The organism is Herbaspirillum autotrophicum, assembly GCF_001189915.1.
Classification (GTDB): Bacteria; Pseudomonadota; Gammaproteobacteria; order Burkholderiales; family Burkholderiaceae_D; genus Herbaspirillum; species Herbaspirillum autotrophicum.
Map to the genome: position 1 here is coordinate 1 of NZ_LFLS01000037.1, position 57,671 is coordinate 57,671.

Annotated in this window: 46 protein-coding genes, 1 other RNA gene and 1 pseudogene (1 of these 48 running past the window's edge); 15 read left to right on the top strand and 33 right to left on the bottom strand. The window is 57.8% G+C overall.

Features of this window, described 5'->3' with window-relative positions:
- Positions 1–349 (top strand): annotated as a pseudogene (locus tag AKL27_RS28205) (PTS fructose transporter subunit EIIBC); the annotation flags it as partial.
- A 40-nt stretch (positions 350–389) separates the two neighbouring features.
- Here the strand turns inward: AKL27_RS28205 and AKL27_RS22560 are convergent.
- From AKL27_RS22560 to AKL27_RS22575, 4 genes are all read right to left on the bottom strand, one after another.
- Entirely contained in the window at positions 390–1,733 is a 1,344-nt protein-coding gene (locus AKL27_RS22560; RefSeq protein ID WP_050465126.1) for a four-carbon acid sugar kinase family protein, read from the bottom strand.
- Positions 1,730–2,998, bottom strand: coding sequence for a ribulose-bisphosphate carboxylase large subunit family protein (locus AKL27_RS22565; RefSeq protein ID WP_050465173.1), 1,269 nt, complete (start codon positions 2,996–2,998; stop codon positions 1,730–1,732). The genes AKL27_RS22560 and AKL27_RS22565 overlap by 4 nt, the downstream gene beginning before the upstream one ends.
- 14 nt (positions 2,999–3,012) lie before the next feature.
- Positions 3,013–3,552 (bottom strand): VOC family protein, encoded by a 540-nt coding sequence (locus AKL27_RS22570; protein ID WP_050465127.1) that lies wholly within the window; start codon positions 3,550–3,552, stop codon positions 3,013–3,015.
- 77 nt (positions 3,553–3,629) lie between these two features.
- A complete protein-coding gene (locus tag AKL27_RS22575) occupies positions 3,630–4,658 on the bottom strand; it encodes a TRAP transporter substrate-binding protein (RefSeq protein WP_050465128.1) in 1,029 nt (342 codons plus the stop codon).
- 253 nt (positions 4,659–4,911) lie between these two features.
- On the opposite strand from AKL27_RS22575, the gene AKL27_RS22580 reads away from it, so the two are divergent.
- From AKL27_RS22580 to AKL27_RS22605, 6 genes are all read left to right on the top strand, one after another.
- Complete coding sequence (locus AKL27_RS22580) at positions 4,912–5,991, top strand: LacI family DNA-binding transcriptional regulator (protein ID WP_050465129.1); 1,080 nt, start codon at positions 4,912–4,914, stop codon at positions 5,989–5,991.
- Positions 5,992–6,186: 195 nt separating this feature from the next.
- On the top strand, positions 6,187–7,665 hold the full coding sequence (locus tag AKL27_RS22585; protein WP_269749268.1) for an efflux transporter outer membrane subunit: 1,479 nt from the start codon (positions 6,187–6,189) through the stop codon (positions 7,663–7,665).
- A gap of 26 nt (positions 7,666–7,691) precedes the next feature.
- Positions 7,692–8,888 (top strand): efflux RND transporter periplasmic adaptor subunit, encoded by a 1,197-nt coding sequence (locus AKL27_RS22590; protein WP_050465130.1) that lies wholly within the window; start codon positions 7,692–7,694, stop codon positions 8,886–8,888.
- The gene (locus tag AKL27_RS22595; RefSeq protein ID WP_050465131.1) at positions 8,885–12,058 is read left to right on the top strand and encodes an efflux RND transporter permease subunit; all 3,174 of its coding nucleotides are present in this window, start codon (positions 8,885–8,887) and stop codon (positions 12,056–12,058) included. The genes AKL27_RS22590 and AKL27_RS22595 overlap by 4 nt, the downstream gene beginning before the upstream one ends.
- Before the next feature lie 16 nt (positions 12,059–12,074).
- On the top strand, positions 12,075–12,788 hold the full coding sequence (locus tag AKL27_RS22600; RefSeq protein ID WP_050465132.1) for a heavy metal response regulator transcription factor: 714 nt from the start codon (positions 12,075–12,077) through the stop codon (positions 12,786–12,788).
- Complete coding sequence (locus tag AKL27_RS22605; RefSeq protein ID WP_050465133.1) at positions 12,785–14,179, top strand: heavy metal sensor histidine kinase; 1,395 nt, start codon at positions 12,785–12,787, stop codon at positions 14,177–14,179. Before AKL27_RS22600 ends, AKL27_RS22605 begins: the two co-directional genes overlap by 4 nt.
- Before the next feature lie 34 nt (positions 14,180–14,213).
- Here the strand turns inward: AKL27_RS22605 and AKL27_RS22610 are convergent, their stop codons facing one another.
- From AKL27_RS22610 to ubiD, 5 genes are all read right to left on the bottom strand, one after another.
- The gene (locus tag AKL27_RS22610; RefSeq protein ID WP_050465134.1) at positions 14,214–14,498 is read right to left on the bottom strand and encodes a DUF4148 domain-containing protein; all 285 of its coding nucleotides are present in this window, start codon (positions 14,496–14,498) and stop codon (positions 14,214–14,216) included.
- A gap of 251 nt (positions 14,499–14,749) precedes the next feature.
- On the bottom strand, positions 14,750–17,824 hold the full coding sequence (locus tag AKL27_RS22615; protein WP_050465135.1) for an efflux RND transporter permease subunit: 3,075 nt from the start codon (positions 17,822–17,824) through the stop codon (positions 14,750–14,752).
- Positions 17,825–17,873: 49 nt separating this feature from the next.
- Positions 17,874–18,998 carry an efflux RND transporter periplasmic adaptor subunit gene (locus AKL27_RS22620; protein ID WP_232311071.1) on the bottom strand — a complete coding sequence of 375 codons (1,125 nt, stop codon included), beginning with the start codon at positions 18,996–18,998 and terminating at the stop codon, positions 17,874–17,876.
- Positions 18,999–19,132: 134 nt separating this feature from the next.
- An RNA gene (ffs, locus tag AKL27_RS27285) (signal recognition particle sRNA small type) lies at positions 19,133–19,231 on the bottom strand.
- 119 nt (positions 19,232–19,350) lie between these two features.
- Positions 19,351–20,835, bottom strand: a complete 1,485-nt coding sequence (ubiD, locus tag AKL27_RS22625) for a 4-hydroxy-3-polyprenylbenzoate decarboxylase (RefSeq protein WP_050465137.1) — start codon at positions 20,833–20,835, stop codon at positions 19,351–19,353.
- A 453-nt stretch (positions 20,836–21,288) separates the two neighbouring features.
- Here ubiD and AKL27_RS22630 point away from each other — a divergent pair, with 453 nt between their 5' ends.
- Entirely contained in the window at positions 21,289–22,239 is a 951-nt protein-coding gene (locus AKL27_RS22630; RefSeq protein ID WP_050465138.1) for a transglycosylase SLT domain-containing protein, read from the top strand.
- Positions 22,240–22,339: 100 nt separating this feature from the next.
- On the opposite strand, the gene AKL27_RS22635 is transcribed toward AKL27_RS22630, so the two are convergent.
- From AKL27_RS22635 to dusA, 5 genes are all read right to left on the bottom strand, one after another.
- Positions 22,340–23,518 (bottom strand): pyridoxal phosphate-dependent aminotransferase, encoded by a 1,179-nt coding sequence (locus AKL27_RS22635; protein WP_050465139.1) that lies wholly within the window; start codon positions 23,516–23,518, stop codon positions 22,340–22,342.
- 56 nt (positions 23,519–23,574) lie between these two features.
- Positions 23,575–24,042 (bottom strand): transcription antitermination factor NusB, encoded by a 468-nt coding sequence (gene nusB, locus AKL27_RS22640; RefSeq protein WP_050465140.1) that lies wholly within the window; start codon positions 24,040–24,042, stop codon positions 23,575–23,577.
- A gap of 94 nt (positions 24,043–24,136) precedes the next feature.
- Positions 24,137–24,622 carry a 6,7-dimethyl-8-ribityllumazine synthase gene (gene ribH, locus AKL27_RS22645; RefSeq protein ID WP_050465141.1) on the bottom strand — a complete coding sequence of 162 codons (486 nt, stop codon included), beginning with the start codon at positions 24,620–24,622 and terminating at the stop codon, positions 24,137–24,139.
- A gap of 75 nt (positions 24,623–24,697) precedes the next feature.
- The gene (gene ribBA / locus AKL27_RS22650; RefSeq protein WP_050465142.1) at positions 24,698–25,804 is read right to left on the bottom strand and encodes a bifunctional 3,4-dihydroxy-2-butanone-4-phosphate synthase/GTP cyclohydrolase II; all 1,107 of its coding nucleotides are present in this window, start codon (positions 25,802–25,804) and stop codon (positions 24,698–24,700) included.
- Between the two features lie 96 nt (positions 25,805–25,900).
- Positions 25,901–26,923 (bottom strand): tRNA dihydrouridine(20/20a) synthase DusA, encoded by a 1,023-nt coding sequence (dusA, locus tag AKL27_RS22655; protein WP_050465143.1) that lies wholly within the window; start codon positions 26,921–26,923, stop codon positions 25,901–25,903.
- A gap of 358 nt (positions 26,924–27,281) precedes the next feature.
- On the opposite strand from dusA, the gene AKL27_RS22660 reads away from it, so the two are divergent.
- Genes AKL27_RS22660 through AKL27_RS22670 form a run of 3 tightly spaced genes read left to right on the top strand, consistent with a single transcriptional unit; the run spans position 27,282 to position 29,609 of the window.
- Positions 27,282–27,878, top strand: coding sequence for a GNAT family N-acetyltransferase (locus tag AKL27_RS22660; RefSeq protein ID WP_050465175.1), 597 nt, complete (start codon positions 27,282–27,284; stop codon positions 27,876–27,878).
- Between the two features lie 7 nt (positions 27,879–27,885).
- Positions 27,886–28,797: a class A beta-lactamase gene (gene bla, locus AKL27_RS22665; protein WP_050465144.1), complete on the top strand. Its 912-nt coding sequence runs from the start codon at positions 27,886–27,888 to the stop codon at positions 28,795–28,797.
- Between the two features lie 11 nt (positions 28,798–28,808).
- Complete coding sequence (locus AKL27_RS22670; protein WP_050465145.1) at positions 28,809–29,609, top strand: alpha/beta fold hydrolase; 801 nt, start codon at positions 28,809–28,811, stop codon at positions 29,607–29,609.
- 19 nt (positions 29,610–29,628) lie between these two features.
- On the opposite strand, the gene AKL27_RS22675 is transcribed toward AKL27_RS22670, so the two are convergent.
- From AKL27_RS22675 to AKL27_RS22725, 11 genes are all read right to left on the bottom strand, one after another.
- Positions 29,629–30,375 (bottom strand): MgtC/SapB family protein, encoded by a 747-nt coding sequence (locus tag AKL27_RS22675; RefSeq protein WP_050465146.1) that lies wholly within the window; start codon positions 30,373–30,375, stop codon positions 29,629–29,631.
- Positions 30,376–30,426: 51 nt separating this feature from the next.
- Positions 30,427–31,632 carry a DUF2252 domain-containing protein gene (locus AKL27_RS22680; RefSeq protein WP_050465147.1) on the bottom strand — a complete coding sequence of 402 codons (1,206 nt, stop codon included), beginning with the start codon at positions 31,630–31,632 and terminating at the stop codon, positions 30,427–30,429.
- A gap of 557 nt (positions 31,633–32,189) precedes the next feature.
- Complete coding sequence (typA, locus tag AKL27_RS22685) at positions 32,190–34,025, bottom strand: translational GTPase TypA (protein ID WP_050465148.1); 1,836 nt, start codon at positions 34,023–34,025, stop codon at positions 32,190–32,192.
- A gap of 137 nt (positions 34,026–34,162) precedes the next feature.
- Positions 34,163–35,107, bottom strand: coding sequence for a tRNA pseudouridine(55) synthase TruB (gene truB / locus AKL27_RS22690; RefSeq protein WP_083439224.1), 945 nt, complete (start codon positions 35,105–35,107; stop codon positions 34,163–34,165).
- A gap of 72 nt (positions 35,108–35,179) precedes the next feature.
- On the bottom strand, positions 35,180–35,569 hold the full coding sequence (rbfA, locus tag AKL27_RS22695) for a 30S ribosome-binding factor RbfA (RefSeq protein ID WP_050465176.1): 390 nt from the start codon (positions 35,567–35,569) through the stop codon (positions 35,180–35,182).
- A gap of 102 nt (positions 35,570–35,671) precedes the next feature.
- A complete protein-coding gene (gene infB / locus AKL27_RS22700; protein WP_050465150.1) occupies positions 35,672–38,536 on the bottom strand; it encodes a translation initiation factor IF-2 in 2,865 nt (954 codons plus the stop codon).
- A 56-nt stretch (positions 38,537–38,592) separates the two neighbouring features.
- Positions 38,593–40,152 (bottom strand): transcription termination factor NusA, encoded by a 1,560-nt coding sequence (gene nusA, locus AKL27_RS22705; RefSeq protein WP_050465151.1) that lies wholly within the window; start codon positions 40,150–40,152, stop codon positions 38,593–38,595.
- Positions 40,149–40,637, bottom strand: coding sequence for a ribosome maturation factor RimP (gene rimP, locus AKL27_RS22710; RefSeq protein WP_050465152.1), 489 nt, complete (start codon positions 40,635–40,637; stop codon positions 40,149–40,151). The genes nusA and rimP overlap by 4 nt, the downstream gene beginning before the upstream one ends.
- A gap of 263 nt (positions 40,638–40,900) precedes the next feature.
- A complete protein-coding gene (gene rluB / locus AKL27_RS22715) occupies positions 40,901–42,835 on the bottom strand; it encodes a 23S rRNA pseudouridine(2605) synthase RluB (protein ID WP_050465153.1) in 1,935 nt (644 codons plus the stop codon).
- Positions 42,822–43,757 (bottom strand): SMC-Scp complex subunit ScpB, encoded by a 936-nt coding sequence (scpB, locus tag AKL27_RS22720; protein WP_050465154.1) that lies wholly within the window; start codon positions 43,755–43,757, stop codon positions 42,822–42,824. Before scpB ends, rluB begins: the two co-directional genes overlap by 14 nt.
- A 407-nt stretch (positions 43,758–44,164) precedes the next feature.
- On the bottom strand, positions 44,165–46,300 hold the full coding sequence (locus tag AKL27_RS22725) for a putative bifunctional diguanylate cyclase/phosphodiesterase (protein WP_050465155.1): 2,136 nt from the start codon (positions 46,298–46,300) through the stop codon (positions 44,165–44,167).
- A gap of 341 nt (positions 46,301–46,641) precedes the next feature.
- Between AKL27_RS22725 and AKL27_RS22730 the strand changes: the two genes are divergently transcribed.
- Entirely contained in the window at positions 46,642–48,237 is a 1,596-nt protein-coding gene (locus AKL27_RS22730; protein WP_050465156.1) for an FMN-binding glutamate synthase family protein, read from the top strand.
- A 134-nt stretch (positions 48,238–48,371) separates the two neighbouring features.
- Here the strand turns inward: AKL27_RS22730 and AKL27_RS22735 are convergent, their stop codons facing one another.
- The 7 genes from AKL27_RS22735 to ugpQ all read right to left on the bottom strand — a co-directional run bounded on the left by AKL27_RS22735 (position 48,372) and on the right by ugpQ (position 54,315).
- Positions 48,372–48,605 (bottom strand): sulfurtransferase TusA family protein, encoded by a 234-nt coding sequence (locus tag AKL27_RS22735; RefSeq protein ID WP_050465157.1) that lies wholly within the window; start codon positions 48,603–48,605, stop codon positions 48,372–48,374.
- Between the two features lie 97 nt (positions 48,606–48,702).
- On the bottom strand, positions 48,703–49,254 hold the full coding sequence (locus AKL27_RS22740; protein ID WP_050465158.1) for an NUDIX domain-containing protein: 552 nt from the start codon (positions 49,252–49,254) through the stop codon (positions 48,703–48,705).
- Between the two features lie 5 nt (positions 49,255–49,259).
- The gene (gene alaS / locus AKL27_RS22745) at positions 49,260–51,884 is read right to left on the bottom strand and encodes an alanine--tRNA ligase (protein WP_050465159.1); all 2,625 of its coding nucleotides are present in this window, start codon (positions 51,882–51,884) and stop codon (positions 49,260–49,262) included.
- A 229-nt stretch (positions 51,885–52,113) separates the two neighbouring features.
- Entirely contained in the window at positions 52,114–52,332 is a 219-nt protein-coding gene (locus tag AKL27_RS22750) for a hypothetical protein (RefSeq protein WP_050465160.1), read from the bottom strand.
- Between the two features lie 53 nt (positions 52,333–52,385).
- The gene (locus AKL27_RS22755) at positions 52,386–52,955 is read right to left on the bottom strand and encodes a hypothetical protein (RefSeq protein ID WP_232311072.1); all 570 of its coding nucleotides are present in this window, start codon (positions 52,953–52,955) and stop codon (positions 52,386–52,388) included.
- A 132-nt stretch (positions 52,956–53,087) separates the two neighbouring features.
- On the bottom strand, positions 53,088–53,489 hold the full coding sequence (locus AKL27_RS22760; RefSeq protein ID WP_050465162.1) for a hypothetical protein: 402 nt from the start codon (positions 53,487–53,489) through the stop codon (positions 53,088–53,090).
- A 64-nt stretch (positions 53,490–53,553) separates the two neighbouring features.
- Positions 53,554–54,315, bottom strand: coding sequence for a glycerophosphodiester phosphodiesterase (ugpQ, locus tag AKL27_RS22765; protein ID WP_050465163.1), 762 nt, complete (start codon positions 54,313–54,315; stop codon positions 53,554–53,556).
- A gap of 158 nt (positions 54,316–54,473) precedes the next feature.
- On the opposite strand from ugpQ, the gene AKL27_RS22770 reads away from it, so the two are divergent.
- The 3 genes from AKL27_RS22770 to AKL27_RS22780 are packed head-to-tail and all read left to right on the top strand — an operon-like array spanning position 54,474 to position 56,633.
- Positions 54,474–54,755, top strand: coding sequence for a 2TM domain-containing protein (locus AKL27_RS22770; protein ID WP_050465164.1), 282 nt, complete (start codon positions 54,474–54,476; stop codon positions 54,753–54,755).
- A 7-nt stretch (positions 54,756–54,762) separates the two neighbouring features.
- The gene (locus tag AKL27_RS22775) at positions 54,763–55,836 is read left to right on the top strand and encodes a sensor histidine kinase (RefSeq protein ID WP_050465165.1); all 1,074 of its coding nucleotides are present in this window, start codon (positions 54,763–54,765) and stop codon (positions 55,834–55,836) included.
- Positions 55,833–56,633: a LytR/AlgR family response regulator transcription factor gene (locus AKL27_RS22780; protein WP_050465166.1), complete on the top strand. Its 801-nt coding sequence runs from the start codon at positions 55,833–55,835 to the stop codon at positions 56,631–56,633. Before AKL27_RS22775 ends, AKL27_RS22780 begins: the two co-directional genes overlap by 4 nt.
- 27 nt (positions 56,634–56,660) lie before the next feature.
- Here AKL27_RS22780 and AKL27_RS22785 read toward each other — a convergent pair whose 3' ends face one another.
- A protein-coding gene (locus AKL27_RS22785; RefSeq protein ID WP_050465167.1) for an ABC transporter substrate-binding protein crosses the window boundary here: on the bottom strand, positions 56,661–57,671 show its 3' portion. It continues 36 nt past the right edge of the window; 1,011 of the gene's 1,047 nt are visible here — the last part of the coding sequence; the start codon falls outside the window, past its right edge — the gene reads right to left on this strand; its stop codon occupies positions 56,661–56,663.

The following is a 57,671-nucleotide window of genomic DNA, read 5'->3' on the forward strand; positions in this document are numbered from 1 at the left end:
GCTGGCGCTGGCGTGCATGATGTTCGCCGATCGCTTTACCCGCGATGAGCGCGCCGCCAGAAACGCCACCGCCATCCTTGGCCTCGCCTTCATCAGCGAAGCCGCCATCCCCTATGCGGCGCGCGATCCGTTACGGGTGATCCCGGCACTGGTGGCCGGCGCTGCGGTGACCGGAGCGATCACCATGCTGATCGGGGTTGAATTGAAAGTGCCGCACGGCGGCATTTTCGTCTTGCCGATTCCGCATGCGGTAACCCACATCCTCGGTTATATTCTGGCGCTGGCGGCTGGCACCGTCGTTACCGCGCTCGGTTTGCGACTGGCAAAAAAACCGGTGCAGCCCGACTGAAGTGAATGCCGGTCAGGATGGTGTCGTGTGCATCGCACCGTCAGGGCTGGCCGTGCACCAGCAATTCGAACAAATCGGCGCCCCCCATCTGACCACCCTTGAGCATGAGTTGCATGCCATGCAGATGCGATGCATCCGCATGGGTCTGGCACAAGGCGACCCCGGCCGCCAGATTGCCGAGATACGACAAGCCCCAGATATCCAGTGCCTTCAAGGCATAACTGGAAGTATCGCCACCGGCCACGCCGACGCGTCGCAGTGGCATCAGTTGCAACAGTCGCCGCAAGAACTCACCGCCGGCGTGCGCCAATCGGCGCGCGGCATCGGGCGCATCAAGCAACTTGCGCCCGCCGTCCGCAGCAGCGGTGCAGGCCAGCACGTGAAGCCCGGCGCGCAGTTGTACCGCAATCGACTGCAATGCTGCGGCGATGTATTGTTCGTCGCCATCGATCAGGCTTTGCGCGTCCAGCATGACATGCCGAAAGGAAGTGGCCGCGGCAATCTGCATTGCCGTCACCGGCGACAAACTGCCCGCCAGTACAAATACCGGACCGTCGGTCGCAGCAACATTGTCGCGGCTGACGGTTGTCGCGGATGGCAATTGTCCTTGCTGCTGCCAATGACTGCACAAGGCCTGCACCACGCTGCTGGCGCCAATTGCCAGCAATGGTTGCCGCACTGCGCGTTGCCAGATCACGCGTCCGACCGGCGCCAGATGCGCCGCTTCCGCGATATCGAACAACATCGCATCGGAACTGGTCGTCAGTTTTTGTTCGATCTGCTGATCCAGCGCGTCATCGCCCCGGGCATAGACCGGATAATGGATTGCTGCCACGCGCAGTTGTTGCGCCTGCAAATGCAGACGCAAATCGGATTCGTGCAATGGCGTCACCGGATGCCGGCGCATGGTGTCATGGCGGTCAATTCTGACCACTTCACCACCCTTGCGTACTGCGGCAAACAAATGACTGAATGCGCAATAGCGATCCAGATTGGGTTGACCGCCCACGATGGCCACGAAACGATTCGGTATGTGGCGTCGCCATATCCGGAGCGCGACACCGATATTGCCGACCTGCGCGGCGCTGTCGAACGTGGAGCAGATCTTGTAATGCGTGACCGGTGCCCGGCCGGCAAAAAATGTCGCCACCGGTTCCAGTTCGGTTTCCATCTCTGCCGCGTCCATGGCGCGAGCGGCACCGGCAATGCCAAGGCAATCCAGCGTGCCGGCAGCACGCAGTTGCGCTGCGCTCGGAATGCGTAAAAACAGGATGCTGCGCAATCCGGCCTGAGTGGCGGTGGCCAAGGTATCGGTCGCGCCGGTGAAATCATCACCATAAAAACAGATGCGCGGCGTCGCCGTGTCCATACCGGCTGGCGTCATTTCAGACGCGGACCAAAAAATTCCAGCGCCCGCTTCAATTCCGGTGCATGGCTGGCAAAATCGGTCAGACTGACGCCGCTGCGCGCCGCCTGCCAGGCTTGCTGCAAACTGGCGACGCCGGCTTGCGGTCCATCCGGATGCGCCAGAATGCCGCCACCCGACAGAAAAATCACATCGCTGCTGTGCACCGCCTCGAAGGTAGCCGGCACCGTGCCCGCCCACTGGCCCGACGAAAACACCGGCATCACCGCATCATCAGCAGCCATCGGCGTAAGACAATCGCGGGCCGATTGCACTACCTCATCATTGAATTCGGAAAATTTCCCGCTCAATCCATGCACATGCAAATGATCGACGCCGCTGAGTCGCCATAAACTCTGATAGGCCGAGAATGACATCCCCAGCGCCGGCTGGCGCGACATCATGCCGAAGCCGTTGCGATGTCCGTGCAGCGCCAGACCGGTACTGCGCCGCAAACTCTGGATCGCGGAAAAGCCGCACCAGTTCACCCCCACCATGACGCAGCAACCACCCTCTTGCTCAACCAGGTCGGCATGGCGGCGCATGGCGTCGAGCTCGTCAGTGATATTGAATGCCACCATCACGCGCCGGCCGCTTTTATCCTGATAAACCCGCACCCGCCGCATGACTTCGCGCACTCGTTCCTGCAACGGTGCATGCACGGGATTGGCGCACACTTCGTCATCCTTGATGAAATCGACACCGGCTTCGCACAACTGCGTCACCAGTTCACCGGTTTCCAGCGCGCTCAACCCGACGTTCGGTTTGATGATGGTACCCAGCAGCGGCGCCTCGGCCACGCCGGTCAGCGCGCGGGTACCGGCAATGCCATGACGCGGCATGTCAAATTGCTTGCGGTACGCCGGCGGCAGTGTCAGCGACAGCAAGCGCAGGCCGGTCACTTCACCGAGGTCGAACAAATTGCCGGCCACGGTGGCCGCCAGGGTCGGCAAATTGGCGCCGACATTGTCAATCGGAAAGGCAATCCGAACCCGGGCCCGACGCCACGGCCCGCTGATCTGTTGTCGCTGCAACCAGGCATTGGGCAAACTCGGGACGGTCGCTGCTTCCAGCTCCGTCACCGACAACACCACCGCCCGCGCGCGATTGCGCAACTGATCGGTTTCCCCCTGCACTCGCACAAAGGTGCCGCACGATTGCTCGCCGGCCATCACTTCGGCGACTTGCGCCGGATCCAGCGGCGTCTCGATCAGATAGTCGGCGACAAAACGATCTTCAGCCATGATTGCCGCCGTCATCACATCTTGCTCAGATCAGGAAAGGTGCGCACCGGATCGCTGCCATCCCAGCCCACAGAGGATTCGCGAATGATGCGGAACACGGTGCCTTTCGGACCGGCGATTTCAGACAATTCAATCACGGTGCCGGGATGGAATTCGGTCTCGAAATAAACGAAACGTCCGCGTTCACCGACTTCACCGCTCATGCCTATCTTGTACCCTTGCGCCAGCAGTCGCTCCAGATCCTGATCGAAATTTTCAGTCCAGTACGCCAGATGTTGCAAACCGGTGCGACCAGCCTGCAAGAAATCGCGATACATGGAAGGGGCATCATTGCGTTGCTGAATCAGCTCTACCTGCACGCCGCCGGAATTGGCCAGCGCCACCGAGGAATGAATATCGTATGGCTGACCTTGGTAGCGATAGTTCTTGAGCGGCACGCGCTCCATGTAATACCAGGGACCGACGCCCAACACTTCGCTCCAATATGTCATCGCGGCTTGAATGTCTTCGACGACATAGCCGAGTTGTTTGATTTCTCCGAGAAATCTGCTCATGGTTATCCTCTGTCTCAGATGAGATATGTGAAATTCGTGATGCAAGAACGCACGATTGCCGGCGCTGCCGGCAACGCTCAGGCCAGCTTGCCGGTATATTTTTCCAGCAGGCCCCAAGCTTCATCGCCGAACTTTTTGTGCCACTCGGTATAGAAGCCGGCGCTGCGCAATTTGTTGCGAAAGGCATCGTTATCGACTTCATTGAATTGCAGGCCCTTGGCTTTCATTTCAGCCACCAGCGAATCGTTGAGCGCCTTGACGTCGACCCGCTGTTTGACGCCGGCTTCGTTGATATTGCGGGCAACGATTTCCTGCAAGTCCTTGGGCAGCCGTTCGAATGACTTCTTGTTGCCCATGAACCAGAAACCGCTCCAGACGTGATTGGTCATCGAACAGTATTTCTGGACTTCATAGAACTTGACGGTCGAAATCACCGCCAGCGGATTTTCCTGGCCCTCAACGATTTTGGTTTGCAATGCCGAATACACTTCCGCGAAATTGATGCTGGTCGGCGCCGCATCGAAACCACGGAACAAGGAAGTCGCCAGCGGGCTGGGCGGCACGCGCAGTTTCATGCCCTTGAAATCTTCCGGTTTGGCGATGGCGCGGGTGCTGGTAGTGACCTGGCGGTAGCCGTTATCCCAGCAGCGTTCGAAGGCGAACAAGGAAGTACTGGCGGCAATCTGCTTGCGCACATGGGCGCCAAGCTCGCCATCCATCGCGGCCCATACCTGGTTGTAATCGCGGAAGGCAAAACCGACGCCGCTGATCTGTCCGGCCGATACCAGAGTGCCCAGCACTTCCGGCGAAATCGTGAAGAAGTCGATGGCACCGGCGCGCACCTGCGACAACATATCGGTATCGGTACCCAACTGACCGTTGGAGTAGACCTGCAACTCGACCCGGCCCTTGGACTCGGCCGCAATCCTGGCGGCCATTTCCTTGGCGCGCACATTCATCGGATGCGTCATCGGCAAATTGTTGGCGTATTTCAGTACGAATTCCGCTGCCGCATGCGCGCTGCCGATGGACAAGCCGCCGACCGCGGCGCCGGCCGACGCCAGTGAAACCGTCTTGATGAAGTTACGACGTGTAATGGTATGCATCTGTTTGTCTCCTGAGATTGGATTGGCGAAAAAGAGCATGCAGCCATCCCGTCCCCACGCGGTCGCACATACTGCCTGCGGCGTGTTGCCAGAGCTGTCGGAAGCGCTTGTCTCTTTCTATTCTTTTGATGTCTTTTGATTTAACATGCATTTACGGAACTCAGGATATTCCCTACCCTTCGTACCGGTCAAAGACGTTTTATGATGGTTTTTGATTGATTTCGCAACCCTGACACTGCTCTCAAATCACACCATGCCCGCCTCTGTCCCCGTCACCCAGATCACTTCTGCATCACGCGCCCGCGTGGTGGATATCGCCCAGGCAGCAGGAGTATCGACAGCGACTGTGGACCGCGTGCTGAATCAGCGCCCCGGCGTCAAAGCGGCAACCATGCAACGGGTCTTGAAAATTGCAGCATCACTCGACTACCTGCCGGAGGCCGATCTGTACAAGGCCATGCAACCGAAGCCGATGCGGCTGGTATTTCTGTTGCCGCCGGAGAGCAATCGTTTCATGCGCATGCTCGGTGATTACATCGCCTTCGCCGAAGACCAGTTGGCACCATTCAATGTCAAATGCAAATGCCATCACATCGAGGGTTTCAACCCTGCGGTTTTGGCCCAGCGCTTGCTGCATCATGGCCGCCAGGCTGATGGCATCGCCTTCATGGCGCTCGAACATCCGCTGGTGCGCGAGGCCGTCAATACGCTGGTAGCAGCCGGTGTGCATGTGGTGACCCTGATTTCCGACCTGTCGAATTCACGGCGTACTGCCTACGTCGGCATGGATAACCGCGCCGCCGGCCGCACTGCCGGTTATCTGCTGGGCCGCTTTCTGGGCAATGGCAGTCAACGCCACAAGCACGGCGGCAAGATCGCCATGATTGCCGGCAGCCTCAGTTATCGCGGTCATGAAGAACGCGAAATGGGATTTCTGCATGTGATCGAAGAAATGTTTCCCCATATCGAAGTAGTCGGGCTGCGCGAAGGACATGATGATGCCGACACCAATTACAAACAGGCGCGCACCCTGCTGGAGCAATATCCTGATCTGATCGGGATGTACAACATCGGCGGTGCGTCCGATGGCGTCGGCCGCGCCTTGAAGGAAAGCGGACGCGACCAGAAACTGGTGTTCGTCGGCCACGGCCTGACGCCGGACACGCGTGGTTTGCTGATCGATGGCACCATGGATGCAGTGCTGACCCAGCAACCGCAAAACATGATCATGAACTGTGTCCGCATTTTTACCAACCTGCGCGAACGCAAGGAGGCGCTGGCGGGCGTCGAAGCGGTGCGCATCAGCATCGTTTTGCGCGAAAACCTGCCCTGAAGCGCCGCTGAATTCCCCGCTTTCGTCCGCCAGCCGGGGTGAACGCCGAAACTGACAGAATTGTCATTTTTCTGTCAGCAACCGGTTGAGCAGTGCCAAGTAGAGTGAACTATCTTTCAATTTTTCCGACGCGACGATTGCCGCGCGGCACATTGGATCCGTGCTTCTTCACTCTTGAATGCTTGCTGCGCTTCTATGCTCCCTTCCTTTTCACCCCCGACCATGCGGCGTTTGCGTACCGCCTGCGGCCTGTCAGCGCTGACGCTGGCGCTGGCCGGATGTGCCGTTGGTCCCGACTATGCGCGGCCGCAAATGGACTTGCCGCAGAGCTACAAAGAAACCGGGCCATGGCAACCTGCCGTGCCAGGCCAGATCGACGGCAATCACCATTGGTGGGAAGTGTATGGCGACAGTCAGCTCAACGAGCTGATCACGCAGGCCAATGACGCCAACCAGAATATCAAGCAGGCAGAAGCGCAGTACCGTCAGGCCGAGGCCACCGCCCGCGTCGCGCGCGCCGGGTTCTGGCCGACCGCCGGCATTTCGGCCGGTGCCGGTCGGGCCCAAACCAATACCAATGGCCTCAATCTCGGCGACTCCTACAGTGTCGGCGTCAATGCCTCATGGGAACCTGATCTCTGGGGCCAGATCCGGCGCACGGCAGAAGCCGGCGACGCCAACAGCCAGGCCAGCGCCGCCAGTCTGGCCGCCGCTCGTCTGAGCATTCAGGCCACGCTGGCACAAGACTATCTGCAATTGCGCGTCACCGATCTGCAAAAGGATTTGTATGTGAGCACAGTCGCTGCCTATACCCGCTCGCTGCAATTGACCCAGCATCAATATCAGGCCGGTGTAGCGCTGCGTGCCGATGTGGCGCTGGCAGAAACCCAGTTGTTGTCGGCGCAGGCGCAACTGATCGATCTGGATGCCACCCGCAATCAACTCGAACATGCAATTGCCATCCTGCTCGGCAAAGCCCCGTCGGCATTTGCATTGCCTGCTCGCAGCGGTGCCTTGCAGGCGCAATTGCCCTACATTCCGACCGGGCTGCCGTCTGATCTGTTGCAACGGCGGCCGGACATTGCCAATGCCGAGCGCCTGGCGGCTGCTGCCAATGCCAACATCGGGGTCGCCAGGTCGGCCTATTTCCCGGCACTGACATTAAGTGCCGGCGGCGGTTATAGCAGCGCCTCTTTCGCCAATCTGTTCAACACCCCGGGACGCATCTGGTCACTCGGCGCAGCCCTCGCCCAAACCTTGTTTGACGGCGGCTTGCGCAGCGCCCGCAGCGATCAGGCGGTGGCCGCCTTCGATGCCTCCGTGGCGCAATACAAACAGACCGTGCTGGGCGGCTTCCAGGAAGTGGAAGACAACTTGTCGACCTTGCGCGTACTGGATCAGGAAAGTCAAGTGCAGGAGCGCGCCGTCAGCGCCGCGCAACTGTCGGAGCGGCTGGCACTGAGCCAATATCAGGCCGGCACCGCGACTTACCTGAACGTGGTGACCGCGCAGGCGGCAGCATTGAGCAATCAGCGCACCGCGGTGCAATTGCTGGGGCGCCAGCTGGTTGCCAGCGTCGCCCTGATCAAGGCCACCGGCGGCGGCTGGCATGCCGATGAAATCGAGCAACCGGCCAGCACCCGCAAGACCACCGAAAAATCCGACAAATACTGATAAAAACCGAATAAGTGAGCTTTCGCATGACTACTCAATCCGCAGTCAAACCTTCCACCCTGATCATCGGCATCGCCATTCTGGCGCTGCTTGGCTATGGCGGCTGGAAGATGTTTCATTCAAGCGCACCGGTACAGCCGGCCAATCTGAATGCGCCGGTGTCGGTCACTACTGCCAAGGTGCAGCAGCAAGATCTGCCGCTCTATCTGTCGGGCGTAGGCACGGTGACTGCCAATGCCAGCGTGACCGTCAAGGTGCGCACCGATGGCCAGCTCGACAAGGTGGCCTTTGTCGAAGGACAAGACGTCACGTCCGGTCAGTTGCTGGCGCAAATCGATCCGCGTGCGTTGCAGGCACAACTGGCGCAAACCCAAGCCCAGAAGACCAAGGATCAGGCGCAGCTGATCAATGCCAGACTTGACTTGCAACGCTACACCACGCTGCAACAGCAAGACGCCGCCACGCAACAGCAACTGGATACGCAAAAGGCATTGGTGGCACAACTGGAAGCGGCCATCAAAACCGATGATGCCCAGATCAACTACGCCAATGTGCAACTGAGCTATACCACCATCAATGCGCCGATCAGCGGGCGCACCGGCGTGCGTCTGGTTGACCCCGGCAACATCGTGCATGCGGCCGACGCCACCGGCCTGGTGGTGATCAATCAGATCGATCCGATCACGGTCTTGTTCACCCTGCCCGGTGAGGCAGTGCCGGCCATCAATCATTCACAGTCGTCCGCCAAAAATGGCTTGAAGGCAATTGCCTATGCGCGCGACACCGCGCAACCGCTGGCCACCGGCGACCTGATTCTGGTCAACAATCAGATCGATACCAGCAGCGGCACCGTGCAGTTGAAAGCACGGTTTGCCAATCCGCAGCATGCCTTGTGGCCGGGCCAGTATGTCAATGTCAATCTGATCATGGGGGATCACGGCAATGTGCTGACGGTGCCGGCGGCGGCAATTCAGCGCGGTCAGGATGGCACTTATGTGTATCTGGTCAGTGCCGATAACACTGCCAGCATGCAACCGGTCGTGGTGGCCCGCATTCAGGACGGCATCGCCGTCGTCAGCAATGGCCTGACACTGGATCAGCGCGTGGTGGTGGATGGCCAGTACAAGCTCAAACCGGGCGCCAGGGTAGTGGAAGGCAAACCTGCCACCGCACCGGCCAGTGCCGCTGGCACTGCCGGCGCTGACAAAGGAGCCGCCAAGTGAGCGTTTCTTCCACCTTCATCAAGCGCCCGATCGGCACCACGCTGCTGGCCATTGCGCTGTTGCTGGTCGGCATCGCGGTATGGCCGTTGCTGCCGGTGGCGCCACTGCCGCAGGTCGACTTTCCGACGATTCAGGTCTCTGCCAGTTTGCCGGGCGCCAATCCGGAAACCATGGCGTCGAATGTGGCGCAACCGCTGGAACGGCAGTTCTCGCTGATTGCCGGCCTGTCCCAGATGACGTCGCAAAGCGCACTGGGCACCACGCAAATCACGTTGCAGTTCGATCTCAATCGCAATATCGATGCTGCCGCACTTGATGTGCAGGCGGCGATCACTGCTGCCAGCGGCCAGTTGCCGGCCAGTTTGCCCAATCCGCCGACGTTTCGCAAAGTCAACCCGGCCGATTCGCCGATCATGATCATGTCGGTGCAATCGGAAGTGTTGCCGCTGATTCAGGTCAACGATTACGCCGACAATATTCTGGCGCAACAGATTTCGCAGATTTCGGGCGTTGGTCTGGTCAGCGTCAATGGTCAGCAAAAACCGGCGGTACGGATTCAGGTCGACCCGGCCAAACTCACCACGCTGGGTCTGAGTCTGGAAGATGTGCGCACGGTGATTGCCAATACCACGGTGAATCAGCCGAAAGGTACGGTTGATGGCAGCCGTCAGAGTTTCACGGTCTATACCAATGACCAGTTGCTGAGCGCTCCGCCCTGGAATGACATGGTGCTGGCTTACAAAAACGGAGCGCCGATCCGCGTGCGCGACATCGGCACTGCCATCGACGGCCCGGAAAATGTCAAGCTGGCAGCCTGGGCCTTTGCCGGCGCCGCCGCCACGCCAGACAATGCGCCTACCAACGGCCGCTCGATCGTGCTGGCCATCACCAAGCAACCGGGTGCCAACGTCATTGAAACCGTGGACCGCATCAAGGCCACCTTGCCCCGGCTACGCGCAGCGATCCCGGCCAGCGTTCACGTCAATACGCTGATCGACCGCACCCAGACCATCCGCGCATCGGTCGAAGATGTCGAGTTCACGCTGGTGCTGACCATCGCCCTGGTGGTGCTGGTGATTTTCCTGTTCTTGCGCAATGTTGCCGCGACCTTGATTCCCAGCGTGACGGTGCCGCTGGCCTTGATGGGTACTGCCGCCGTGATGTATCTGGTCGGCTTCAGCCTCGATAATCTGTCGCTGATGGCGCTGACGATTGCGGTCGGCTTCGTGGTCGATGACGCCATCGTGATGCTGGAAAACATTTACCGCTACGTGGAAGAAGGCATGTCGCCGATGGAAGCAGCGCTCAAGGGCTCCAGCGAAATCGGCTTCACCATTATTTCGATTTCAGTCTCGCTGGTGGCGGTGTTCATTCCGTTGCTGCTGATGGGCGGCATCGTCGGCCGCCTGTTCCGCGAGTTTGCGGTGACGGTGACCCTGACGATTGCCGTGTCGGTCATCATTTCACTGACGCTGACGCCGATGCTGTGTTCGCGCTTCCTGCGCAACAGTCACGCCGAATCGCACGGTCGCATGTACCAATTGTTCGAACGCGGCTTCGATGCCATGCTCAACGGTTACAAGCGCGGCCTGCATGTGGTGCTGCGGCATCAGTTCATCACGCTGTGCGTATTCCTGGCCACCGTGGCCGCGACCGTGGTGCTGTTCGTGATCATTCCCAAAGGCTTCTTTCCGCAACAGGATAACGGCGTCATTGCCGGTTTTGCCGAATCGGCGCAAGACTCGTCATTCGGTGCCATGCGCCAGCGCATGCTGCAACTGGCCGACATCGTGCGCAAAGATCCGGATGTCACCGGCTTCGCCATGAGCGCTGGTCAAACCACATTCAACACCGGGAATTTTTTCATTGCGCTCAAGCCCAAATCGGAAGGCCGTACGGCCAATGCCGATCAGATCATCACCCGGCTGCGGCCGCAGATCGCCAAGGTGCAAGGCGTCAACCTGTTCCTGCAAGCCAGCCAGGATATCAACGTCGGCGGTCGCCTGGCGCGTACCCAATATCAGTACACGCTGACCGATTCGAATCTGGACGAATTGAATGCCTGGGCACCGAAATTGCTGAACCGTTTCCGTCAGTTGCCGCAACTGACGGATCTGGCATCCGATCAGCAAAATGCCGCCGCCACTGCAACCCTGACCATCGACCGCGCGCGGGCTTCCAGCTTCGGCATTTCGCCGGCGCTGATCGACTCCACCATCTATGACGCCATCGGCCAGCGGCAGGTTGCGCAGTACTTCACCCAAATCAACAGCTATCACGTGATTCTGGAGATCACGCCGGAACTGCAACAAGATCCGTCCTTGTTCAACAAACTGTATCTGACCTCGCCGCTGACCGGCATGCAGGTGCCGCTGTCGACCTTCGTCAAGATCGACACCACCAAGACCGCTTATCTGTCGATCAGCCATCAGGGACAATTCCCGGCCGTGACCATTTCCTTCAATCTGGCATCGGGTGTTGCCTTGGGTGAAGCCGTCGATGCCATCGTCAAGGCACAGGCCGACATGGGGGTACCGCAAACCCTGAGCGGTTCCTTCCAGGGTACCGCCAAGGCGTTCGGCGATTCCTTGTCCTCGCAGCCGTATCTGATCGCGGCGGCGCTGGTCGCGGTGTATATCGTGCTTGGTCTGCTGTATGAAAGCTACATCCATCCGCTGACGATTCTGTCGACGCTGCCGTCGGCCGGGGTCGGTGCGCTGCTGATCCTGATGGCAGGCGGTTACGACTTGAGCGTAATTGCGCTGATCGGCATCATTTTGCTGATCGGCATCGTCAAGAAAAACGGCATCATGATGATCGACTTTGCGCTGACGGCGGAACGGCAACAGGGCATGAAACCGGAAGAAGCGATTTATCAGGCTTGCCTGTTGCGCTTCCGCCCCATCATGATGACCACCATGTGCGCCCTGCTGTCGGGCTTGCCGCTGATGCTGGGCCATGGCGCCGGTTCCGAATTGCGGCGTCCGCTCGGGTACGCCATGGTCGGCGGGCTGGTGCTGTCGCAAGCGCTGACCTTGTTTACGACACCGGTGGTTTATCTTTACCTGGATCGCGCCCATTATTGGTTTGAACGCCGCAAGCAGGCGCGCAAAGACCGCAAGGCAGCAAAAAAAGGAGCCGCACCGCCAGACGTAATAGAATCACACTGAATTAGCAGATACTCTTATGAAAATCCTGATCGTCGAAGATGAACAAAAGATGGCCGACTACCTGTTCAAAGGCTTGAGCGAACAGGGTTGCACGGTCGATCTCGCCGCCAACGGCATCGATGGCCAGCATCTGGCCATCGAGCATGAGTACGATGTCATCGTGCTCGATGTGATGCTGCCCGGGCTGGATGGGTTTTCGGTATTGCGCGCACTGCGCGCCATCAAGCAGACGCCGGTGATCATGCTGACCGCGCGCGACAGCGTGGAAGACCGCATCAAGGGTTTGCACGACGGCGCCGATGATTATCTGATCAAACCGTTTTCGTTTCTGGAATTGCTGGCGCGCTTGCAGGCGCTGACCCGGCGCGGTCGCGTGCAGGAACCGGCGCAGTTGCGGATCGGCGATCTGCAGATTGACCTGCTCAGCCGTAAAGCCACGCGCGGCAGTCAGCGCATCGATCTGACCGCCAAGGAATTTGCCTTGCTGGCGATCATGGCCCGCCGTCAGGGAGAAATCCTGTCGAAGACGGCGATTGCCGAACTGGTATGGGACATGAACTTCGACAGCAATACCAATGTGGTCGAAGTTGCCATCAAACGCCTGCGCGCCAAGATCGATGCACCGTTTCCGGAAAAATTGCTGCACACCATCCGCGGCATGGGCTATGTGCTCGAATTGCGCAATCATGCCGCCGCCGAAGCCGCCGGCCATATCGATGACAGTGTATGAAAAGCTCCGTCAAAAATTCCATCATCAATCGTCTGGTGCTGATGTTTGCCGCATCGGCACTGGTGATTTTTTCACTGATCGGCGCCGTCCTGTATGCAGTGGTCAAGGGCGAACTGTTGCGGCATGAGCGCGATGGCCTGTACACCACTTTCAACGACATCCAGTACATGGTGTCGCATGTCGGCACCACGGATCGCTGGGCCCGGGTACAAACCAAACTGGATACGCTGACGCCGGCCGACGGCAAGGTGCGCTTCTGGATTTTCAGCGACGATCCGCGCTTCACCTACGGCAAGGATCTGGCGGACTTGCACGACTTCGATTACGACCCCGGCGACGTCGGCCGGCTGCGCATCAAAGGCAAGGAATTTCCGATGCATACGCTGACCAAGGTGTTGCCGGCATTTGAAGACCGGCCGCCGATACGGCTCACCGTCGGCGTCGATACCGAGCCGTACTATGAAACGCTGCGCACCTTCCTCGGCGCCATGATTGGCCTGTCGGCCATCGGTGTGCTGCTGGTGATTCTGTTCGGGTACTGGATTGCCAAGGCCGGCTTGCAACCGCTCAAGAAAATGTCGGACAAGGCGCAAACCCTGAGCCCCAAAACCTTATCGGAACGCTTGGCCGTATCGGCACTGCCGAATGAATTGTCGGACCTGGCGCAAGCTTTCAACGGGGCATTGGATCGCATGGAAAATGCCTACAAACAACTGGAAGCATTCAATGCTGATGTCGCCCACGAATTGCGTACCCCGCTGGCCAACCTGATCGGCGAAACGCAAGTGGCGTTGTCGCGCGAGCGCAGCGCGCCGGAATTTGAAATGGTATTGCAATCGAATCTGGAAGAACTGGACCGGCTGCGCTCCATCATCAACGACATGCTGTTTCTGGCACGTTCGGATCAGGGCGAAGCCGCAACCAGCCTGAGTCATGCGGTGATCTCGGAAGAAGTGCAAAAGACGGTCGATTTTTTTGAATTCGTTCTGGATGACAGCGGCATGAGCGTCAGCGTCAACGGTGACACCAAAGCCCGCGCCATGATCGAGACCGCCTTGTTTCGGCGGGCCTTGACCAATCTGTTGCAAAACGCCATACAACACTCGTCAGCCGGGGCGCACATCAATATCGAAATTCACGCCACCAACGACGCCGTACAGGTGGCAGTATCGAATCCGGGCGCACCCATTGCGCCACAACACTTGCAGCGTTTGTTTGATCGGTTTTACCGGATTGATTCGGCGCGTCAGGATCGCAACGGCATCCACGGCCACGGTCTCGGCCTGGCCATCGTCAAGGCAATTGCCCGCATGCATGGCGGCGGCGCATTCGCTGCAAGCACAGGCGGCCAGACCACGATCGGTTTCACGATCGGTGGCGGCCGCCCTTGAACTGACTCAGTGTCGGTGTAACTCAGTTGGCCAATCAGGCGCCGTTGAATAAGCCGTGATCAGCGCCGCTGCTCTCGTAGCGTTGCAGCTCTGTCGTGACTTGCTGGCGCGTCATGTGTGATGGCTCCGTGGTAACGACCGGATAGTTATTACGTTCGGCGGTCATTCCTTGTGCTTCGGCTTGCAACAACTCCTGATGCACTTCACTGCGGCTGAGCGACGGCGGATTGGCCGGATCGGTTTGATTGTTATCGATAGCAAAAGCGGAAACAGAAGCACTGGCGGCCACGACGGCCAGAATGAGGGTTGCTATACGCATGTTGATTCTCCGGAAAATTGAACACAATGGTCAGCGAGGGTGTCGGTCATTCTTGCCATGCATATGGACACGGGTCGGTGCACATATGTATGGCAAGAATTGATTTCGGCCTCATCGCTGATGACAGAATAGTCCGCAGAAGGCAACAGCACGCTGACACCAATATGACGATTCTGTCATTTGTAAGCAAACGTGTCGGCACGCACCAGAACGGCGCGTGCGCTGGAGAAATCACATTGGCATTGAAGAAACTACGCCGTGATTTTATCGCTTTCGAATTGCAGCGGACCACTGCCGCTGAAGCGATCAAGCGCCAGATAGATGACCGGCGTGATGAACAGCGTAATCACTTGCGACACCAGCAAGCCGCCGACAATCGCGACCCCCAGCGGTTGCCGCAATTCAGCGCCGGCACCGAGGCCGAAGGCAATCGGCAATGCCCCCATCAGCGCTGCCAGCGTGGTCATCATGATCGGACGAAAACGCAGTATGCACGCCTCGCGAATCGCGGCCGCCGGCGCCATGCCTTGCGTGCGCTGGGCATCGAGTGCGAAGTCGATCATCATGATGGCGTTCTTTTTGACGATACCTATCAGCATCAAAATGCCGATAGTGGCAATCAAGGTCAGTTCAAATCCGAACAGACGCAAGGCCAGCAAAGCGCCAATCGCGGCCGATGGCAAGCCGGCAAGAATCGTCAGCGGATGAATATAACTTTCGTACAACACGCCGAGCAACACATAAATCACGGCAATCGCCAGTAACAGCAACGCCACCTGGCTGCTTTGCGAAGACTGGAATACCGCAGCATCGCCGGCATAGGAAGTAGCGATACTATTGGGCAGTTTCAAGTCATCGGTGATCTGGCCGATGGTCCGGCTGGCATCGCCAAGCGGCACGTTCGGGGCCAGATTGAACGAGATCGTGATGGCCTGCAACTGGCCCTGATGATTGACGGAAACCGCAGTTGCTTCGCGCTTGACTTTGGCCACGCTCAGCAACGGCACCAACACGCCGCTCTTGCTGCGCACATAAATCCGGCTCAGCGCCGACTCATCCTGTACCCCGGAACTGTTGTCTTGCAAGATGACCTGATAGCTGTTGTTGCTGGTGAAAATCGTCGATACCTGACGGTCACCGAACGCGCTGTACAACGCGGTACGGATATCGGCCACCTGCACGCCGGCGTCGTTGGCGCGATCACGATCAATTTCCACCGTCGCCTGCAAGCCATTGGTTTGCGAATCACTGGTGACGTCGCGGAATATCGGATCGGCACGCATGCGGGCTTGAATCCGGTTGGCCCAATCAGGCAATTCTTCCGGATGCACACTTTGCAATACATACTGATAGCGACTCTTGCTGGAGCGACCGCCCAGCCGCAAATTCTGCACCGGCGAAAAATATACCGACAAGCCGGCAATGCCGCCGGTTTCCTTGCGCAGTTGTTCCAGCACGGTATCCATCGAGGCCCTTGTCTTGAGCGGCTTGAGACCGACAAACAGGGAGCCGGTATTGGTGCCGCTGGTGCGCGATGTAACGCTGTCGACATTGTCATTGTGGCGGATGATATCGGCAGCGCGTTTGATCAGCGCAACCATGGCCGGATATGACACATCCTGCGGCCCTTCCACCGTGACGCTGATCTGACCGATGTCTTCACTCGGGAAGAACCCTTTCGGAATCGTCACGAACAAGGCAATGGTGCCAAGCAAGGTCGCCAGCGCCAGCACCAATACCGGGCGCCGGTATTGCAGACACCAGTCGAGGCCGGCAGTATATCCGTTCAACACTGCCTTGAAGCCGCGCTCGAAATTGCGGCTGAGCCAGTTTTCGTTGGTGTGATCTTCGTGTTTCAGATAACGGCTGCACAGCATCGGCACCAGCGATAACGACACCGCTGCCGACACCAGAATCGCCAGCGACACCACTGCGGCGAACTCATGGAACATCAGGCCGATCACCCCCGGCATGAAGAAGATCGGAATGAACACGGCCACCAGCGAAATCGAAATCGACAAAATGGTAAACCCGACTTCGCGCGACCCCTTGAGTGCAGCACTCATCGGGTCCATGCCTTGCTCGACGTAGCGTACGATATTTTCCAGCATGACGATGGCATCATCGACCACCAGACCGACAGAAATGGTGATCGCCAACAACGAAATATTATCGAGGCTGTACCCGAGCCACAGCATCAGCGCGCAGCAACCGATCAGCGAAATCGGCAGTGACACCACGGGAATCGCCGTTGCCGACAAGCGCTTCAAGAACAGGAAAATCACCATGATGACCAGAATCACGGTCAGCACCAGGGTGTGTTTGACGTCGGCAATCGCATCACGGATCGAGACCGAACGGTCATTGAGCAAATGCACATTGATCGAGGCCGGCATCTGGCTCTTGAACTGCGGCAAAGTCGCCTTGACGGCATCCACTACCGCGACCGTATTGGCATTCGGCTGACGTTGCACCGCCAGCACAATCGACGGTTCGCCGTTGACCCAACTGCCGCTCTTGGTCGATTCGACACTGTCCTCGACTTCGGCCACATCCGACAAGCGCATGGCATAACCGTTGCTGCTGTTGATCACCAGTTGGCGGAAGGCGTCGGCATTCGGCAATTGCTTGTTGGCTTGCAGGGTCAGGCTCTGGCGCGGTCCGTCCAGCACCCCCACTGGTGAATTGGCATTGGCCGCCTTGATCGCGGTCGCCAGTTCATCCAACGTCATGTTGCGCGCCGCCAGTTCAGCCGGCCGCGCCTTGATGCGCACCGCAAAACGACGTTGGCCGTAGACCGATACCTGGGCCACGCCGTCAATCGTCGACAGCGATGGCGAGATCAGATTTTCGGCATAGTCATCGAGTTCGGCCAGCGATATCGAGGGTGACGTCAACCCCAGCAACAAGACCGGCGCATCGGCCGGATTGACTTTGCGATAGGCCGGCAGCGACGTCATTTCCACTGGCAGATTGCGCTGTGAACGCAACAAGGCCGCCTGCACGTCGACCGCTGCCGCATCGATGTCGCGGTCGGAAGAAAATTCGAGGGTGATTGAGGTACTGCCAAGGGTATTGGTGGAACTGATCGTCACCAATCCTTCGATGGTAGAAAATTGCTTTTCGAGCGGCGTTGCCACCGAGGCTGCCATGATTTCCGGACTGGCGCCCGGCAAGGAACCGGTGACATTGATGACCGGCGTGTTATAGCTGGGCAGCGCGGCAATCGGCAGCTTGGCGTAGGCAAACACGCCGATGACCACAACTGCGATGGACAAGAGGATTGTCATCACGGGACGGCGAATGCACAATTCGGAGATATTCAACGCAGCTTGCCCTCTGTTCTTATTGAGATCGAAATCGGAACCGGCATCTTCAGCAGCATTGCCGGCTCACGCGCACCGGCTTCAGATCGGTGCTTTCCCCCGCGACTTTTTCTTCCTTGACCAGCACGCCATGACGCAAATTCTGCGCGCCTTCAACCACGACCTTGGCGCCCGCTGTCAGGCCGGCGACAGCCGCCAGCCCACGTTCGATGGCAGTCACTTCGATGGTTTTCGCCGCCACCAGATTATCGGGCTGCACCACATAGACAAATTTTTCTGTCGGGCCGGTGACGATGGCTTGCGCCGGCACCACGACGGCATTTTCCAGCGTGCGCGCCACCAGACTGACATTGACATAAGTGCCCGGCCACAGGCTGCGGCCGGCATTGTCGAAGCGCGCCTTCATGCGGATGGTACCGTTTTGGGTATCCGAGGTATTGTCGATGAACATCAGCTTGCCGTGCTGCTGCGACTGGTCCGCCTTGATCGCGACCACCGGTGCGGCGCCATCGGGATACGACGCTACTATATAAGAGAGCTCGCGCTCCGGTACTGAAAAGCTGATGGCAATCGGATCCAGTTGTGCAATCGTGACCATCGCGGTGCCGGTCGGTTGCGCCAGACTGCCCGGATGCACGCTGATCGCACCAAGCCGGCCGCTGATGCTGGCCCGAATCTGGTTATAACCGAGCGCCACATGACTGGCCTGCAAAGCGGCACTGCCGGCTTCGGCCGTGCTGCGCAAGGTATCCACCCGGGTCTGCGCCGTATCCACGACGGCTTGCGACACGAACTGCCTGGCCAGCAAATCCTGATTGCGTTTGAGACTGGCTTCGGCATCCTGCAGATCGGCACGATTGCTGGCCAGTTGCGCCTGCGCCTTGGCGACTCCGGAGGCATCGCCGCGATCATCGAGCGTAAACAACAGATCGCCGGCGCGGACATCCTGACCTTCTTTCACATGGATGGTACGCACCACGTTCTGGATTTGCGGACGCACATCCACGGTATTGATGGCGGTGACATAGCCGTTGGCCGTTACCGTCACCGGTACGGTCTGCACCACGGCGACAGCGGTTTTGACGGTTTGCGCAGCAGCGGTTTTTTTCTGGCCGGGAGCGCGCTCGCGCATTGCCTGCCACACCAGCAAGCCGGCCACGACCAGTCCGGCCACGATAAGAGAACGCCTGACAGATACACGCATAGCGGAATAGATGAATGATTGAGGTTACTGTCCCACCAACAACCGCGCTATTATTTTTTTAGGTACCGGCGGCGGTGTAATGACGTAATTAAGAAATTGCAATAAGAGGCGAGCCTTGTCTGCGGCACTTGCAGGAAATGGCTGTGGCTGCTTCGTTCCCGACCTGACCAGATTGACCATGCCACAATGCGCAGGGGCCCGCCGGCGTGAATTGTACTCTAAATTGCGCCGCCGCAGAAGCGTGCCACGCATATCAGTAAAATCGCAGATGCTCTGATGCAAAATTCGTGCGTTCCCACACTTCTGATATGCGCTCACGCTCTTATATACCGAGATTCTGCCAGATGCTGTCGACGCGCCGTTTGACTTCATCGGTCATGGTAATCGTGCGGCCCCACTCACGATTGGTTTCACCCGGCCACTTGTTGGTCGCATCAATGCCCATCTTGCTGCCGAGACCGCTGACCGGGGACGCGAAATCGAGGTAATCAATCGGCGTGTTATCGACCAGCACGGTATCGCGCACCGGATCGACCCGCGTGGTAATGGCCCAGATCACTTCCTTCCAGTCACGGATATCGACATCCTCGTCGACCACCACGATGAACTTGGTATACATGAACTGGCGCAGGAAACTCCAGACCCCGAACATCACACGCTTGGCATGGCCGGCGTAAGACTTCTTCATCTGCACCACCGCCATGCGATAGCTGCATCCTTCCGGCGGCAGATAAAAATCCGTGATCTCGCTGAATTGTTTTTGCAACAACGGAATGAAGACTTCGTTGAGCGCCACGCCCAGCACCGCAGGTTCGTCAGGCGGCTTGCCTGTATACGTAGAGTGATAGATCGGATCATGGCGCATGGTGATGCGGTCGATCGTGAACACCGGAAACCAGTCTTGCTCATTGTAATAACCGGTGTGGTCGCCGTACGGACCTTCCAGCGCATGCTCATATCCGGACGGGTGCGACTGGTCGGGATAGATATGCCCTTCCAGCACGATCTCGGCCGAAGCCGGCACCCGCAATTCGCTGCCCATGGCTTTCACCAGTTCAGTCCGGCTGCCGCGCAACAAACCCGCAAACTGATATTCGGACAAACTGTCCGGCACCGGCGTGACTGCTCCTAATATAGTGGCGGGATCAGCACCCAGCGCAACCGCCACCGGATAAGGCTGGCCGGGATTGGCAATGCAGTGATCGCGAAAATCCAGTGCGCCGCCGCGATGCGCCAGCCAGCGCATGATGACCTTGTTGCGCGCGATGACCTGCTGTCTGTATATACCGAGATTTTGCCGCTTCTTGTTAGGGCCTTTGGTAATCACCAAACCCCAGGTAATCAAGGGCGCCACGTCACCGGGCCAGCAGTGTTGAATCGGCAAGCGTTCAAGATCCACTTCGCTGCCTTCCCACACCACGTCCTGGCAAGGCGCCGAGCGCCGCTCCTTGGGCGCCATGTCCCACAGCGACTTGACCAGTGAGCCGAGACCCAGCACATCCTTGAATCCCTTCGGCGGTTCCGGTTCTTTCAGACGCGCCAGCAAGTGACCGATGCGGCGCAATTCGCTGACGTCTTCGGCGCCCATGCCAAGCGCCACGCGGCGCGGCGTACCGAAAAGATTCGCCAGCACCGGGATATTTTTTCCATTTACCTGCTCGAACAGCAGTGCCGGTCCGGCAGCCCGCAAAGTGCGGTCACAGATCTCCGTCATCTCCAGATGGGTCGAAACCGGCACAGAAATGCGCTTTAACTCACCCGAATGTTGCAACTGCGAAATAAAATCGCGTAAATCTGAATATTTCATTTGTTTTAACTGATTTTCTTTTGCCGATCCCAAAGATGAGGTACCCGGGCCAAACGGTTGATTTTATTGATTTTTAGCGGATCACCCTCATAAATGTAAGACATAAAAGTTATATTAAGTTACTTTTATAGTATTGACTTGATATAAAGTGGCTTCTACAATTCGCGCACCTTGAGTAAAGGAGCCGGGTCTGGAACCCGAATCAGCTCAACAGGGTTTCACGGGAGCGGGGTCCCACAGGCATTTTTATGGAGTGTTTTCAAAAGGCGTCAGCCTTCTCCCCCGAACATGTTGTTTGCACTGGCAGGCGCCCTAGCCGTCAGAACAGCAGACAGCGACGATCGCCGTAACGCTTTGCGACGGTAGTGTATAGATTGCGATGCATATGGAGCCCCCGGCATGTCGCCACCGACCCGGCCGCTCCCTGTAAGTCGCAACGAATCAGGAGGTTCAATGTTAAACCAGCCCATCGAGGCGTCGTTAAATACGGCCCGACATACGGTTGATCAGTCAGCACAATGGACGCAGTCCGTGCGTTCAAGAATTGGTCGTTTTTTTACTGCAGCACACCGCGCCGTGACTTTGCTTGGCATCGCCGCCCTGTTCGTTCTGGGCATGATGTTCTTCAATCCGGATTTCGCCGACAAGATTATTGCCATGTCGCCGTTCTCCGCCGAGGAACCAGTCGAACAGGCCGAGCCGGTAGTACCGCCGCTGGCCAGTCTGATGGACACGCCCGCAGCGTCATTTGCCACCACCGGCGCCACTGCTTCCAGCGTTGCCGCGGGTCCGATGACCGCCGAAGAGCGCCAGATGATCGGCAATCCGCGCCAGCAAAAACTGGTGACCAACTGGCTGGCAAAACGTTACCGCGTTGCCGGTGATGCCACTGACATGCTGGTGTCGGCTGCTTATCTGACAGCCCGCGAAATCAAGCTTGATCCACTGCTGATTCTGGCGGTGATGGCCATCGAATCGCGCTTCAATCCGTTTGCCGAAAGCCCGATGGGTGCGCAAGGTCTGATGCAGGTCATGTCCAAGATTCACCATGACAAATTCCAGGAACTGGGCGGCGTCAAGGCTGCACTCAATCCGGTTGCCAATATCAAGGTCGGCTCGCTGATCCTGAAAGAGTATGTCACCCGTGGCGGTTCGGTCGAAGCCGGCCTGAAAACCTATGTCGGTGCGGCCGAGATGGAAAATGACGGCGGCTATGGCGCCAAGGTACTGTCGGAATACCATAACCTGAAGGAAGTCGCGACTGGCAAGAACGTGTCGATATTCACCACGGCCATCGTGCGACGTCCGACTGTTGTGGCTCAGCCGAAGAATGTCAGCGAAGGGGAAGTTGCCTCTGCCGACAAAAAGCAGGCTGGTACCGGCGAGCAATTCGCAGCACTGTAAGGCAAATTGCATTGCACGCACAGCGTGCGACAGCAATAAAAAAGGAGCTTCGGCTCCTTTTTTTACGTCGGTACCGGAGATGCCGGTCAGGTAATCAGCCTTATGCCTTGCGGCGCTCTGCAAAAAACTTTTCCAGCCGCGCTACCGCTTCCTGCAGATTTTCCATCGAGGTGGCGTAAGACAAACGAATATAGCTGTGCGCCGTCGATGGTCCGAAATCGAGCCCCGGCACCAACACCACGCCGGCCTGATTGAGCATGTCGATCGACAATTGATCGGCGTCATCGCTCAAGGCGCTGCAATCGGCATAGACATAAAATGCGCCGTCCGGCATGACCGGCACCTTGAAGCCAAGTCGTTCCAGCGCCGGCACGATGTAATCGCGACGACGTTTGAATTCGGCTTTGCGTTCTTCATAGATGGCAATCGATTCCGGCGCAAAACAGGCAATACCCGCATGCTGCGCAATCGACGAAGCGCAGATGAACAGGTTCTGCGCCAGCTTTTCTATCGGCGCCACCAGCCGTTCCGGCAACACCAGCCAGCCGAGTCGCCAGCCGGTCATGTTGAAGTATTTGGAAAAACTGTTGATGACGATCACATCGTCGCTCAGCGACAAGGCGGAAAACGGCGCGCCTTCATACGACAAACCCTGATAGATTTCATCGACGATAGTGAAGCCTTGTTTTGCGTTGACGATGGCAACGATCTCGCGCAATGCCTCGGGCAAAATCGAGGTGCCGGTCGGATTCGATGGCGACGCCAGCAACACGCCGCGAGTCTGTGCCGACCAGTTGTCGCGCACCATTTGCGGCGACAACTGAAAACGATGTTCGGGGCCACTCGGAATCAGTTTCGACTTGCCCTCGAACGCCGCCACGAAATGGCGGTTGCAAGGATAAGACGGATCCGGCATCAAGACTTCGGCATCCTTTTCCACCAGCGCCGCACAAGCCAGCAGCAATGCTGCCGAAGCGCCGGCGGTGACGACGATGCGCGAAGGCGCAATCTGCAATCCGTACACTTGCTGATAATGCGCCGAGATGGCTTCGCGCAATGCCGGCAAACCGGTGGCTGACGTATATTGCATCTTGCCATCGGCCATGGCTTGCGTAGCAGCTGCGACCACCGCCGGTGCCGCCGTGAAATCCGGCTCGCCAATACCCATATGAATGATATGGCGGCCCTGCTGTTCCAGTGCGGCGGCCATTTTTGCCAGTTCCATGACGTGGAACGGCGCGATGTTTTGCAAACGCGAAGCGAGATCGGTAAAACTCATGGAGCGATTTTTCAGAAAAGACAGGATGCCGTCAGCGACGACATCCAGAAGAAAGATTACTTGCGGGCGGCGTTGACTTCAACTTCACGCGCCTTGGCGGCAAAACGATCCAGCACGCCGTTGACATACTTGTGGCCATCGATGCCGCCGAACGACTTGGTCAACTCGACCGCTTCGTTGATCACCACCTTGTAAGGAATTTCGATGTGGTTCTGCAATTCGAAAGCACCGATCAGCAGCGCGGCATGTTCAACCGGTGACAATTCCTTGATCGGACGATCAATCAGCGGCGACAAACCGGCGCGCAGGCTGGCGACATCCTTGATGCTGCCGTACAGCAAGGCATCGAAATGAGCCGCATCGGCCTTGTCGAATCCGTGCGCTTCCCGGATATGCGCCTCAATCGCGCCGACATCTTCATTATTGAGCAGCCACTGATACAGTCCTTGCAAAGCGAACTCACGAGCCCGGTGACGGGGCGTGCGATTCTTGCTCGGATTGGCGTGTAGGGATTTATTGGTCATGTTTTGATTCCTGCCTGTTCATGCTAAATGCGTTGTCGTGCGCGGCGCGCACGACCTGACGCTGTATTGCCGTATTGTTGCTGTCTGGTGCGATTTACTCGTCGTCGGCGATTTGCGCCAGTTCATCGAGTGCAATCGACAGGTTGGCCATTTCTACCGCCACCCGCGCTGCTTCTGCCCCTTTGACTTCCATCCGGGCTTCGGCCTGCTCATCATTTTCGGTCGTCAGTACGGCATTGGCGATCGGAATGCCGGCATCCAGACTGACCCGGGTAATACCGGCGCCGGATTCATTGGAAACCAGCTCGAAGTGATAGGTTTCACCGCGAATGACGGCACCCAGTGCAATCAAGGCGTCGAACTGATCGGTTTCCGCCATCTTTTGCAAGGTCAGCGGAATTTCGAGCGCACCCGGGACGCTGACATGCAGCACATCCTCATCCATCACGCCGAGATGCTTCAATTCGGCCAGGCACGAAGCCAGCAAGCCGTGACAGACATCCTCATTGAATCGCGCCTGCACGATACCGACACGCAAGCCTTCGCCATTCAGATTCGATTCGTAAGTACCTATAGTCATGGCTGTTCCTTCTACGCAAACTTGCGTGTTGATATTTCTGTTACTGGTGGCAGGTGATGCGTATATTGAAGCGGCTCAGCCCTGCGGCTTGGCTTGATAGCCGGCAACTTCCAGATTGAAACCGGTCATCGACGGCATTTTCCTCGGACTGGCCAGCAATGTCATCTTGCAGACGCCCAAATCCTTCAATATCTGCGCGCCGATGCCATAGGTCCGCAAATCCATGCGGTCGGCCCGGCTCGGCTTGGAGGCGTTGTTCAGGGCTTCAAACTGGGCAAACATCTGATCCGCTGACTCCTCGCAATTCAACAGCACCAGCACGCCGCTGGGGGCCGCCTTGATCGCCGCCATTGCCGACGCCAGGTTCCACGAGTGGGTGGTCACCTGCGACTCCAGCAAGTCGAGCAACGAAACCGGCTGATGCACCCGCACCAGCGTTTCGACGCCCGCTGCGATCTCTCCGTGCACCAGCGCCAGATGCGCGCAACTGCTGGGCTTGTCGCGGTAGGCAATCGCCTTGAATTCGCCGTGGACGGTCTGCATGCTGCGTTCCGCCACACGCTCGATGATACTCTCGTGCTGGCTGCGGTAATGAATCAAATCGGCAATAGTGCCGATTTTCAATTGATGCTCTTCGGCAAATTGCAGCAGGTCCGGCAACCGCGCCATGGTGCCATCGTCTTTCAGAATCTCGCAAATCACCGAAGCGGGCGTCAACCCTGCCATCTGGGTCAGATCGCAACCGGCTTCGGTATGTCCGGCACGTACCAGCACACCGCCTTTTTGCGCCCGCAACGGGAAAATATGGCCGGGCTGGACGATATCGGCCGAGGTGGCATTCTTCGCCGCCGCAACCTGAATCGTGCGCGCCCGGTCGCCGGCAGAAATACCGGTGGTCACGCCTTCGGCAGCTTCGATGGATACGGTGAAGTTGGTCCCGAAAGCTGTGCCGTTACGGGTTGCCATCATTGGCAGATCGAGACGGTCGCAATGCTCTTCGGTCAGTGTCAGACACACCAGACCGCGGGCGTGTTTGACCATGAAATTGATGGCTTCCGGCGTGACAAAGTCAGCCGCCAGGATCAAGTCGCCTTCATTTTCCCGGTCTTCTTCATCGACCAGAATCACCATGCGTCCGGCGCGCAGTTCGGCGACAATTTCTTCTGTAGTTGCGATTGGCATAAGGTCTTCCCTGAGTAGCCTGCTATTTTAATGGATTTGCGTCGGTGAACCGCGATTTGCAGCACTGAACTGCGGCTCTTTTATCGGTTGCCGGGATTATTGCGCCGCAATCTGCCTGGTCCGCGCCAGCGCTTCCATCAGCAAGGCCGGATCGCCGGCCGCCAACTTCTTGGAATCAGACAAGACTTGCCGGAACGCGCGGGCGCCAGGCAAACCGGCCATCAGTCCCAGCATATGCCGGGTAATGCTGTTGAGCCGCAAGCCTTTGACCGCGTGCAATGCCAGTTGCGCGCTGGCATAGGCCATCATGGCTTCAATTACTTGCTCGCGTGTTGCCTGAATACCATCATTCAGATCGCCGTAATAACGGGCATCGAAACCAGCCATCAAAAATGGATTGTGATAGGCCTCACGACCAAGCATGACGCCATCGACATGGGCCAGATGCGTGTCGATCTCGGCAGCGCTCTTGACGCCGCCGTTGATGATGATTTCCAGCGCCGGAAATTCGCGCTTGAGGCGATAGGCGTAGTCGTACTTGAGCGGGGGAATTTCGCGATTCTCTTTCGGGCTCAGGCCTTTCAGGATCGCATTGCGTGCATGCACGATAAAGGTATCGCAACCGGCTGCGGCAATCGCACCGACAAAATCACGCACGAATTCATACGATTCGACGTCGTTGATGCCAATCCGATGCTTGACGGTCACGTCGACCGTCACCGCATCGCGCATGGCCTTGACGCAATCAGCGACCAGCGCCGGCTCGGCCATCAGGCAAGCGCCAAACGCGCCGCGCTGCACGCGTTCAGAGGGACAGCCGCAATTCAGATTGATCTCGTCATAACCCCACTGCTCGCCGAGTTTGGCGGCTTTCGCCAAATCTGCCGGTTCGCTGCCGCCGAGTTGCAAGGCGACCGGATGCTCTTCCTGATTGAAATCAAGATGACGCGCCACATCGCCGTACAGCAAGGCGCCGGTGGTCACCATTTCGGTATAGAGCCAGGTGTGGCGGGTGATCTGGCGGTGGAACAGACGGCAATGGCGGTCAGTCCAATCCATCATCGGGGCGACAGATATCGTGCGCGCGCCATAGCTGCGCGGTGCACCGCTTGCCGTCACGGCCGGAGAAGGAGATACGAATTCAGAACTCACGGAAACTCTTGTTATGAAGTGATTTATTACTTGCCGCTGCCATCTCTTCACACTGTGACAACGATGCACAGCCAATGAATCCGAGTGTAGCGGCCTGAAGGCCCGCAGCAAGCGAGGCATGCGGCACGCAAGCATTTGTGTTGCGCGATAACCAACGCAATGACAAATGACGTGTATGGATGCTCAAATTTCAGGACGCACGTATGATAGCAGACAAGCACCTGTCTGCCTTGACCGCCCGTGTGGCTGAACCACCGAAAGGACGCAGATGCAACAATCTGCCACCGGCATTTCCATAAGGCAACAACATGCAAACATTCCCATCATGACCATCAATGCTGCGCCGCCCCCTCAACCCACCCTGACCGGCGCCCATGTTGAACTGCGGCCCCTGCAACCGGAACACGCTCAGGCGCTGCTCGACGCTGCGGCTGATGGTCAGTTGTGGAACATGACACTGACCGTAGTGCCGGGGCCAGATACCGTAGTGAAATACATTACGACCGCACTGGCTGGCCGCGAGGCCGGCAGTGTGATGCCGTTTGTGATCGTCAGCCGCGCCACAGGCCGCGTGGTCGGCAGTACCCGTTTCTGGAAAATCGATCCCGACAATCGCAAAATGGAAATCGGCCACACCTGGCTCGGGGTCTCGACCCAACGTTCCGGCATCAATACCGAGGCCAAGTACCTGCTGCTGACACATGCCTTTGAAGTCATGCAAGCGGTGCGCGTACAATTCACGACCGATGAACTCAATGAAAAGTCGCGCGCCGCCATCTTGCGTATCGGCGCCAGCCTCGAAGGCATCGTGCGTCACGAACGCATCATGCCCGATGGTCGCAAGCGCAATTCGGCACGCTTCAGCATCATCGATTCCGAGTGGCCTGAAGTGAAGGCCATGTTGCAACAGAAAATGCAGTGATATCACAATGAACTCAAACACCACGTCAAACACAACCCATTTCTCTCGCCGTCGCAGCCTGTTGCTCGCCATGGCTGCCGTACCGTTGGCAAGCGCTTGTGCTGCCCCGGCATCCATGCGTGACATGACAAGCGCGCAGAAAAAACTGGCTGCGCTGGAAAAAGAATCCGGCGGCCGCCTTGGCGTTGCTGCACTGAATACCGCTGACGGCGCGCAATTGCTGCATCGTGGCGATGAACGGTTTGCGTTTTGCAGCACCTTCAAGGTGATTGCGGCGTCAGCCATTCTGACGCGCAGCAATGCTGATGCAGGCCTGCTGCAACGACGGATCAGGTATACCAAAGCGGAGATGGTGAACTACTCGCCGATCACCGAAAAACACCTTGCCGATGGCATGACGGTGGCTGAACTGTGCGCTGCCGCGCTGCAGTACAGCGATAACAGTGCCGTGAATCTGCTGATGAAGATACTCGGCGGCCCGGAAGCCGTAACGGCATATGCCCGCAGCATCGGCGACCGCGAATTCCGTCTGGAACGCTGGGAGACCATGCTCAACAGCGCCATTCCCGGTGATCCGCGCGATACGTCGACACCGGTTGCCATGATGCACGACCTGCAACGACTGGTGCTCGGCGATGCATTGACGCCGGCGCAACGCGAACAGTTGCGGATCTGGCTGCTTGGCAATACCACTGGCGCCACCAGAATCCACGCCGGTGTTCCTGCCGGCTGGCAAGTTGGCGACAAGACCGGCACCGGCGACTATGGCACCACCAACGATATCGGCGTGGTGTGGCCATCCGGCACGCAGGCACCACTGGTGATTGCGCTCTACTTTACGCAAAACACCCAAGATGCCGCGCCGCGCAATGATGTACTGGCATCGGCCACCCGGGTTGTCATCGACGCATTTTCCTGACCGCACGCCACGTGAGTACGACACCGACAACACATCATGCGCACCTGAACTGGAACGGCTGCGACTTGACGCTGGAATATCAATGGGTCGGGGTGGCCGATTCCAGCCAGCCGGTGGTGGTATTCCTGCATGAGGGACTGGGCTCGATCGCCATGTGGAAAGATTTTCCGGATCGCTTTTGCCGCGAAAACGGCTGGCGCGGTCTGGTCTTTTCGCGCTACGGCTACGGCCAGTCGACGCCACGCCCGGGCACCGAGCGCTGGCCGACAGACTACCTGCATCGTCAGGCGGAAGAAGTCTTGCCGCAACTGTTCGCACAGCTTGGCATTCACCAGCCATGGCTGTTCGGTCACAGCGACGGTGGTTCGATTGCATTGCTGTACGCCGCCCGCCATGCGACGGCACTGAGCGGCATCATCGTCGTGGCACCGCATATTTTTGTCGAAGAGGTGACGATCACCGGCATCCGTGCTGCCCGCGCAGCCTATCTGCAACAAGATGTGCGCGGCAAACTGGCGCGCTATCACGCAGATCCCGATTCGGCATTCTGGGGCTGGAATGATGTCTGGCTCGACCCGGCTTTCCGGCACTGGAATCTGGAGCAGGATATCGCTGGCATCCGCTGCCCGGTGCTCGCCGTACAAGGGGAAGATGACGAGTACGCCACACTGGAGCAGATTTACGGTATCGCCCGCATCGTTCCGGCTACGCAATTGCTGGTGCTGCCGCAATGCGGCCACTCCCCTCACCGCGATCAGACACTGGCACTGACGCAAGCTGCCGCCGATTTCATTCGCAACGCCTTGAAATGAACCTGGTGGACCTTCGGCCTTAGTTGCGCGCGTGCGCCAGCTGAAATCCGATCACACCCGGGATGCCGCGCAAGGTATGCGACAACTCGGCTACCGGTTCGGTCACCGTGCGGTCGCGCGCAATGGCAATGAAATGCCATTCGATCTTGTCGCCATGCTCAACGATGGAGAGCGATCTGCGACCAATTTCATAGCCCTTTTCAGTGGCAAGCTGACGCAAGGTACTGGCGTCGATCGTGGCGTCAGAGGCGAACTCCAGTACCACCGCAATACCTTCGCGGGAAGGCAGGCGGTTTTCGAGCTGGTTGACCAGCGTCATGCAGGCCGCCGACAAGGCCGTCAGGAATATGGCCGCCGGGTACAACTCGATACCGACCAGAATGCCAATCGCCGATGAGGCCCAGATTGACGCTGCGGTAGTCAGGCCGTGGGTCGAAAATTGTTCATGCACGATGACGCCGGCACCGAGAAAACCGATACCGGTGACAATCCCCTGAATCACCCGGGTCGGGTCGGCCCCGATGGAAATCGCCACATGTCCGCCATACCAGCCGGCCGGATGCCCGAGAATCGAGACCAAGGCCGCCGAGGCCATGCACACCACGCCATACGTGCGCATGCCGGCGGCGTGGCCGTGATAGAAACGCTCATAGCCAACCGCCGCACCGAGTATTAGTGCACCGACCAGATCGAGCAGGATTTTGAAATTGATTGCCAGTACGGGGCCAGTCCAATAGGTTGAAATGGCATCCTGAAATAGGGTCATGATCCGAAGTGGTTTGTCAGGTGGCGCTGTAACAGCGAGGCAATGCCTATTCTATATCTGGAGTTCGAAGGCGCCATCATCATATGCAGCACAATAGACCAGCCAATCGGCTTCCACCTGGTCTGCCTGCAACCGCGCGGCATCAAGTAATTTGACGCGCCATTTGCGACGGCTGCCGAATGCCGTCAAGGCATCTGCAATCGCAGAACCCTGATGACCGCCGCTGCGCAACTGTGCCCACGCCACGCACTCGCCCATGACTTGCACCACGCCGCCCCACTGACTGACGTTGCGATGATTGCGCGCCAGCGGTACCCGGTCTTCCAGCGGTTGCAGTGCGCGCAAGACATACGATTTGCCATCCATCACCACCGGCTGCAGAAATGCCATCGATACCGCCTGCATGCGTCGCTGCAGGGATACGATGCGCTGCGCCTGATTGGACCACCTCGGTTGTATCGCCTGCAAATGGCTGGCGATGGAAGAACTTTGCGCTTGCTTGAGGTCCAGCAGATAATTTTGATCGGGCGATCCTTTGCCGGCCACCAAAATCGCGTAACGCTCCATGCCGAGACTGCCGGTACCGGCAATCCGGCGCGCAATATCGATCACCCGGTAAAACTCGGGATGCGGCTGCGTCCGCGCGAACTGCGCCATGAATTCCTTGACGGTGGCATGTTGCGCGGCAGTGACGGGCAAGGTTTTCCTGCCATCCAGCAAAAACCGCCTTTGCCGCCCTTTTTTCCGGGTGCGTCCATCGAGAAATTCGATCCGGGTACGCAAACGCAATTGCTCCAGCAGATCATGCACCAGACCGCGACTGGTTTCGCGCTCTACCCAGCGCGGCTTGCCGAGTGTCAGCGCTGCAACATAGGCATCCAGAAACTGTTCGGCCAGCACTTCCGCATCCCCGGCCCGTATGCCGGCAGTGCGGGTACTCACGAAAAAGCTGGTCAGCAACCGCGCCAACTCCCAGGTCGCCGGTGCCAGCGCTGCCTCATCGAAATCATTGATATCGAAATAGCTCAGCCGGTTGTCGCCTTTGTAGCTGCCGAAATTTTCCAGATGGAGGTCGCCGCAGCACCAGACCAGCGGCGCCGAGCGGAAAATGCCATTCTTGGGCAAACGGTCATAGAAAAGATGGCAGGTACCGCGCAGGAACACAAAAGCATCGGTGCGCATCGCGTCATACTTCATCTTCAATCGCTCGGGATCACGCCCCTTGTTGGCATTGCGTATGCGCTTGACGACTTGCATGACATTTCCTTATCCACGTGAATATCATTTCTGCGCCTACGATAGCATCGTTCGCCATTGATCAGGAATCTCCACACCCTGGTTTTATCCGTTCGCCAATCTCTGCCGGCAACCGCAAACCGATGGCGCAAATAAGAAAGCCCGCAATGCTTTCACATTGCGGGCCGGTGTCCCCTCTATCCTCTTGAGAGATAGGATTTTTATACTGCAGACCGGATTTTGCATCACAAACTTGCACAAGTCATTTCGCAGCGCACAAATTTGGTGCCATTGATCAGGAACACAACACTCAGACGCAATATTTTCTCCACAATCCGGCTGAGATTGCGAGCGAAGAATAGTTGGCGCTAAAAAATCGGGAATTACAGTGGGAAAACGGGCAAAAAAAAAGCCCGCCAACCTTGCGGTAGCGGGCTAAATCCAATTCTTTAGGAGGAAATTGGAGGAGACAAGTGCAACTATATCGCACCGCATCATTGACGTCCGCTTTATTATCCTGATATCTGATATTCACCAAACAGATATCACGCAGCATCAACAATGCCTCCAACTACGCCTTATGCGTCGCGCGATGCCTTTTTACGCTCATGTTCCTTCAGGTAACGCTTGCGCAGACGAATGCTCTTCGGTGTCACTTCAACCAGTTCGTCGTCATCGATGAACTCAACGGCATATTCCAGCGACATTTCGATTGGCGGTACCAGGCGCACCGCTTCATCGGTACCCGACGAACGCACGTTGGTCAATTGCTTGCCCTTGATCGGATTGACGACCAGATCGTTATCACGCGAGTGGATACCGATGATCATGCCTTCGTAGACCGGATCGTTGTGGCTCACGAACATGCGGCCGCGATCTTGCAGTTTCCAGATTGCGTAGGCAACGGCAGCGCCGTCGTCTTGCGAAATCAGCACGCCATTGCGACGGCCGCCGAGTTCGCCCTTGCTGTTGTCTACCGGTGCGTAGTCATCAAACACGTGGCTCATCAGACCGGTGCCGCGTGTCAATGTCATGAATTCGCCCTGGAAGCCGATCAGGCCACGTGCAGGAATACGGTATTCCAGACGGACACGACCCTTGCCGTCCGGTTCCATGTTTTGCAGATCGCCGCGGCGGCGACCGAGTTCTTCCATCACGCCGCCCTGGCTGGTTTCTTCCACATCCACGGTCAGATTTTCATACGGCTCGTGACGCACGCCGTCGACCATCTTGAACACCACGCGCGGACGCGATACGGCCAGCTCGTAACCTTCGCGGCGCATGTTTTCAATCAGAATCGTCAGATGCAATTCGCCGCGACCCGAGACTTCATATGTCGAATCATCGTTATCAGCCTGCACCACGCGCAGCGCCATGTTGGACTTCAATTCACGGTCCAGACGGTCACGGATCTGGCGGGTAGTCACGAACTTGCCTTCGCGGCCAGCCAGTGGCGAATTGTTGACCATGAAGTTCATGGTCAGTGTCGGTTCGTCGATCTTGAGCATCGGCAAGCCGTCCGGGGTGTCCGGAGCACAGATGGTGGTACCGATACTGATTTCTTCGATACCGTTGATCAGCACGATGTCGCCGGCCAGCGCTTCTTCAACCTGGACGCGCTCCAGACCACGGAACGTCAGAACCTGATTGATACGCGCCTTGGTTGGCTTGTCATCGGGACCATTCATCCAGACCACGTCTTGCAGGCCGCGAACGCGACCGCGCAGGATACGGCCAACGCCGATCTTGCCGACATACGAGGAGTATTCCAGCGATGTGATTTGCAGTTGCAGCGGACCGTCCGGGTCATCTTCACGCGCAGGAACGTGTTCCAGGATCGCGTCAAACAGCGGCTCCATGTTGCCGTCGCGCACTGTGTCTTCCAGACCGGCGTAACCTTTGAAACCCGAAGCGTAGACGATAGGGAAATCCAGTTGCTCGTCAGTTGCGCCCAGCTTGTCGAACAGTTCGAATGTAGCGTTGACTGCCTTTTGCGGATCAGCGTTTTCGCGGTCGATCTTGTTGACCACCACGATTGGCTTCAGACCCAGTGCCAGCGCCTTGCGTGTCACGAAGCGCGTTTGCGGCATCGGACCTTCTTGCGCATCGACCAGCAACAACACGCTGTCGACCATCGACAACACGCGTTCCACTTCGCCGCCGAAGTCGGCATGGCCCGGGGTATCGACGATATTGATGTGAGTACCCTTGTACTCGACGGCACAGTTCTTCGACAGAATCGTGATGCCGCGTTCCTTTTCGATGTCGTTCGAGTCCATCACGCGGGCATCGACCTGCTGGTTGTCACGGAAAGTGCCGGATTGACGCAGCAACTGGTCAACCAGCGTGGTTTTGCCGTGGTCAACGTGGGCAATGATGGCGATATTACGTATGGCGCGTTTGTTGTTTGACATGATTGGTTTTGAGTTGGTATACCGATTCTGGAAGGCGCGCATTATAACATGCTGCGCCGCACGAAATTTAAAAAGCCTATTGATTTCAAAGAGTTGCTGTACTTTTCACTACACTGGCAACGGCAGCAGCCAAGCTGCTATGCCGACGGTGTTGCCACCAACCTTTCCGGCGCCAGTATGCCGAATTCCTGCATCAAACCGGTGCCCAGCAAGCGTCCGCCATTTTCCTGATAGACGCGCACGCGTCCGGATGCGGCCGGTACTGCCACCTCTTCCTTGCCCAGCGCCAGGCGCTGACCATGCAAAAACCGTTGCGCCAGCACATCGCCCAGCATGACTGCCGGAAACGAGTGCAGCAAACCATCTACCGGCAACAAGGCCGCACTGCGCTGCTCATCGCTCATCGCCATGAACTGCTCCAGCGTTACACTGTTTTCCAGCGTCAGCGTGCCGACACCAGTGCGGCGCAATGCCTGCAAATGGCCACCGCAACCGAGTGCATTGCCGATCTCTTCACCCAGCACCCGAATGTAGGTGCCTTTGCTGCACACCACACGGATACGCAGATATGGCGCCTGATAGTCGAGCAACTCCAGCACATGAATATGCACCTGACGCGCTTCACGTTCGAGCGTCACGCCGGCCCGCGCATATTCGTACAGCGGCTTGCCATCGCGCTTGAGCGCCGAATACATCGGCGGCACCTGCGCAATCGGACCGCGAAAACGATCCATTGCGGCGGCGATCTGCTCCACGGTCACATCTACCGGCAACGTCGCCGTCGTTTCACCTTCGGTGTCACCGGTGTTGGTAGTAATGCCCAGATGCACCACCGCTTCGTATGCCTTGTCGGCTTCCAGCAAGTCTTGCGAAAATTTGGTCGCTTCGCCGAAACACAATGGCAACAAGCCCGTCGCAAACGGATCGAGCGTGCCGGTATGCCCCGCCTTGAGTGCATTGAGCAGGCGCTTGGCCTTGATCAGTGCGTCATTACTGGACCAGCCGGCTGGTTTGTCCAGCAACAGAACACCGTGCACCGGAATCCTGGGAATACCTTGCTTTTGGGGCGATGAATGCGCCATGACAATAATTATGGAAAAAAACGGTTAGGTCCGCGCAACCGCGCGTCAGACAAGCATGCCCGGGCGAAGTACTCAGCCTTCGTCGGCATCCTTGGCGCGTGTTGCATTGGCCTCGTCAATCAGGCGCGACATTTCGATCCCGCGCACTGTCGAGTTATCGTGCACAAAATGCAGTTCCGGCAAGGTATGTATCGTCAGACGGCGGCCCAATTGCCCGCGCAGAAAACCGGCGGCTTTGCTCAGGCCGGTAACGGTATCCTGAATCGCCTCCTTATCGTCCTTGAGGGTCGTAAAGAAAATCTTGGCGTGCGCGTAATCAGGCGTCACCTGCACTTCGGTGATCGTGACCATTCCTACACGCGGGTCTTTCAACTCGAATGCAATGATCTCCGACAAATCGCGCTGGATCTGATCGGCGACGCGCAAACCGCGTCCGGGAATGGATTTACTGTGTTTTGCCATGCTTTGCGACTGACCTCGGCCGACAGCATTACGCGCCGGCATTGAACTGCATTTGAAAATTCTGAAAAACAGGGCGGATGTTGCCATCCGCCCATATCGGTATTACAGAGTGCGTGCCACTTCCTGCACTTCAAAGATTTCCAGCTGATCGCCTTCCTGAATGTCGTTGTAGTTCTTCAACGACAGACCGCATTCGAAACCAGCCTTGACTTCCTTGACATCGTCCTTGAAGCGCTTGAGCGAATCCAGCTCGCCGGTCCACTGCACCACGTTGTTGCGCAACAGACGGACCGAAGAACCGCGCTTGACCAGACCTTCGAGCACGTAGCAACCGGCAATCGAGCCAACCTTGCTGACCACGAATACCTGACGAATCTCGACCAGACCCAGCGATTGCTCGCGACGCTCCGGAGCCAGCATGCCCGACATCGCTGCCTTCACATCATCGACTGCATCGTAAATGATGTTGTAGTAACGGATATCGACGCCATTGGCTTCGGCCAGCTTGCGTGCAGACGCATCGGCACGGGTGTTGAAGCCGATGATGACGGCCTTCGACGCCACTGCCAGATTGACGTCGGATTCGCTGATACCGCCGACTGCGGCATGTACCACCTGCACCCGCACTTCGCTGTTGGACAGCTTTTGCAGCGAGTGCACCAGCGCTTCCTGCGAACCTTGCACGTCGGTCTTGATGATCATCGGCAAGTTCTTCACTTCGCCTTCGGCCATCTGTTCGAACATGTTTTCCAGCTTGGCGGCCTGCTGCTTGGCCAGCTTGACGTCGCGGAACTTGCCCTGACGGAACAGGCCGATTTCACGGGCCTTGCGTTCGTCGGTCATGACCAGAACTTCTTCGCCGGCGCTAGGTACTTCGGTCAGACCCTGAATTTCAACCGGGATCGACGGACCAGCTTCGGTAATGCTCTTGCCGGTTTCATCCAGCATCGCACGAACGCGACCGTAGGCCGAACCTGCCAGCACCACATCGCCGCGGCGCAAGGTACCCGATTGCACCAGAATTGTTGCCACCGGACCACGACCCTTGTCCAGTTTGGCTTCGATCACCAGACCACGGGCCGGCACATCGATTGGCGCTTTCAGTTCCAGCACTTCAGCTTGCAACAATACCTGTTCCAGCAAGGAATCGATGCCTTCACCAGTCTTGGCCGAAACCGGGACAAACGGCGAATCGCCGCCGTACTCTTCCGGCACAACTTGTTCCGCAATCAGTTCCTGCTTGACGCGATCCAGGTTGGCACCCGGTTTGTCGATCTTGTTGATCGCCACCACCAGCGGCACGCCGCCGGCTTTCGCGTGGGCAATCGCTTCCTTGGTCTGTGGCATGACGCCATCGTCAGCCGCCACCACCAGAATCACGATGTCGGTTGCCTTGGCACCACGGGCACGCATTGCGGTAAACGCTTCGTGGCCCGGGGTATCGAGGAAAGTGATCATGCCGCGCGGTGTTTCCACGTGGTAAGCGCCGATATGCTGCGTAATGCCACCGGCTTCACCGGAAGCAACCTTGGCACGACGGATGTAATCCAGCAGCGAAGTTTTACCATGGTCAACGTGACCCATGACAGTCACGACCGGTGCCCGCGACACCAGCTCGGCGTCCAGATGCTCTTCGCCTTCTTCCAGCAATGCTTCCGGATCATCCAGCTTGGCAGCATGTGCACGATGGCCCATTTCTTCAACCACAATCATGGCAGTTTCCTGATCCAGAACCTGATTGATGGTGACCATCTGCCCCAGCTTCATCAAATGCTTGATGACTTCCGAGGCCTTGACCGACATCTTGTGCGCAATTTCAGCAACAGTAATGGTTTCCGGCACATGCACGTCTTTGACGACGGCTTCGGTTGGCGCCTGGAAATTGCTTTCATGATCATCATGATGCGAGTTGCGACGCCCCTTCGGTCCCGAACGCCAGCCGTCACGACCACCAGCGCTGGTATTGCCGCGCGTCTTCATGCCGGTACCGCGCTTCTTGGCCGCTTCATCCTGCCAGGTCGACGATACGTTGGCCGACTTGATCGATTTCTTGTCGACGGCGACAACTACCTTCTTGTCGTCTTTCTTTTCGCCCGGCTTCTTGTCCGCCGGCTTGTGCAAGGTACCTTCGGAAGTCTTCGGTGCCGCCGCAGGGGCCGGCTCCGGCGCCTTCACGACGCGGCGCGGTGCGCTCATCATCGCTTTGATCTGCGCCACTTCGTCTTCCACCGCCTTGCGTGCGCGCTCTGCTGCTGCAGCACGATCGCTGGCTTCCTTGGCTACCACTGCCGCCTTCTTTTTCGCTTCTTCTGCTGCCACGCGCTTGTTCTCTTCTACCGTGGGGTCAGGCGCTACCGCTTCAACCACAACATTCGCGGCTTTCGCCGTTGCCTTGTTTGCAGCTTCTGCTGCCGCTTGCGCAGCTTCTGCCTCGGCCGCCTTCTTGGCGTCCTGCTCAGCTTGCTTCGCTTCCCGCTCTGCTGCCTTGACCTGTTCAGCCTTCTCGGCTTCCAGTTGCGCCAGACGTTCCTGCTTTTCGCGCAAATCGGCTTCCTGACGAGCAATCAGTTCCGCCTGACGACGTGCTTCTTCAGCACGGCGTTCGATTTCTGCCTCATCCAGCACGACATTCGACTTGGCAGCCACTTCATCTGCTGCCGGTTCATCGCGCTTGATGAATGTACGCTTCTTGCGTACTTCAACCTGAATCGTGCGCGACTTGCCAGTGGCATCGGCCTGCTTGATTTCCGTCGTTTCCTTGCGGGTCAGCGTAATCTTTTTCTTTTCGCCTTCCGGCGCGGCACCGCGCACACGGCGCAAGTGCTCAAGGAGACGATCCTTGTCTTCCTTCGACAACGGATCGGACTCGGAGCTCTTTTCAACTCCAGCAGATCGCAGCTGGGTCAGCAGCAAATCCGCCGGCATTTTCAGCTCGGTGGCAAATTGGGCTACATTGTTACTCGCCATTCAGTCCTCTTTTCTAGTGGCTCGGCAGATGATGATGGAGTTGCGCGGCTGGCCGGTTACTTGGCTTCCGCGGTGCTCCATGCCTTGGCTTGCAATGCCTTCGCACGCTCGTCGTATTTGGCATCGATGAGCTTCATTTCATCGTCGGTCACATCTTCAAATTCGTTTTCAATCAATTGACGGGCGCGCTCTGCCGGCAATGCCAGAATCGCGCCAAACTCGTCATAAGCCAGTGCAGCAAAAGCTGCCAGCGTCTTCACGCCTGCCAGGCCCAACTTGCCCGCAACAACCCGATCCATTCCTTCGAAATTGATCAGATCTTCGCTCATGCCTTCGAGTCCCTCTTCCGAAGCAATCGCTTCGGTTACCAGCGCATCCCGGGCACGATTGCGCAGCTCGTTGACGGTGTCTTCGTCAAACGATTCGATTTCCAGCATTTCGTTGATCGGCACGTAAGCGATCTCTTCCAGACTGGCAAAACCTTCTTCCACCAGAATGTCGGCAACTTCCTGATCGACGTCGAGCTTTTCCATGAACAACACACGAATCGCCGCTGTTTCCAGCGCCGACTTGTCGGCCGATTCTTCCGCCGTCATGATGTTGATCTGCCAGCCGGTCAGCTCTGCCGCCAGCCGCACGTTCTGACCGCCACGACCGATGGCAATTGCCAGATTCTCTTCGTCCACCACCACATCCATTGCGTGTTTTTCTTCATCCACCACGATGGAGCTGACGTTGGCCGGCGCCAGTGCACCGATCACGAATTGCGCCGGATCTTCCGACCACAATACGATATCGACGCGTTCGCCGCCCAGTTCACCGGTTACTGCCTGCACGCGCGAACCGCGCATGCCGACGCAGGTACCGATAGGATCAATGCGCTTGTCCGCAGTAAACACCGCGATCTTGGCGCGCACGCCCGGGTCGCGTGCTGCCGACTTGATTTCCAGCGAGCCTTGTTCGATTTCCGGCACTTCCAGTTCGAACAGCTTCATGATGAATTCCGGCGCAGTACGCGACAGAATCACTTGCGGGCCACGGGCATTGCGATCGATGCGCAGAATATAGGCACGAACGCGATCACCGATACGCAGGTTTTCTTTAGGGATGGTCTGGTCACGTGGCAGGCGGGCTTCGATCTTGCCCGACTCGACGATGGCGTCGCCGCGCTCCATGCGCTTGATGGTTCCGGTTACCAGCGAGTCGCCGCGCTCCAGGAAGTCAGCCAGAATCTGTTCACGCTCGGCATCACGAATACGCTGCAGCACAACCTGTTTGGTGTCCTGAGCGAAACGACGACCGAATTCCACCGATTCAATCGGTTCTTCGATATATTCGTCAACTTCGATTTCCGGGATCTGTTCCAGCGCTTCAAAGTGCAACACTTCCTGATCCGGCAATTGCAGACCTGCTTCATCGGGCACCACATGCCAGCGACGGAACGATTCAAACTCGCCGGTTTCGCGATCGATCGAGACACGGATATCGACTTCGCCTTCGTAGCGTTTCTTGGTGGCTTGCGCAAGCGCGTGCTCCAGTGCTCCGAAAACCACTTCCTTATCGACGTTTTTTTCGCGCGCCAGCGCATCGACCAATAATAAAACTTCGCGACTCATGCTTTGCGACTCCTAAAATCCACATGCGGCACCAAGCGTGCCTTATCCACATCGGCGAGCGTAAAATCCAGCACGGCCACCGACCCATCGTTTGCTTCAAATTCCAACTTCAGATTCTCGCCTTCAGGCGCACGCAACATACCCTGAAAGGTCTTGCGGTTCGCCGCAGCAGGCATCGGCACGCGCAGCTTGATGACCGCTTCCTGATCGGCGAAACGCACGTAATCAGTCAGCTTGGTCAGCGGCCGGTCGAGACCGGGCGACGACACTTCCAGGCGCTCGTAGTCGACGTTTTCAACCGTAAACACGTGCAGCAACTGGTGCGTCACTTTTTCGCAATCCTCGACAGTGATCGGCCCCTTGTCGGCCTGCTCGAACGGGAAATCGATATACACGCGCACCAGACCGCGCGCCGCCTTCTCGAAATCGACCAGTTCGTAACCCATTCCGGTCAAGGTTGTTTCAATCAAAGCCAGCAATTGCAAAGATATTCTCCGTACTTGCACGCCCCTGTAACAGGGCACGCCAATTTGTTCAGCAAAAAAAAAATGGGCATCTGCCCATCTTTCTTATCGTTTATTTAAACGCAGGCCGCTTCAATCTTGTTTACATCTTATTTCCGCGGACCGGTTGCGTTAACTTGCGCATTATAACCGATTACGGTATGTGCGGCAATTCGAGAATTGCCGCAGCATGGCCAGCAACACCCGTTTCCCCCAAGAAACGGACATCACCTGCCACCACTACTTCAGCCACGCGTACGCTTGCGTGGGAAACCACCCGGCGCCGGCTGTCCCATCACGCCGCCAGTACGTGGCGGACGCGAACGACGCTGACCGGCATCAGGAAATCCGAGGGCGGTCTGCAGCGGATCCGGCTGACGGCTCTTGCTTTGCGGCCGTCCGCCCTGCCCCTGACCTTGTCCGGGCGCACCGTTGCCTTGCCACTGATTGCGACGCTGCTGACCCTGGCCACCACCGGCAAACGGATTGGCGTTGGCATTGCTATAACCATTGCCGTTGCCGATATTGTTGCCATTGCGACCAGGACCATTGCCATTGCGGGGCGCGCTGTTACCGTTGCCGCCACGCGCCTGACCGCCCGCACCCTTGGATGCCGGGGCCTGACCAGTCTGCTTGTCCATGCCGCACAAGGCCAGCAGATTGCGCACTGCATTTTCTTCCAGCTCTTCCCAACGGCCGCGCTTCAGGCCGTGCGGCAATGTCATCACGCCGTAACGGGTACGAATCAGACGCGACACGGTCAGACCGACCGCTTCGAACATCCGGCGCACTTCACGGTTACGGCCTTCGCCGATGGTCACGCGATACCACTTGTTGACACCTTCGCCACCGCCGTCGGCGATTTTTGAAAACTGCGCCATGCCGTCATCGAGTTCGACACCATGCAACAACTTCTGGCGCATACCCTCTTCCAGCTCGCCCAGCGTACGCACGGCATATTCACGTTCGATGTTGTAACGCGGATGCATCAGACGGTTGGCCAGATCACCGGAAGTAGTAAACAACAGCAAGCCTTCGGTATTGAAGTCGAGACGACCAACCGCAAGCCACTTGGCAGCGCGCATGGTTGGCAAACGATCAAACACCGATGGCCGTCCGTCCGGGTCGTTATGACTGACGATTTCGCCGGCCGGCTTGTGATACACCAGCACGCGCGGCGGCTTCTTGCTGACTTTGCGTTGCAGCAGCTTGCCGTTGATCCGCACCAGATCGGTCGGCAGAATGCGCTGACCGATATGCGCCGGCTCGCCATTGACGGACACACGCCCGGCAATGATCAGCTCTTCCATGTCACGACGCGAACCCAGTCCCACTTCGGCCAGGACCTTGTGCAGCTTCGGGGCATCATCATCCGAGGTCAGATCACGACGCACGGCCTTGCGGGCACCGCCATTGCGCAGTGCGCGGCCGCCATCTTCAAGGTCGTAGTCTTCCGATGTCACGAACGAGAAAATATCTTCATTACCGCCGTCGTTGGCGCGCAAACCCAGTTGCGGCGCCTTCGGCTTGCCCTGCCCCTTGACGAAAGGCTTCTTGCCCTTGGCCTGACGATTGCGATCCTGACCTTCGCGGCGACCTTCCGCCAGCGCCTGATCGGCTACCGGTATCGGTGCGTCCGGCGCATCCATGCCGGCGGCATAATTGGTTGCCGGTGCGGCGACCGACTCGCCGGCTTCAGCGGCACGCTGAGCAGCACGGTTGTTGCGCATGGCGCGCGGTCCGCGCACACCACGGCGAGCCGGCTTGGTACGCGGCGCACCATCATTTGGCGCATCCAGCAGTACCGGCGCAGCAGTGACTTCGTCACCCACGGTTACGATGACCTTGGGCGGATCCTGCGGTTCACGCACAGCAACAGGAGCAGCGGGCTTCTTCGGCGCAGCGGCCACCAACGGGGCGACGACGGCAACCGGCGCTTCTGCCGGCGCATCAGCTTCAATCTTTGGTTTTTTGGCACGCACCGCGCGCTTCTTCGGCGCGGCTTCCGGTGCCGCCTCGGCTGCCGGCGCAGCGGCGACGACAGCACTGACTTCGGCGACAGCAGCGCCGTCTGCCACAACAACTTTCTTGACGCGCTTTCTCACCACCTTGGCGGGCGCTTCGGTTGTAGCGGGAGTCAGATCGACAGACTGCTCATCATTGGAACTAGATGGTTTCATTATTCGAATCGTGGTTATGCTGACCAGGCGCGACATCAACTTCTTGTGCGGGCGCGGGGTCCAGGGGGTGAACTTCTTCTGTGGAAAGCGCGACCGGAGTCGCGGCATCATCAATTACGGCAATATTTTCGGCAACTTCGCCGGCAACTTCATCAGCAGCTTCGCCGGCGACATCGCCCGGAGCGGCATCTGCGCTGGCGACAAGCGCGTGCTCTGCAGTTACGACATCAGCATCGGCAGCGGGTTCCACGACATTTTCAGCAGGTGCCGGGACTTCGTCCGCCACCACTGGCAATGCCTGTTCGTCCTCGCCTTCATTGGCCAGGGCAACCGGCATACCGGCTTCCAGCGCCTGCAATTCCAGCAAGGCGCCCTGCTCTACCCCCTCCTTGCTCACCGATTGCAATGGCGGCAACTGGTCGAGGGAAGTCAGCCCGAGGTCATCGAGAAAACGCTTGGTGGTAGCAAACAAGGCTGGCCGGCCCGGCACATCACGGTGGCCGATGGCTTCAATCCAGCAACGGTCTTCCAGCAGCTTGACGGTCTGGGTACTGACTGTCACGCCGCGAATTTCTTCAATATCGCCACGGGTCACCGGTTGACGGTAGGCAATGATGGCCAGCGTTTCCAGGGTAGCGCGGGTATATTTCGGCGGTTTTTCGGGATTCAGACGATCCAGGTAAACCTTCATCTCGGGACGGCTTTGAAAACGCCAGCCAGTTGACAGGCTGACCACTTCGATTCCCTTGTCGGCCCAATCGCCGCGCAATTCTTCGAGCATCTGTCGGATGGCGTCGGCATTGATTTCGCCGTCAGCATCGTCGCCTGCCACAAAAAGCTTTTTCAAGTCGTTGACCGACAATGGCTCATGGGCGCATAACAATGCGGTTTCGAGGACTTTCTTGGCCTCAGCAATATTCATGTACGACTCTTGTGCGACTTGTTTAACAAAAGTTTATGGGCGTAGTGTAGGTGGAGCCTGGCTGCATCGATTTTGTCCGATAACGACAATGCCGTCCGGGTTCCAAATCTGTTGACGCTGCGTGTGATGCTGTCGTGCCGCTTTCCGGCGCCCGATATAGGAGATTGAAGATGAGCGGGAAAATAAGGCCTGGATGCGAAATCAGAATCTCGACTTACAGGACTCTCGCACCATTTCAATTTTTGACTTTGTTCGTCGCCTGCGACTACCGGCAACAGACCAAACCCAAAATGTACTGCGCGGAGTTTAGCACAAAGCCTGCGCCGATTGTGGCTTGTTGCAGGGTGCATACACTCGGGCCGCAGCGCCCGTCGGCGCTGCCTTGCCGCAATGAATGCCGGTTGCCGTCAGCGCATGTTGACGGCTTCCTGCCGTAGTCTGAGCGTGAAATCTTCGGCCGGCACCGGCTTGCCAAAATAATAACCCTGTACCTCGTCACAGCCGTTTTTCAACAAGAAACGATATTGCTCCTCGTCTTCCACGCCCTCCGCCACCACCCGCAAATTCAGAATGTGTCCCAGTGAAATCACCGCCTTGACGATGGCGGCGCTGTCGGAATCGAGCGCAATATCGCGCACGAAGGACTTGTCGATCTTGAGCGCATCCACCGGAAACCGGCGCAAATAACTCAGGCTGGAATAGCCGGTGCCAAAATCGTCCACCGAAATCTGCAAACCCAGGCGCTTGAGCGCGTTCAGCGTTGCCACGGTTTTTTCGGCATCTTTCATGACGACATTTTCGGTAATCTCCAGTTCCAGCCAGCTTGCTGCCAGACAACTCTCCGCCAGCACCTGCCGGACGAATTCGGGCAGTGACTGATCGAGTTGCCGCGGCGACAAATTGACCGCCACCGGAATCGGCGCCAATCCGGCATCTTGCCACGCCTTGTTTTGCGCGCAGGCGGTGCGCAGCACCCACTCACCGATGGGCACAATCAGACCGGTTTCTTCGGCAAACGGAATGAAGCGATCCGGCGGCACCATGCCCTGCTCCGGCACCAGCCAGCGAATCAATGCCTCGGCGCCGATGATATGGCCGGTCGCCATGCTGATCTTGGGTTGGTAATACAGCCGGAATTCGTCACGATCAAGGGCCCGCCGCAAGCTCACCAACATTTCCAGACGGTTGCTGATCTGGGTATCCATCCAGCGCGCAAAATACTGAAAGTTGTTGCGCCCCAGTTCTTTCGCCTTGTACATGGCCAGATCGGCATTCTTGAGCAAGGTCTCGACATCGCGGCCATCGGTCGGGCAACGACTGACGCCGATGCTGCAGGTAATCAGAAACTCGCGCTCGCCGGCCTGCCATGGTCGCGATACGGCATTCAAGATACGCTGCAAGACCTCGGTAATATTGGCTTCATCCGGCTGATGCTGCAGCACCAGCACGAATTCATCCCCACCCTGACGCGCCACCATATCGGACTCGCGCACGCACGACACCAGACGCTGCGCCACGGTCTTGAGTAATTCATCGCCAACCTGATGCCCGAGACTGTCGTTGATATATTTGAACTGATCGAGGTCGACGAAGACCACCGCCGTCAGCATGCCCTTTTGACGCGCACTCTGAATCGCGCGCTGCAGATAGTTATGCAGCATGGTGCGATTGGGTAGTCCGGTCAGCGCGTCATGCGTGGCTTGATGGCGGATTTCCGCCTCGTACAGCTTGCGCTCGGTGATCGCTTCCACCGTGCCTTCATAAAACACCAGCGCGTTGGCATCGTCATGCACGGCCCGCGCATTTTCGGAAATCCAGATGATTTCACCATCACGCCGATAGACACGCGATTCGAAGTTCGATACCGAACCGAACTCGGCCATCAGCTTCATGAACTCAGTACGACGCTCGGGCTCGACATACAACTGATGGCGGATATCGCGCAAGCTGACGATCAGATCTTCCGGTGATTTATAACCATAAATTCGCGCCAGAGCGGGATTGACGGCAAGATAGGCGCCGTCCGGCGTCGACTGGAACACGCCTTCAATGGCATTCTCGAAGATACTGCGATAGCGCCGCTCGGCTTCCAGCAGTGCCTGATCGGCCTCCTTGCGCGCAGTCACATCTTGCACAAACCCTTCCAGCGCATCGAGTCCGCCCTCCGCGTTGTAAATACCGACGCCACGCTCCCACACCCAGCGTACCGCGCCGTCGGCGCGCACGATCCGGTATTCCAGTTCGAAGCGGCGTTTGACGGCCAGGCAATCACCGATGGTGTCACGCACTACTTTGCGGTCATCGGGATGGGTAATGTTTTCGTAGGAGATCGCGGCATTGAACAACAAGTCGCGCGGCTGATAACCGGTCAGCGCCAGACAGCCGTCGCTGACGAATTCCATGGTCCAGTCGTCATCATCGCGGCAGCGATACACCATTCCATCCAGATTGGCCAGCAAGGTCTCCAACAAGCGCGGCGGTCTGGCAATGGATGCGATGGCGACGGCATGGACCGGCGGGATGGTGGCAGCAACAATCTTCATCTTGAATTAAGGGGACCCCGGAAAGAACGACGATATGAGCGAGTGACGAGTCCATGGCAATCCGGCCCGTCTACGTAGTGCTGCTTACTTTTTACTTCCTACAAGCAATAACGATGCCACTGACCAACATGCATGACGGCACCGGCCCCGACGACGGATATCGCGCGCCGCAGACGCGACTTGCTGCGGTACGCACCTCGCCTTGTCGGTTTTCGCACCGTTTTTGTGCAACCATGCCGGTAGTCGCCCGCCCGGCTTCTCCGCAAACACAGTAAAATCGCAGCAGCTTTCCGCCAATGCCGCCCGGTTCTGCTGCGGACCAATAAAAAAAGGATACTCATATGTTGGCTAGTCGTTACATGGCGTTATGGTTAATCCTGCTGCTCACCATCGGCCTCGGCTTCATGGCCGGCAATCATCTGATCAGTTGGTGGTGGGCCTTCATCCCGTTGCTGCTATGCGCCCTCGGCGTGCGCGATGTACTGCAAAAGCGCCATGCCGTATTGCGCAATTACCCGCTCATCGGCCACTTCCGTTTCATCTTCGAATCGATCCGGCCGGAACTGCGGCAATATTTCTTTGAAGGCGAAAACGACGGCGCGCCATTCACGCGCAAGAAACGCAGCCTGGTATATCAGCGCGCCAAATCGGAAATCGACAGCCGTCCGTTCGGCACCGAACTGGACGTCAAGGAAAACGGCTACGAATGGATCGGCCACTCGATGTCACCGACCAAACTGGCCAGTCACGATTTCCGTGTCGTGGTCGGCGCCGACCGCGCACAACCGTATTCCATGTCGGTGTTCAATGTCTCGGCCATGAGTTTCGGCTCGCTCTCGGCCAATGCCATCCGCGCCTTGAATCAAGGCGCAAAGAAAGGCAACTTTGCACACGACACCGGCGAAGGATCGATTTCCGCTTATCACCGCGAATTCGGCGGCGACCTGGTGTGGCAGATTGCTTCCGGCTACTTCGGCTGCCGTCATGCCGATGGCAGTTTCGACGAACAGAAATTCGTCGAGCAAGCGAAGTCGCCGCAAGTCAAAATGATTGAAGTGAAATTGTCGCAAGGCGCCAAACCGGGCCACGGCGGCGTGCTGCCATCAGCCAAGATCACACCGGAAATTTCTGCCACGCGCGGCATTCCGATGGGCATCGATTGCATTTCACCGGCGGTGCATTCTTCTTTCTCGACCCCGCTCGGCCTGTTGCAATTCATCGAAAAACTGCGCACGCTGTCGGGCGGAAAACCGGTCGGCATGAAACTGTGCATCGGTCATCCGTGGGAATTTTTCGGCATTGCCAAAGCCATGCTGGAAACCGGCATCGTGCCCGACTTCATTACCGTGGATGGCGCCGAAGGCGGCACCGGCGCGGCGCCACTGGAATTCACGGACCACGTCGGCATGCCATTGCAAGAAGGTTTGCTGATGACGCACAACACCCTGGTCGGCATCGGCTTGCGGGACCGCGTCAAGATCGGCGCCAGCGGCAAGATCATCACCGCCTTCGATGTCGCCCGCACGCTGGCGCTTGGTGCTGACTGGTGCAACTCGGCGCGCGGCTTCATGTTTGCATTGGGCTGCATTCAATCGCAAAGCTGCCATACCGATCGCTGCCCGACCGGCGTCGCCACCCAGAATCCGGTGCGGGCCCGGGCGCTGGTGGTGCCGGATAAAGCCGAGCGCGTCTTCCGCTTTCATCAAAGTACGCTGCACGCATTGCAGGAACTGGTGCAGGCTGCCGGCTTGCCGCACACCTCGGCGTTGCACCCGCATCACATCGTGCGTCGTATCAATGACCACGAAGTACAACTGCTGTCGGAGATGTTGAAGTACCTGGAACCGGGCGATCTGCTGAGCGGCAATTATCGCTATCAGGTGTACGAAAAATATTGGCCGATGGCACGCGCCGAAAGCTTTCACCCGGTGCTGTAATAACCGGCGCCGTAACGACGCGCATAAAAAAACGCCCGCAATTGCGGGCGTTTTTTATCAATTGATCAATGTGTGCGGCAAGCTCGTCTGTCTGGCACGACACCAGCGTGTCTGCGTTGCTTGCCGGCTCCGGTTTACTTGCGCTTCATGAAGAAAATGAATTCCTGATTTTCTTGCGATTGCGACAGCAAATCGTTGCCGGTCTGCTTGGCGAACGCCTGAAAATCGCGCACCGATCCGGTATCCGTTGCGGTTACCCGCAATACCTGACCGCTAATCATATCGGCCAGCGCTTTCTTGGTCTTCAGTATCGGCAGCGGACAGTTCAAGCCCCGTGCATCGAGTTCCCGGTGAAATTCAATTACCATACTTTGAATCTTAAAAATCTCTGGTTGGTGTTCAAGAATTCTACTGCAAACCTGCCTCGCTTGGTGCATTGCAACAAGCACTGTTGTATTCCGCGCACTAATGTTGTGCGACGGAAACTAATGGTGTCGATGAACCTGCAAATTCAACAAATTGTACTGCCAGTCCGCGTGCTTTCATCCAGTCCGCCACCGCATAACCAGTACCTGCCGGCCACGGCCGCAAATCAGGCGGCGCTACCAGACGATACTCCAGCAACTCTTCCGACAAGCGAATCTCGCCGCTGGCCTTGACGTGATAGGCGATGATAAGTTCGTTCTTGCGCATGAACTCATACACGCCGATCAACGTCACCTGTTGCGCATCAAGATTGGTTTCTTCCTTGATCTCGCGCGCAATACCTTGCTCCGGTGTTTCGTCGCGCTCCATGAAACCGGTAATCAGCGCGAAGCGACCTTCACCCCACGCTGCATTGCGCGCCAACAGCATCTTGCCATCGACTTCAACCAGCGCAGCCAGCACCGGCAGAGGATTATCCCAATGGGTCCAGTGACCCTCCGGGCAAGCCAGCCGCAATTTCCCGGCTTCGCCGACATCAGCCCGCATTACCAGCGAGGCAGCGCAGACCGGGCAAAATTTGAACTCGCTCATGACGCTCAGAGCTTGCTGTCAACCCAGCCGGCCACCGCCTGCAATGCTTGCGGCAAACCACTCGGATCGGTACCGCCGGCCTGCGCCATGTCAGGACGACCGCCGCCTTTGCCACCCACTTGCTGGGCGACGAAGTTGACCAGATCACCTGCCTTGACCTTGGCAGTACTGTCGGCAGTCACGCCGGCAATCAGACTGACCTTGCCATCCTTGACCGAGGCCAGCACGATGGCTGCCGTCTTCAGTTTGTCCTTGAGCTTGTCCATGGTTTCACGCAGCGCCGTCGTGTCGGCACCTTCCAGCGTGGCCGCCAGCACCTTGATGCCCTTGACATCAACCGCCTGCGTCAGCAACTCATCACCTTGATTGGCAGCGAGCTTCGACTTCAGACCCGACAATTCTTTTTCCAGCGCCTTGACGTGGTCTTGCACCTGCGCAATACGTTGTGTCAGTTCTTCCGGCTGTGCCTTGAGTGCTGCAGCCGCTTCATTGACGCGATTGCTCAAGCCCTGCACCAGCGCCAGCGCGCCGGTACCGGTAACCGCTTCAATCCGGCGGATGCCGGCAGCAACGCCGCCTTCGGCGACGATCTTGAACAAACCGATATCACCGGTACGCTTGACGTGCGTACCACCGCACAATTCACGCGAGGTACCAATCGACAGCACCCGCACTTCGTCGCCGTATTTTTCGCCAAACAACGCCATGGCACCTGCGCCGACAGCATCGTCAAAGCTCATCAGACGTGCTTCGGTTGCCGCGTTGTCCAGAATTTCGCGATTCACGATTTCTTCCACGCGACGAATTTCTTCGGCCGTCACCGGCGCATTGTGGCTGAAGTCGAAACGCGTCTTGTCGGCATCGACCAGCGAACCCTTTTGCGATACATGACTGCCCAATACTTCGCGCAACGCCTTGTGCATCAAATGGGTGGCCGAGTGATTGCGGATGGTGCGTGCGCGCTGTTCAGCATCTACCTTGGCTTCCAGCGTATCGCCGACTGCCAGGGAACCCTTGGTCAGGGTGCCGTGATGACCGAATACATCGGCCTGAATCTTTTGCGTATCAGCGACGCTGAACGTGGCAGCGGCAGATTCCAGCAGCCCGGCATCGCCCGCCTGACCACCCGACTCGGCGTAGAACGGCGTGGTGTCCAGCACCACAATGGCGTCTTGACCAGCTTCGATTTTCTGTACGGCGCTGCCATCCACATACAAGGCCACCACTTTGGCTTGCTGCGTCAGGGCGTCATAACCGACGAAGCGGGTCTTGTCGCCGCTGTATTCGATACCGGCGGCCATTTTGAATTTACCGGCGGCACGCGCGGTCGACTTTTGGCGCTCCATGGCCACGGTGAAACCGGCTTCGTCCAGTTCGACTTCGCGTTCGCGGCAAATATCGGCTGTCAGATCAAGCGGGAAACCGTAGGTGTCATACAGCGTGAAGGCAGTTTCGCCATCCAGCGTCTTGGCATTCTTGGCCAGTGCGGCTTCCAGAATTTTCATGCCGTGTTCCAGCGTTTCGCCGAAACGTTCTTCTTCCTGCTTCAATACCTGCTCGACGCGGCCTGCTGCTTCCGGCAATTCCGGATAGGCGGCACCCATTTCAGCGACCAGATCCTTGACCAGACGATAGAAGAAAGGCTGGGTCTGACCCAACTTGTGACCATGACGCAGCGCACGGCGGATGATGCGGCGCAGCACATAGCCGCGACCTTCATTGCCAGGGATCACGCCATCCACGATCAGGAACGAGGTAGCGCGGATGTGGTCGGCAATCACCTTGAGCGAATTGTTTTCCAGATCGCTGGTCTTGGTTTCGCGCGCCGCAGCCTTGATCAGGTTCTGGAACAGATCGATTTCATAGTTGCTGTGCACGTGTTGCAGAATTGCAGCCAGACGCTCCAGACCCATGCCGGTATCAACGCAAGGCGCCGGCAACGGCGTCAGTGTCGCAACACCGGTTTTCGGATCGATCTGACGGTCGAACTGCATGAACACGTTATTCCAGATTTCGATATAGCGATCGCCATCGGCGTCCGGGCTGCCCGGAGGACCGCCCCAGACATCGGCGCCGTGATCGTAAAAAATTTCAGAGCAAGGACCGCACGGACCGGTGTCGGCCATTTGCCAGAAATTGTCGGAAGCGTAAGGCGCACCCTTGTTGTCGCCGATACGCACCACGCGTTCTTTCGGCAAACCGATTTCATTGACCCAGATATCGTAGGCTTCATCGTCGGTTTCATACACCGTCGCCCACAACTTGTCGGCCGGCAACCCATACACTTTGGTCAGCAGTTCCCAAGCCCATTTCAGCGATTCACGCTTGAAATAGTCGCCAAAGGACCAGTTGCCGAGCATTTCGAAGAAAGTATGGTGACGGGCGGTATAACCGACGTTTTCCAGATCGTTATGCTTGCCGCCGGCGCGCAGGCAGCGCTGTACCGAAGTGGCGCGCACATAGTTGCGCTTGTCAGTCCCGAGGAACACGTCCTTGAACTGCACCATGCCTGAGTTGGTGAACAGCAAAGTCGGGTCGTTACCCGGTACCAGGCTGGACGACCGGACAATGGTGTGTCCCTTGGATTCGAAGAATTTCAAAAACTTGTCGCGGATTTCGGCTGAGTTCATGTTCGAGGACTGTAAAAAAACGGTGCAATATGACGGACCGATGATTATACGTGATAAGCCCTGCTGTAATCATGGTCTGTCACGGTGCTTGCGGGCAGACGTAAAAAAACCCGTTCGGATCGCTCCCAACGGGTTAATGGTGATATCAACCGAAGTTCTGGCTGGTAAATTCTGGCGAATGCCGCTCTTCCTCGCTCAGACCCTACCGGTTAACACCGCCACCGGTAAATCAGGCACCCTTGTACAGGTTGTTGGACGCTTTTTTTGCGCGGTGATGCTTTTTATGCTTCTTGTGCTTCTTGTGCTTTTTATGCGCCTTGGCTGCTGGCGCGGCGGCCGGAGCGGACGTTGCCGCTGGAGCTGATGCCGGAGCAGGCGCATTCTGGGCCATGACTGGCAGTGCGAAAGCGGCGACGAGTACTGCGGCCAACAATTTATTCATTTTCATCATTTTCCTCGTTAAGTGTTGTTCATCCCAAGTTCGCGTCTCGCTTTTTCACTTCAACCCGTCACTTTAGCGTGATGGATCCGCCCCGACATACGACCTTGTGCATTCTTAACGCGGCGCTGTTCGTTCGCGTTGACATGACCATTACGTGCCGCTTTGGCTTCAATATGATCGACCCGGGCTTCGCCGCCCTGCAGCTTGCCAACCTGCTGCTTGCTGAGCACACCGGACTTGATACCGTTGTCGATGCGCTGTTCCTGATTTACGTTTCTTTGCACGTCAGCTTGCATGCGCTGGCTCGACACCGAATTCGGGTTGCCGCTCACGCCGTTATGCTTGTCGGCCGCAATCTCGCTGCTGGCCTTGTTCTGCATACGGTTGATCCTGGCCTTTTCAGCGGGACTCAGATTGCCGTTCTTGAGGGCATTCGACTGCACCTTGTCGATCCGGCTTTCCTGGCGCTCCAGCTTGCCGGCTTCGCCGGTGCTCAATTGACCGGACTGCAACCCGCTTTCTATCCGCTGTTGCTGGTTGATGTCGCGCTGGGTTTCGCTGGCAGCCGTTTGCGCAAATACCGGGACCGATACCGCGACCAGCAAAGCCATCATTGTCAGTTGTTTCATCATCGTGCCTCTTAGGTAGGAATGGGCAACGCCGCCCATGCTTCCAATAACGATGTGAGACTGCCGGCGACGACCCGTCCCTTGTAAGGCGCGTAAGCAAATATTACCGGGCGCGTCCGATCTGACCAGAGCTTAATGCGTCGGCGGACGTTTCTTGTGCACCGCCGTCTTGTGATGCGCGCTGACCGGGTGCACCGCCTTGTGCGACTGGCTGTGGTTGCGGCGATGCTGATTGCCGGCAAGCTTGTGTTTTGCCGGCTTCTTCTTGCCGGCCTGCGCCACAGTACGCTTCTTGACCGGGGCCTTGGCTTTCTTCGGCACTGGCGGAGCCGGCCGCGGCTTGGCAAGCGCCTGCTGCTGACGGGCGGCACGCTGCTCTTGCAACAAGCGGGCTTCGCGCACTGTCAGTTTGCCGGCCTTGAGGTCGCGCACGATGGGGTCGTCACGATAGGTTGCGTGGGATGCTGCCGGCTGCGCCAATCCCGGGATCGCCACTGCCAGAGCCAGCAGGGCTGCAATCAAACTGCTTTTCATGATGCGGAAGACTTTCTTCTTGTTTTGATGTTGTTGTGATGTTGTTGTGATCGTGCCGACTTGATCAATCCGGACCAATCAGATCGATACGATCGGTACAGATACCGTCGACACCCCAGCCGCGTATTTCACGCGCCCTTTGCGGGTCGTTGACGGTGTAGCAGAATAAACCAAATCCGGCGTCTTTGATCGCACGTGCTTGCCGCTCGGAAAGATTTTTATGATTGGTGTGCAGCGCTACCGCATCCAATATCTGCAGTTGCTGTTGCCAGTCATCAGGAATCGTATCGACCAGAAAGCCGCGAGGAATTTCCGGTGCCGCGATTTTGGCCGCCATCAGCGCTTCAAACGAAAATGAGGAAAACAGTGGCAACGTGGCGTCGTTGTGCCCCGCCACATGCGCGCCGATGGCATCGGCAAATGCACTCTTTAGAGCCAGCGCCGCCACGGTGCCGGTAGCCACGGCCACCGCTTCCGAGGCAGGCTTGATTTCAACATTCATCCAGACCGCATGTTGACGGCAAAATGCCATGGCCTGCGCCAGCGTGCAGACCGGCTCGCCGGCAAAGGCCGGGCTGTGCCAGCCACCGGCATCCAGCGCCAGCAGCTCCGACAAGGTATGGTCGGCAATCTTGCCGCTGCCGGGCAAGGTTCTGCCCAATACCGGATCGTGCATCAGAATCGGTTCCTGATCACGGGTCAGCATGACATCGAACTCCACCCCGCGAAATCCGTGCGACCAGCCGCAACGCAACGCTGCCAGAGTATTTTCCGGGGCCAGCGTGCCACCACCGCGATGCGCAAGAATTGTCGGATAAGGCCACATGTGTCCGCCGCAGAAATTATCGATCCCGGCATTTTATGCCGGCCGGCGCTGCCGCAACAACCTTTCGGTAACGGATTGCGTCATTTCGTCGCAAGTTGCTTTGCAGCGCCGCTGACGGCAGACATCATGCACACTGACTAACCCGACCGGAGTACTGCATGAACCCGACCAATTCCCTGCCGCCAAATGCCGAGGCACTCGCCGCCGCCCACCGGCGCGTGTCCCGCAAACTCGGCTTTTATACGCACCTTGGCATCTATTGCATCGTCAACTGCGGGCTGATGCTATTGAACCTACGCCATCCGCAACACCCCTTTTGGGCACTCGGACCGCTACTCGGATGGGGAATCGGGTTACTATTTCACGGCCTCCGCGTATTTCTGCGCATCCCGCCTGGCTGGAAACAGCGCATGCTTGAACACGAATTGAGAAACAGATAAACGCTTCATGAACCTGACCGCTTCACGCCTGCGCCTGCTGGCGCATGATTTGCCCCGCAGCATATTGCCGACGATCGCCATCAGTGTGGCCTGTGCACTGGTGGTGACCTACCTGATGCACATCGGCTCCGGCTTTGCCGAAAACCTGATCTTTTCGCTGTGCATCGGCACCACCGCCATGTTGCTGATCAACGGCGCACGATTGCTGTTCTGGGGCCGTGAGGAACCACCCAAAGTGCGTTTTCTGCTGGTGCTGCTGATACTGGCGCCGCTGTCTTTCTTTATCGGCAACCTGATCGCCACTGCGTCACTCGGGCGCGCCGCCGAAGCGTTTACCATCAATCAGGCCAACAACACTATCGGCATCATCGTCCTGACCTTGCTGGCTTGCGTCGGCGGCACGCTGTTTTTCTGGAACCGCGAAAAAATGGCGGTGCTGCGGGCGCGCAATCAGCAAATCGAACGACAAACGGTACAGGCCCAATTGCAAATGCTGCAAGCCCAGATCGAACCGCACATGCTGTTCAACACGCTGGCGACCCTGCAAAGCCTGATCGCCAGCGAACCATTGCGGGCGCAGCAAATGCTGGATCAACTGATTCACTATCTGCGCTCCACGCTGTCTGAATCGCGCAGTGGCAAAACCACGCTGGGACGTGAATTCGACCTGATGCAAGCCTATCTTGGCCTGATGTCGCTGCGCATGGGCTTGCGACTGACCTACGCCTTGCGCCTGCCGGATGACATGCGCGAGATACCGATTGCGCCGATGTTGCTGCAACCGCTGGTGGAAAATGCCATCAAGCATGGCCTGGAACCGAAACTCGATGGCGGCGATTGCACGGTACAGGCCACCCGCCATCGCGGCATGCTGGTGCTGAGCGTGTTCGATACCGGCCGTGGTCTGGATCCCTCTGTCAGCTACAACCAGAATGACGGCATGCATATCGGGCTGGACAATATTCGCGCCCGCTTGCAAGCCTTGTATGGTCCGCTGGCGGAATTGACGCTGACCCACAATATCCCCGACGGAACGGTGGCGCAGATCACCATTCCGCTGACGCCCGGCAAACGCAAATGACGAGCCCGTCTTCCGCCCCGGTGCGCGCACTGATTGCGGAAGACGAACCGCTGCTGGCGGCGGCGCTGGCACGCACGCTGGCTGCTGTGTGGCCGGCGTTGCAGCTGGAACCGCTTGCAGAAAATGGCGTACGCGCGGTGGAACAGATTTTCAGCAGCCGCCCGGATCTCGTTTTCCTCGACATCAACATGCCCGGCAAAAGCGGACTGGAGGTGGCACGTGAAATGGCAGAAGAATGGCCGCAGGAATATCCGTTTCCGCTGTTGGTGTTTGTCACCGCCTACGATCAATATGCAGTTCAGGCATTCGATCTGGCGGCCATCGACTATGTGTTGAAACCAGTATCCGAAATGCGCCTGAGCGATACCGTGGGTCGCCTGCAAGCGCGCCTGGCAACGACTGGTGGTGACCGGGAATTGCAACAGGCGATCGGGCAATTACGCCAATTGCATCAGGTTGCCGCAGCGCCGGAAAAGCTGAACATGATCCGCGCCGCAGTGGGCAATCAGGTTCGCCTGATTCCGGTTGCAGACGTGCTTTATTTCGAAGCCACCGACAAATACATCAATGTCGTCACGGCCAACAGCGAATCACTGATTCGCACCAGCCTCAAGGAATTGATTCCGCAACTCGATGCCAGTCAATTCTGGCAAATTCATCGCAGCACCGTAGTGCGCATCCAAGCCGTCAGCGCGGCGCAACGGGGCGACAGCGGTAAGCTGACCCTGACCTTGCATGCGCGTCCCGAAACCCTGACGGTGAGCCGTTTGTTTGCCCATCTGTTTCGTCAGATGTAAATCCCGCCTGGGCCAAAACGCCATGCATCAGGGATAGTAGCGACCGGCAGCGCGTGCCGCCACTTCATACACCTTGGGCAATACAATCCCGCGCCGCTCCATCACCGACTGCTTCATGCCGACCACGAACTGACGCGAATAGCGTACCGGAATCTGCGACGGATCATGACCATCGCGCAGTATTTCAAGCGCCATGGAGGCGGCATCTTCGCCCTGCTCCAACGGCGAAGTGCCGATGGTCAGCATGCCACCTTCATGCGCAAACTGGCCCTGATAAGAAATCACCGGCACCGCCGAATGCGCCTCCGTCCACTGCACGATCTGATCGGCAGGAATCGGTTTCAATCCGCCCTCGGTGCGCCGGATCGTCCGGTAGCCAGACAAGACGATGACATCCGCCTGCAGTCCCAATATGTCGAGTTTTTCTTGCCACTCATCCCAATTCGCAGCCTGTTGCGGCGGCACAACCTCGACCGGTCCCCAATCAAAGTTTTCCCATTGCTGCGCTTCGCCCAGCACACTGCCTGAAGCATCGCTGAGCAAACCCAGTCGCAACGGCCGCTGCAACTTCTGAAACCTGGGAATCGCCAGCAACGCTTCGCGGATCGCAGCCAATGGCAAGCGCTCCACCACGCCGGTGACATTGTTGGCCAGATCGTAATGATAGTCGCCGGGATCGTGATCAATCCCGCCAAACACCACTTTTACATGCGGATGATTGATGTAATAGCGTGCCGCGTACTGCTGGGCATCGTCGTCCAACGCAATCAATATATCCGGATTGATTTTATCGATGGCGGCCCGCGCATTGGTGCCGGCGGCAGCCAGCCCTTGCACCGAATTCTGCGATTTGGAATCCATGTAATACCAGTGCAAGCGGTACATCGAGCGGTCTTGCAACACCCGCCGGATACCGGTGTTGATGTCTTGCACCCAGGGATCGTTTTCTTCGAAACTGTGCAATATCACGATGCGCGGCTTGCTGGCGTTGTACCAGACGAACAGGCCCACGCTGACCAGCACGAAGATACCGACCAG

Coding starts and splice junctions, on each gene's coding strand:
- AKL27_RS22780 (WP_050465166.1), top strand. CDS start 55,833: ATGACGAGCCCGTCTTCCGCCCCGGTGCGCGCACTGATTGCGGAAGAC.
- AKL27_RS22565 (WP_050465173.1), bottom strand. CDS start 2,998: ATGGCTGAAGATCGTTTTGTCGCCGACTATCTGATCGAGACGCCGCTG.
- AKL27_RS22560 (WP_050465126.1), bottom strand. CDS start 1,733: ATGACGCCAGCCGGTATGGACACGGCGACGCCGCGCATCTGTTTTTAT.
- AKL27_RS22775 (WP_050465165.1), top strand. CDS start 54,763: ATGAACCTGACCGCTTCACGCCTGCGCCTGCTGGCGCATGATTTGCCC.
- AKL27_RS22660 (WP_050465175.1), top strand. CDS start 27,282: ATGACCATCAATGCTGCGCCGCCCCCTCAACCCACCCTGACCGGCGCC.
- AKL27_RS22770 (WP_050465164.1), top strand. CDS start 54,474: ATGAACCCGACCAATTCCCTGCCGCCAAATGCCGAGGCACTCGCCGCC.
- rbfA (WP_050465176.1), bottom strand. CDS start 35,569: ATGGCAAAACACAGTAAATCCATTCCCGGACGCGGTTTGCGCGTCGCC.
- ugpQ (WP_050465163.1), bottom strand. CDS start 54,315: ATGTGGCCTTATCCGACAATTCTTGCGCATCGCGGTGGTGGCACGCTG.
- AKL27_RS22725 (WP_050465155.1), bottom strand. CDS start 46,300: ATGAAGATTGTTGCTGCCACCATCCCGCCGGTCCATGCCGTCGCCATC.
- AKL27_RS22585 (WP_269749268.1), top strand. CDS start 6,187: ATGCTCCCTTCCTTTTCACCCCCGACCATGCGGCGTTTGCGTACCGCC.
- AKL27_RS22575 (WP_050465128.1), bottom strand. CDS start 4,658: ATGCATACCATTACACGTCGTAACTTCATCAAGACGGTTTCACTGGCG.
- scpB (WP_050465154.1), bottom strand. CDS start 43,757: ATGAATATTGCTGAGGCCAAGAAAGTCCTCGAAACCGCATTGTTATGC.
- AKL27_RS22570 (WP_050465127.1), bottom strand. CDS start 3,552: ATGAGCAGATTTCTCGGAGAAATCAAACAACTCGGCTATGTCGTCGAA.
- ubiD (WP_050465137.1), bottom strand. CDS start 20,835: ATGAAATATTCAGATTTACGCGATTTTATTTCGCAGTTGCAACATTCG.
- ribBA (WP_050465142.1), bottom strand. CDS start 25,804: ATGCCAATCGCAACTACAGAAGAAATTGTCGCCGAACTGCGCGCCGGA.
- truB (WP_083439224.1), bottom strand. CDS start 35,107: ATGGCGCATTCATCGCCCCAAAAGCAAGGTATTCCCAGGATTCCGGTG.
- AKL27_RS22590 (WP_050465130.1), top strand. CDS start 7,692: ATGACTACTCAATCCGCAGTCAAACCTTCCACCCTGATCATCGGCATC.
- typA (WP_050465148.1), bottom strand. CDS start 34,025: ATGTCAAACAACAAACGCGCCATACGTAATATCGCCATCATTGCCCAC.
- nusA (WP_050465151.1), bottom strand. CDS start 40,152: ATGAGTCGCGAAGTTTTATTATTGGTCGATGCGCTGGCGCGCGAAAAA.
- AKL27_RS22760 (WP_050465162.1), bottom strand. CDS start 53,489: ATGAAAAGCAGTTTGATTGCAGCCCTGCTGGCTCTGGCAGTGGCGATC.
- AKL27_RS22580 (WP_050465129.1), top strand. CDS start 4,912: ATGCCCGCCTCTGTCCCCGTCACCCAGATCACTTCTGCATCACGCGCC.
- AKL27_RS22735 (WP_050465157.1), bottom strand. CDS start 48,605: ATGGTAATTGAATTTCACCGGGAACTCGATGCACGGGGCTTGAACTGT.
- AKL27_RS22610 (WP_050465134.1), bottom strand. CDS start 14,498: ATGCGTATAGCAACCCTCATTCTGGCCGTCGTGGCCGCCAGTGCTTCT.
- AKL27_RS22730 (WP_050465156.1), top strand. CDS start 46,642: ATGTTGGCTAGTCGTTACATGGCGTTATGGTTAATCCTGCTGCTCACC.
- nusB (WP_050465140.1), bottom strand. CDS start 24,042: ATGACCAATAAATCCCTACACGCCAATCCGAGCAAGAATCGCACGCCC.
- ribH (WP_050465141.1), bottom strand. CDS start 24,622: ATGACTATAGGTACTTACGAATCGAATCTGAATGGCGAAGGCTTGCGT.
- rluB (WP_050465153.1), bottom strand. CDS start 42,835: ATGAAACCATCTAGTTCCAATGATGAGCAGTCTGTCGATCTGACTCCC.
- bla (WP_050465144.1), top strand. CDS start 27,886: ATGAACTCAAACACCACGTCAAACACAACCCATTTCTCTCGCCGTCGC.
- AKL27_RS22630 (WP_050465138.1), top strand. CDS start 21,289: ATGTTAAACCAGCCCATCGAGGCGTCGTTAAATACGGCCCGACATACG.
- AKL27_RS22680 (WP_050465147.1), bottom strand. CDS start 31,632: ATGCAAGTCGTCAAGCGCATACGCAATGCCAACAAGGGGCGTGATCCC.
- AKL27_RS22600 (WP_050465132.1), top strand. CDS start 12,075: ATGAAAATCCTGATCGTCGAAGATGAACAAAAGATGGCCGACTACCTG.
- AKL27_RS22675 (WP_050465146.1), bottom strand. CDS start 30,375: ATGACCCTATTTCAGGATGCCATTTCAACCTATTGGACTGGCCCCGTA.
- alaS (WP_050465159.1), bottom strand. CDS start 51,884: ATGAACTCAGCCGAAATCCGCGACAAGTTTTTGAAATTCTTCGAATCC.
- AKL27_RS22755 (WP_232311072.1), bottom strand. CDS start 52,955: ATGAAACAACTGACAATGATGGCTTTGCTGGTCGCGGTATCGGTCCCG.
- AKL27_RS22740 (WP_050465158.1), bottom strand. CDS start 49,254: ATGAGCGAGTTCAAATTTTGCCCGGTCTGCGCTGCCTCGCTGGTAATG.
- AKL27_RS22605 (WP_050465133.1), top strand. CDS start 12,785: ATGAAAAGCTCCGTCAAAAATTCCATCATCAATCGTCTGGTGCTGATG.
- AKL27_RS22750 (WP_050465160.1), bottom strand. CDS start 52,332: ATGAAAATGAATAAATTGTTGGCCGCAGTACTCGTCGCCGCTTTCGCA.
- AKL27_RS22635 (WP_050465139.1), bottom strand. CDS start 23,518: ATGAGTTTTACCGATCTCGCTTCGCGTTTGCAAAACATCGCGCCGTTC.
- infB (WP_050465150.1), bottom strand. CDS start 38,536: ATGGCGAGTAACAATGTAGCCCAATTTGCCACCGAGCTGAAAATGCCG.